The 57,671-nt window shown below is 36.4% G+C and carries 49 protein-coding genes, 6 tRNA genes and 1 rRNA gene (1 of these 56 running past the window's edge); 8 read left to right on the top strand and 48 right to left on the bottom strand.

Annotation, left to right across the window (positions count from 1 at the left end):
* A protein-coding gene (locus C7B89_RS02390; RefSeq protein WP_054549706.1) for a Zn-dependent hydrolase crosses the window boundary here: on the top strand, positions 1 to 538 show its end. Its footprint begins 674 nt before the window's first position; only the last 538 of its 1,212 coding nucleotides appear in the window; the start codon falls outside the window, past its left edge; the stop codon is at positions 536 to 538.
* Between the two features lie 50 nt (positions 539 to 588).
* On the opposite strand, the gene C7B89_RS22890 is transcribed toward C7B89_RS02390, so the two are convergent.
* Positions 589 to 738: a hypothetical protein gene (locus C7B89_RS22890; RefSeq protein ID WP_155483378.1), complete on the bottom strand. Its 150-nt coding sequence runs from the start codon at positions 736 to 738 to the stop codon at positions 589 to 591.
* Positions 739 to 958: 220 nt separating this feature from the next.
* Here C7B89_RS22890 and C7B89_RS02385 point away from each other — a divergent pair, with 220 nt between their 5' ends.
* Together C7B89_RS02385 and C7B89_RS02380 are read left to right on the top strand one after the other, a co-directional pair.
* Positions 959 to 1,741, top strand: a complete 783-nt coding sequence (locus C7B89_RS02385; protein WP_115673113.1) for an ABC transporter ATP-binding protein — start codon at positions 959 to 961, stop codon at positions 1,739 to 1,741.
* A complete protein-coding gene (locus C7B89_RS02380) occupies positions 1,738 to 3,360 on the top strand; it encodes a hypothetical protein (RefSeq protein ID WP_115673112.1) in 1,623 nt (540 codons plus the stop codon). The genes C7B89_RS02385 and C7B89_RS02380 overlap by 4 nt, the downstream gene beginning before the upstream one ends.
* Before the next feature lie 62 nt (positions 3,361 to 3,422).
* On the opposite strand, the gene C7B89_RS02375 is transcribed toward C7B89_RS02380, so the two are convergent.
* The 27 genes from C7B89_RS02375 to C7B89_RS02245 form a co-directional block, all read right to left on the bottom strand.
* A complete protein-coding gene (locus C7B89_RS02375) occupies positions 3,423 to 4,706 on the bottom strand; it encodes a histidine--tRNA ligase (RefSeq protein WP_115673111.1) in 1,284 nt (427 codons plus the stop codon).
* A gap of 251 nt (positions 4,707 to 4,957) precedes the next feature.
* Positions 4,958 to 5,389: a MarR family winged helix-turn-helix transcriptional regulator gene (locus C7B89_RS02370; protein WP_048393972.1), complete on the bottom strand. Its 432-nt coding sequence runs from the start codon at positions 5,387 to 5,389 to the stop codon at positions 4,958 to 4,960.
* Complete coding sequence (locus C7B89_RS02365) at positions 5,379 to 5,660, bottom strand: transporter suffix domain-containing protein (protein WP_048393970.1); 282 nt, start codon at positions 5,658 to 5,660, stop codon at positions 5,379 to 5,381. The genes C7B89_RS02370 and C7B89_RS02365 overlap by 11 nt, the downstream gene beginning before the upstream one ends.
* A 147-nt stretch (positions 5,661 to 5,807) precedes the next feature.
* Positions 5,808 to 7,442, bottom strand: a complete 1,635-nt coding sequence (locus tag C7B89_RS02360) for a DUF4179 domain-containing protein (protein ID WP_115673110.1) — start codon at positions 7,440 to 7,442, stop codon at positions 5,808 to 5,810.
* A complete protein-coding gene (locus C7B89_RS02355; protein WP_115673109.1) occupies positions 7,429 to 7,962 on the bottom strand; it encodes an RNA polymerase sigma factor in 534 nt (177 codons plus the stop codon). Before C7B89_RS02355 ends, C7B89_RS02360 begins: the two co-directional genes overlap by 14 nt.
* 251 nt (positions 7,963 to 8,213) lie before the next feature.
* Positions 8,214 to 8,450 carry a small acid-soluble spore protein Tlp gene (locus C7B89_RS02350; protein ID WP_066037929.1) on the bottom strand — a complete coding sequence of 79 codons (237 nt, stop codon included), beginning with the start codon at positions 8,448 to 8,450 and terminating at the stop codon, positions 8,214 to 8,216.
* A gap of 153 nt (positions 8,451 to 8,603) precedes the next feature.
* Positions 8,604 to 9,815 carry an MFS transporter gene (locus C7B89_RS02345; protein ID WP_115673108.1) on the bottom strand — a complete coding sequence of 404 codons (1,212 nt, stop codon included), beginning with the start codon at positions 9,813 to 9,815 and terminating at the stop codon, positions 8,604 to 8,606.
* Between the two features lie 142 nt (positions 9,816 to 9,957).
* A complete protein-coding gene (locus C7B89_RS02340) occupies positions 9,958 to 10,956 on the bottom strand; it encodes a LacI family DNA-binding transcriptional regulator (RefSeq protein ID WP_103118977.1) in 999 nt (332 codons plus the stop codon).
* A gap of 74 nt (positions 10,957 to 11,030) precedes the next feature.
* Positions 11,031 to 12,029 carry an ureidoglycolate dehydrogenase gene (allD, locus tag C7B89_RS02335; RefSeq protein WP_115673107.1) on the bottom strand — a complete coding sequence of 333 codons (999 nt, stop codon included), beginning with the start codon at positions 12,027 to 12,029 and terminating at the stop codon, positions 11,031 to 11,033.
* Between the two features lie 15 nt (positions 12,030 to 12,044).
* Positions 12,045 to 13,052, bottom strand: coding sequence for a zinc-binding alcohol dehydrogenase family protein (locus C7B89_RS02330; protein WP_115673106.1), 1,008 nt, complete (start codon positions 13,050 to 13,052; stop codon positions 12,045 to 12,047).
* On the bottom strand, positions 13,040 to 14,305 hold the full coding sequence (locus C7B89_RS02325) for a mannitol dehydrogenase family protein (RefSeq protein WP_115673105.1): 1,266 nt from the start codon (positions 14,303 to 14,305) through the stop codon (positions 13,040 to 13,042). The genes C7B89_RS02330 and C7B89_RS02325 overlap by 13 nt, the downstream gene beginning before the upstream one ends.
* Before the next feature lie 12 nt (positions 14,306 to 14,317).
* Positions 14,318 to 15,817: a UxaA family hydrolase gene (locus tag C7B89_RS02320; RefSeq protein ID WP_054549719.1), complete on the bottom strand. Its 1,500-nt coding sequence runs from the start codon at positions 15,815 to 15,817 to the stop codon at positions 14,318 to 14,320.
* A gap of 21 nt (positions 15,818 to 15,838) precedes the next feature.
* Entirely contained in the window at positions 15,839 to 17,104 is a 1,266-nt protein-coding gene (locus C7B89_RS02315) for an MFS transporter (protein ID WP_048393958.1), read from the bottom strand.
* A gap of 36 nt (positions 17,105 to 17,140) precedes the next feature.
* On the bottom strand, positions 17,141 to 17,974 hold the full coding sequence (locus C7B89_RS02310; RefSeq protein WP_115673104.1) for an SDR family oxidoreductase: 834 nt from the start codon (positions 17,972 to 17,974) through the stop codon (positions 17,141 to 17,143).
* Positions 17,967 to 18,989, bottom strand: coding sequence for a zinc-binding alcohol dehydrogenase family protein (locus C7B89_RS02305; RefSeq protein ID WP_048393955.1), 1,023 nt, complete (start codon positions 18,987 to 18,989; stop codon positions 17,967 to 17,969). Before C7B89_RS02305 ends, C7B89_RS02310 begins: the two co-directional genes overlap by 8 nt.
* 9 nt (positions 18,990 to 18,998) lie before the next feature.
* A complete protein-coding gene (gene uxuA / locus C7B89_RS02300; protein WP_048393954.1) occupies positions 18,999 to 20,063 on the bottom strand; it encodes a mannonate dehydratase in 1,065 nt (354 codons plus the stop codon).
* 13 nt (positions 20,064 to 20,076) lie between these two features.
* Positions 20,077 to 20,697 (bottom strand): bifunctional 2-keto-4-hydroxyglutarate aldolase/2-keto-3-deoxy-6-phosphogluconate aldolase, encoded by a 621-nt coding sequence (locus tag C7B89_RS02295; RefSeq protein WP_066037922.1) that lies wholly within the window; start codon positions 20,695 to 20,697, stop codon positions 20,077 to 20,079.
* A gap of 12 nt (positions 20,698 to 20,709) precedes the next feature.
* Complete coding sequence (locus C7B89_RS02290) at positions 20,710 to 21,663, bottom strand: sugar kinase (protein ID WP_054549722.1); 954 nt, start codon at positions 21,661 to 21,663, stop codon at positions 20,710 to 20,712.
* 183 nt (positions 21,664 to 21,846) lie between these two features.
* Complete coding sequence (locus C7B89_RS02285; protein WP_066038035.1) at positions 21,847 to 23,205, bottom strand: TraB/GumN family protein; 1,359 nt, start codon at positions 23,203 to 23,205, stop codon at positions 21,847 to 21,849.
* Between the two features lie 213 nt (positions 23,206 to 23,418).
* On the bottom strand, positions 23,419 to 24,111 hold the full coding sequence (locus tag C7B89_RS02280) for a stalk domain-containing protein (protein WP_115673103.1): 693 nt from the start codon (positions 24,109 to 24,111) through the stop codon (positions 23,419 to 23,421).
* Positions 24,112 to 24,276: 165 nt separating this feature from the next.
* Positions 24,277 to 25,947 carry a helix-turn-helix domain-containing protein gene (locus tag C7B89_RS02275; protein ID WP_115673102.1) on the bottom strand — a complete coding sequence of 557 codons (1,671 nt, stop codon included), beginning with the start codon at positions 25,945 to 25,947 and terminating at the stop codon, positions 24,277 to 24,279.
* A 131-nt stretch (positions 25,948 to 26,078) separates the two neighbouring features.
* Positions 26,079 to 27,071 carry an ABC transporter substrate-binding protein gene (locus C7B89_RS02270; protein ID WP_208644722.1) on the bottom strand — a complete coding sequence of 331 codons (993 nt, stop codon included), beginning with the start codon at positions 27,069 to 27,071 and terminating at the stop codon, positions 26,079 to 26,081.
* Between the two features lie 302 nt (positions 27,072 to 27,373).
* Positions 27,374 to 27,862 (bottom strand): VOC family protein, encoded by a 489-nt coding sequence (locus tag C7B89_RS02265; RefSeq protein ID WP_054549725.1) that lies wholly within the window; start codon positions 27,860 to 27,862, stop codon positions 27,374 to 27,376.
* 273 nt (positions 27,863 to 28,135) lie between these two features.
* Complete coding sequence (locus C7B89_RS02260) at positions 28,136 to 29,428, bottom strand: CitMHS family transporter (protein WP_054549726.1); 1,293 nt, start codon at positions 29,426 to 29,428, stop codon at positions 28,136 to 28,138.
* Positions 29,429 to 29,756: 328 nt separating this feature from the next.
* Positions 29,757 to 30,716 carry a tripartite tricarboxylate transporter substrate binding protein gene (locus tag C7B89_RS02255; protein ID WP_066037916.1) on the bottom strand — a complete coding sequence of 320 codons (960 nt, stop codon included), beginning with the start codon at positions 30,714 to 30,716 and terminating at the stop codon, positions 29,757 to 29,759.
* A 39-nt stretch (positions 30,717 to 30,755) separates the two neighbouring features.
* Positions 30,756 to 31,433 carry a response regulator gene (locus tag C7B89_RS02250; protein ID WP_054549728.1) on the bottom strand — a complete coding sequence of 226 codons (678 nt, stop codon included), beginning with the start codon at positions 31,431 to 31,433 and terminating at the stop codon, positions 30,756 to 30,758.
* A 111-nt stretch (positions 31,434 to 31,544) separates the two neighbouring features.
* Positions 31,545 to 33,134 (bottom strand): ATP-binding protein, encoded by a 1,590-nt coding sequence (locus C7B89_RS02245; protein WP_115673100.1) that lies wholly within the window; start codon positions 33,132 to 33,134, stop codon positions 31,545 to 31,547.
* A 606-nt stretch (positions 33,135 to 33,740) separates the two neighbouring features.
* Here C7B89_RS02245 and C7B89_RS02240 point away from each other — a divergent pair.
* Entirely contained in the window at positions 33,741 to 33,995 is a 255-nt protein-coding gene (locus tag C7B89_RS02240) for a GlsB/YeaQ/YmgE family stress response membrane protein (protein ID WP_016991561.1), read from the top strand.
* Between the two features lie 248 nt (positions 33,996 to 34,243).
* Here C7B89_RS02240 and C7B89_RS02235 read toward each other — a convergent pair whose 3' ends face one another.
* Entirely contained in the window at positions 34,244 to 35,008 is a 765-nt protein-coding gene (locus C7B89_RS02235; protein ID WP_115673099.1) for an SDR family oxidoreductase, read from the bottom strand.
* A gap of 562 nt (positions 35,009 to 35,570) precedes the next feature.
* Positions 35,571 to 36,710, bottom strand: coding sequence for a 2-methylaconitate cis-trans isomerase PrpF family protein (locus C7B89_RS02230; RefSeq protein WP_115673098.1), 1,140 nt, complete (start codon positions 36,708 to 36,710; stop codon positions 35,571 to 35,573).
* A 143-nt stretch (positions 36,711 to 36,853) separates the two neighbouring features.
* Between C7B89_RS02230 and C7B89_RS02225 the strand changes: the two genes are divergently transcribed.
* Positions 36,854 to 37,723 (top strand): LysR family transcriptional regulator, encoded by an 870-nt coding sequence (locus C7B89_RS02225; RefSeq protein ID WP_115673097.1) that lies wholly within the window; start codon positions 36,854 to 36,856, stop codon positions 37,721 to 37,723.
* A gap of 601 nt (positions 37,724 to 38,324) precedes the next feature.
* Complete coding sequence (locus tag C7B89_RS02220; protein WP_115673096.1) at positions 38,325 to 39,635, top strand: CitMHS family transporter; 1,311 nt, start codon at positions 38,325 to 38,327, stop codon at positions 39,633 to 39,635.
* 98 nt (positions 39,636 to 39,733) lie between these two features.
* On the opposite strand, the gene yyaC is transcribed toward C7B89_RS02220, so the two are convergent.
* Positions 39,734 to 40,375, bottom strand: a complete 642-nt coding sequence (gene yyaC, locus C7B89_RS02215; RefSeq protein ID WP_115673095.1) for a spore protease YyaC — start codon at positions 40,373 to 40,375, stop codon at positions 39,734 to 39,736.
* Positions 40,376 to 40,397: 22 nt separating this feature from the next.
* Positions 40,398 to 41,531: an AbrB family transcriptional regulator gene (locus tag C7B89_RS02210; protein WP_115673094.1), complete on the bottom strand. Its 1,134-nt coding sequence runs from the start codon at positions 41,529 to 41,531 to the stop codon at positions 40,398 to 40,400.
* 148 nt (positions 41,532 to 41,679) lie between these two features.
* On the opposite strand from C7B89_RS02210, the gene C7B89_RS02205 reads away from it, so the two are divergent.
* Positions 41,680 to 42,555 (top strand): LysR family transcriptional regulator, encoded by an 876-nt coding sequence (locus C7B89_RS02205; protein WP_115673093.1) that lies wholly within the window; start codon positions 41,680 to 41,682, stop codon positions 42,553 to 42,555.
* 65 nt (positions 42,556 to 42,620) lie between these two features.
* Here the strand turns inward: C7B89_RS02205 and tcuA are convergent, their stop codons facing one another.
* The 15 genes from tcuA to C7B89_RS02125 form a co-directional block, all read right to left on the bottom strand.
* A complete protein-coding gene (tcuA, locus tag C7B89_RS02200; RefSeq protein WP_115673092.1) occupies positions 42,621 to 44,111 on the bottom strand; it encodes an FAD-dependent tricarballylate dehydrogenase TcuA in 1,491 nt (496 codons plus the stop codon).
* A 1,600-nt stretch (positions 44,112 to 45,711) separates the two neighbouring features.
* Positions 45,712 to 47,514 carry a glutamine--fructose-6-phosphate transaminase (isomerizing) gene (gene glmS / locus C7B89_RS02190; protein ID WP_054549731.1) on the bottom strand — a complete coding sequence of 601 codons (1,803 nt, stop codon included), beginning with the start codon at positions 47,512 to 47,514 and terminating at the stop codon, positions 45,712 to 45,714.
* Positions 47,515 to 48,108: 594 nt separating this feature from the next.
* A complete protein-coding gene (locus C7B89_RS02185) occupies positions 48,109 to 48,624 on the bottom strand; it encodes a type 1 glutamine amidotransferase domain-containing protein (protein WP_054549732.1) in 516 nt (171 codons plus the stop codon).
* 127 nt (positions 48,625 to 48,751) lie between these two features.
* Positions 48,752 to 50,104, bottom strand: a complete 1,353-nt coding sequence (gene glmM, locus C7B89_RS02180; protein ID WP_054549733.1) for a phosphoglucosamine mutase — start codon at positions 50,102 to 50,104, stop codon at positions 48,752 to 48,754.
* A 213-nt stretch (positions 50,105 to 50,317) separates the two neighbouring features.
* Positions 50,318 to 51,394 carry a CdaR family protein gene (locus tag C7B89_RS02175; RefSeq protein WP_048393928.1) on the bottom strand — a complete coding sequence of 359 codons (1,077 nt, stop codon included), beginning with the start codon at positions 51,392 to 51,394 and terminating at the stop codon, positions 50,318 to 50,320.
* Positions 51,387 to 52,223, bottom strand: a complete 837-nt coding sequence (gene cdaA / locus C7B89_RS02170; RefSeq protein ID WP_009370548.1) for a diadenylate cyclase CdaA — start codon at positions 52,221 to 52,223, stop codon at positions 51,387 to 51,389. The genes C7B89_RS02175 and cdaA overlap by 8 nt, the downstream gene beginning before the upstream one ends.
* 149 nt (positions 52,224 to 52,372) lie before the next feature.
* Positions 52,373 to 52,999 carry an anti-sigma factor family protein gene (locus tag C7B89_RS02165; RefSeq protein WP_009370547.1) on the bottom strand — a complete coding sequence of 209 codons (627 nt, stop codon included), beginning with the start codon at positions 52,997 to 52,999 and terminating at the stop codon, positions 52,373 to 52,375.
* Positions 53,000 to 53,011: 12 nt separating this feature from the next.
* The gene (gene sigW, locus C7B89_RS02160; RefSeq protein ID WP_004225410.1) at positions 53,012 to 53,575 is read right to left on the bottom strand and encodes an RNA polymerase sigma factor SigW; all 564 of its coding nucleotides are present in this window, start codon (positions 53,573 to 53,575) and stop codon (positions 53,012 to 53,014) included.
* A 133-nt stretch (positions 53,576 to 53,708) separates the two neighbouring features.
* Positions 53,709 to 54,614 (bottom strand): arginase, encoded by a 906-nt coding sequence (gene rocF / locus C7B89_RS02155; protein ID WP_115673091.1) that lies wholly within the window; start codon positions 54,612 to 54,614, stop codon positions 53,709 to 53,711.
* Positions 54,615 to 54,799: 185 nt separating this feature from the next.
* Positions 54,800 to 54,872 (bottom strand) — tRNA-Lys (locus C7B89_RS02150).
* Between the two features lie 13 nt (positions 54,873 to 54,885).
* Positions 54,886 to 54,960, bottom strand: a tRNA-Gln gene (locus tag C7B89_RS02145).
* A gap of 14 nt (positions 54,961 to 54,974) precedes the next feature.
* Positions 54,975 to 55,058, bottom strand: a tRNA-Tyr gene (locus C7B89_RS02140).
* 18 nt (positions 55,059 to 55,076) lie between these two features.
* Positions 55,077 to 55,152, bottom strand: a tRNA-Val gene (locus tag C7B89_RS02135).
* Positions 55,153 to 55,207: 55 nt separating this feature from the next.
* Positions 55,208 to 55,282 (bottom strand) — tRNA-Glu (locus C7B89_RS02130).
* 113 nt (positions 55,283 to 55,395) lie between these two features.
* A tRNA-Asn gene (locus C7B89_RS02125) sits at positions 55,396 to 55,472 on the bottom strand.
* 269 nt (positions 55,473 to 55,741) lie between these two features.
* Here C7B89_RS02125 and mbcS point away from each other — a divergent pair.
* Positions 55,742 to 57,328, top strand: coding sequence for an acyl-CoA synthetase MbcS (mbcS, locus tag C7B89_RS02120; protein ID WP_048393927.1), 1,587 nt, complete (start codon positions 55,742 to 55,744; stop codon positions 57,326 to 57,328).
* A gap of 117 nt (positions 57,329 to 57,445) precedes the next feature.
* On the opposite strand, the gene rrf is transcribed toward mbcS, so the two are convergent.
* Positions 57,446 to 57,561, bottom strand: a 5S ribosomal RNA gene (rrf, locus tag C7B89_RS02115).
* Positions 57,562 to 57,671 lie beyond the last annotated feature (110 nt).

Raw genomic sequence — 57,671 nt, 5'->3', positions numbered from 1 at the left:
CCCTATGCCGATTCGTCAGGATGCTCTAACTGCAGCAAGTGAAATGATTTTAGCTATTGAGCAACTATTAACCAATACAACAGATTCCGTTGCAACGGTTGGTAAGCTAACGGTCTCCCCAAATGGGACAAACGTTATACCAGGTAAAGTTACGTTCTCGATTGATCTTCGTGATATTGACGAAAATAAAGTAAGTGCATTAGAGCAAGAAATAATGCAACAGCTTCAACAAATTGCTGAACGAAGACATGTCTCATTGGCTTCTAAAGTATTACAGCGCATTAAGCCTGCAAAAACCGATGCCTTACTACAACAGCAACTTACTACAAGTATTGAAAAGCAAGGTATACGTCCTTATTCTCTCATAAGTGGTGCTGGGCATGATGCAATGAATATAGCTGAAATTGCCCCGATTGGGATGCTATTCGTCCGTTCAAAGGATGGTATTAGTCACAATCCTTTAGAATACAGTTCAGATGAGGATATTATTGTAGCAACTAATATTTTTTATGATACAGTTGTTGAACTTGCTAAATAGACTACTATATAGAAGAAAGCCATTCTCTAATTTTTTTTAGAATGGCTTTTTTAATTTTTTCCATAACCTTCATTTTTAGCTTGAGTAATCACCTTTTGAATGAAAGGCTCTTTTTTCAGGGTATATGTTGGGCGAATTATATTGAAAAAGATAGCCCAATTTGGATTATAGTCAGACAATACCACTTCAATTTTTTTCATGTGTCATTCACCTCACTTTTTTGAAATAAGCCAACTATAAATAAAGCGTATTTACCTTAAAATAATAAATCTATTCCGTTTTTAAATTTCCCTTTATATAAGAAAATCTCTCTATTTTTGATTGAACTGGTTTCATTTTAGCATAAGGAATATTATCTCTTTTAATATGATATAGTGTAATTATGGTTAATTTTCCAAAATAATTGAAAGGGGCTATAAAATGGAAGAGATTTTAACAATTACGAATTTAACGAAGAGTTATGGAAACAAGGAAATTTTGAAAGGGATTGACCTTCACGCAGCTAGAGGTGAAATCATCGGTTATATCGGCCCCAATGGCGCGGGTAAAAGTACAACTGTAAAACTTATTCTAGGGCTAGAAGGTGATTTTGGTGGCGAAATTAAGCTCTTTGGGAAAAGCATAGGACAAGACCAAATTGATTATAAACGGCGAATTGGTTACGTCCCTGAAATCGCTGATGTTTATGATAACTTAACAGGCTATGAGTATTTAACCTTCATCGGCCAGCTATATGGATTAGAGCTAGAGGAGGCGGCTGACAAATCCAAATCACTAATGGAACTGTTTGGAGTTGGTGAAGCATACCATTCTAGAATTTCTTCCTATTCTAAAGGCATGCGTCAAAAACTACTAATTATTGCAAGCCTTATACATAATCCAGACCTGCTATTTTTAGATGAACCAATCAATGGCCTAGACGCAAACAGTGTCATGATTTTTAAAGAAATCTTAACGCAACTAGCTGCCAATGGAAAGACTATATTTTACTCATCACACATTATGGATGTCGTTGAAAAAATCAGTAGCCGCATCATTTTGCTGTATGATGGAAAAATTGCAGCGGACGGAACATTTGCCCAATTAAAAGCAGATAATACTGAAGGAACATTAGAAAGAATTTTTAACCAGTTAACAGGATTTCATGAACATCAGGAAATCGGAGAAAAATTCGTGTCCGTCGTTCGTGGGGGACAATTATGACAGATTTCAAAACGCTACGATTGCTTGATAAGTTCCGATGGCTTTTTATAAAAATGGGCATTGATTATGACATGATGAGAAAAATCCTCCATATAAAATTAACAATGGATGAACGGAAAGTACCTACCCTATTTAATCAAAACAAAAAGAAAGACAATCAAAAGTATGGCTACATTAAGTCTCTATGGATTTATATGTTATTCGGGCTTATACTCATCCCGCTTATGGGATTTGGTCAAAATTTTCTATTTCAGATGAGTATCGCCTTTGCAATGATCATCTTTTTGATTATGACTTCATTGATTTCTGACTTTTCTTCTGTGCTTTTAGATGTACGAGATAAAAGCATACTTTCAACTAAGCCTATTTCAGCTAAAACAATTAATGCAGCAAAATTTATGCATATTTTTATTTATTTATCCTATTTAACATTGGCCCTAACAGCCATCCCTCTAATAGTCAGCCTTTTTACTCAAGGTATTGTGTTTTTTATTTTAACAGGTCTTGAGATTCTATTAATGAATTTATTTATAGTTGCCATCACAGCCATTTTATATATTGCCATTTTACGCTTCTTCGATGGTGAAAAGCTGAAGGATATGATTAATTATGTACAAATCGCTTTATCTCTAATGCTGATGATTGGCTACCAAGTTCTTATTCGATCCTTTGAATTCGTCAATTTAGATATGGTAGTATCGTTTCATTGGTGGAACCTCTTCTTAATACCGATGTGGTTCGCTGCCCCTTATGAACTCATACTGCATGGTGACACATCCTTATTGACAGTCATTTATACCATCTTAGCAGTGATTGTACCTATTATTTCGATTTGGATCTATATTAAACTCATACCAACCTTTGAACGCAATCTCCAAAAACTGCTAAGTACAAGTAAGTCTAAAAAGGAAAAGAACAATCGACTAAAGTCGTTTTTATTAACCATTGTGTGTAGAACACACGAGGAACGAGCTTTCTATCGCTTCGCAGCTCTGATGATGAAGCAAGAGCGAGAGTTTAAGCTAAAGGTCTACCCATCTTTAGGCTTTTCATTTATTATTCCCTTTATTTTCATGTTTACTTTTAGCAGAGGGGAAGAAGTCGATTATGCTAGTAGTATGAGCTATTTAAATATCTATTTTAGTATGATGATTATACCATCCGCTGTCCTTATGCTTGGTCACTCTGCTAAATATAAGGCTGCATGGATTTATAAAACGCTACCGCTTAAAGATTATACAGATTTACAAAAAGGTAGCTTAAAGGCATTTTTAATTAAATTGTATACTCCGTTATTTTTAGTACTAAGTATAGTCTTTAGCTATATTTATGGTATTCGAATTATCCCTGATTTACTAGCTGTTTTGGTAACAAGTTGGTTATATACCATCTTTTGTTTCGTCATGATGACAAACAAATTACCCTTTACCAAACCCTATGATGAAGTTAATGATGCGCAAGGCTGGAAGATTCTTTTGTTATTGCTCCCTTTAGGTTTACTTGTAGGGCTGCACTATATAATAGCTAGTCAGATAACATACGGCTCCACTATATATTTCATTGTGCTTTTCTTCATCAACATCTTGATATGGAAACTGGTTTTTAAATCGAAAAAATAACCAAAAAACGGCTCAAATCCTATAATAGAGTGGGATCAGCCGTTTTTTCCATGCTATGGTGTTTAAAAGATAAATGCAACGATTTCTTCCTCACCGCTTTTCATATCTTTTATTTTATACATATTTTGATTGACCTCGTTATCTCCTAATACAATAACCTTTGGTGTGTTTTCACGATTGGCTTTTTCCATCGCCTTTTTCACTTTTTTCCCACTTAGCTCAACTTCTATCTTATATTTTTCTCGCCGTAATGCAGTTGCTAGCTTTAGTGCCTCTTTTTCTGTTCCCAGAGGAATAATATAAATATCCACGCTAGGAGCGTTTTGCTCTGTTTTTCCCGAAAGCTCCAATGCTGTATAGATGACATCTAAACCAAATGAAATACCAACAGTAGCATAGGTTTGATTTGTCTCTAAAAGGCCACCAATAGCATTGTCATAGCGTCCCCCACTACCAATACTTGAGCGGATTATTCCATCTGCTAAAAAAATTTCATAAATTGTTCCTGTGTAAATTTCAAGTCCCCTCGCTAAAAATGGATTGAAAATACATTGGTCACTTATTTCAAGTGCCTCTAAATAAGAAGTTAGTTCCATTAATTCCTGTAAACCTTGTTGTAAAAAGACATTCTCAGTCGCGAATCCTTCAAAATACGCCATACTTATTTGAGGACGTTCATCTAAAAAGTGCTTTATTTTATGAATACTATTATCTGATAACCCCAATGCCTTCAATTCTGCGAGCATTGTTTTCTCGTCTATTTTTTCAATCTTATCTAATGTTAAAATAACTCGATTCATTTGTTCCTGTTCAACCTCAAATAATTGCAGTAAACCAACTAAAAGCTTGCGATTATTATATTGGAGATTAATTTTAAGTTTAAGCTGATCAAAGGCATCTATCGCCATCATCATTAGCTCCGCCTCAGCAGCCTGTGATTCTACCCCAACAATATCTACATCACATTGTGTAAATTCGCGAAAACGACCAGCCTTGATGGGGCCATCTCGAAACACTTTGCCAATCTCATATCGTTTAAATGGCATAGCAATCGCTGGATTCATCGCTACAACTTTTGCAAATGGAATTGTTAAATCATAGCGTAACGCTAAATCTCGCTCACCTCGATCTGTTAATGTATACATCTCCTCTAAAATCTCAGCACCACCAGCATATTTAGAAGCCATCAACTCTGTATAGTTAAGAATAGGTGTTTCTAACGGCTTGCAGCCATAGGCTATAAATGTATCTTCTAACGTACGTCGTATCACACGACGAGTAGCCTCTTGCTCTGGTAAATAATCTTGTGTTCCTCGAACATTCTGATAGTCCATTATTTTTTTCATCATAATCTCCTCCTCATTTTTTGAGCAATAAAAAAACCGTATAGCGATAAAGCTTCAAATCAGCTTTATTTATACGATTACATGAGAAATAGTCTTCCTATTCAATATTAATAAGTTAATAAAGATAGCAAGACTAGTGATTATGATGATGTTTTGTTGTGAATGATTGGACAAGAGTAATGACCATGTTTATTCCCCCTTTTTTATTAAGGGTTACTATAAGACACACCCAATAGAATGTCAAATTTTTTCTAAAATTCACACAGTATTTTTTTCATTTTTTCTAGAGTAGCTAACATTTCAGCTAACTCTTCAGTTGTTAAGTGAGCATGGTACTTTTCTGTAATCTGTTGATTAAAGGCTTCGACCTCCTGTTTATATAATAGACCCTTCTCACCTAATTCGACAGAAAAGGCACGCTTATCCTCCTCATGCTGCCTTTTCATTATATAGCCATCCTGTTCAAGCTTGGTTAATTGCTGACTCACTGCACTTTTTGTAATAGCCATTTTATCTGCTAGTTCTGAAGGCGAGCAGGATGGATGACGCATCACTAATGTTAAAAGAACATATTGCTGATTATTTAAGGAGAAATTAGTATAAGCCCTTTCCATTTTCTCAAGCATGATCCAAATATCTTCAATGGTTTGATTTATTTGCTCTGCTACCTGGTTATTCTTCATTTTTTTGAGTGTCACCTTTTTCTCGCCATTTTTTAGGATTTAGATAGCTTTTAAATTTGTTGGCTACTTCTTTTCCAACAAGTAAAGCACCAAGCCAAAATAAGATTTCAGCCATAATAATACTTCCTGGTATAATCCCTGCCTTTACTTTTGTAGGTATCGGTGTGAAAGGTGTAATAATTGGGATTAACCATAAAGAAAGTGAAAAGATAATAATGCCTAGTCCAAGCTTATAAGCAAAAGATTTTTGTGTTTTTTCGTTAGAGGTCATGTATCTTCTCCTGTACAATAATTAATTTATTTAAGTTAACTAAACTATATGATACATTTCTTTTTATGTAAAGCTTTTTAATCTTTAGAACAAAAATCCCCATCTATTTGAATAGTGAGAGTCAAATAGATGGGGTTACTAATTTAGTTATTTTCCAAATGTAAGGGGTATACGTAGCTCATCATTTGGCTTGTTAGTTAAATATTTATAAATGAGAATTTCTAGCTCCTCCTTGTCAAAATTCTCATAAACATCCATTCTTTTATTATTTTCAAGAATGCCCATAAATTCAGGCGTCCCATAGATTTTTTCTTTATCCTCTAAATAATAGGTTTGATTGACTCCAGCAAACCCTGGATCAGGGCTTAATGATTCCACATAAAGGTTATTGTCCTTCATATAATACGTCCATGAAATTGGGTACCCTGCTATATTAGATGTTACACTTTGAGGCTTTGCTGATATGTTCGTTAATTGGATTGAATTATCGTCTCCGTATAAACCTTCAACACGGTTCTTAGCAACGAAAGTTAAAGGTTGATTTTCCAAAGAAGCTGCATTTAGTCCAGCTATTTCAAAGCGCAGCTCTGTTTTATTAGGATTTCCAACTTTACCCGAAATATATCCAGTCAATAAGGTTCCACCTACATCCAGTTGATAATCCATATAAGGGAAAGTTTCGTATTTTTCTTGAGTAAGAACTAATCGAACTTGGGTCGGTGTAACCGTCATTTCATGAATTTTAGTGCCACCAGGCACATTATCAATTGGAATATCTAATACTTGCTTAAATGACGTATTTTCCAGTTGTGTTTTAGAGAGATTTAGTTGCATATTCCAAGTAATTTCTTTTGTTTCTAGTATACGGTTATAAGAAATTTGGAATTTAGTTCCCTCTTCTTGTAAAGCTTCAGACTCGAATAGTTGCTGACTAAAATATTCTCCTTTTGCTCCCTGTCTTCCCATGAAAGATTTTTTCCCTGTTTCAATTGAATGATTCGTATTATTAATCGCCTCAATGAATATCCCTGTATTTCGGACTTTTAAATCTGTAAGTGTAACTGCCGTTTTAAGCAATATTTTACCCTCATCTTGTGCAAAAGATTGAATAGACACTGTGTCAACTCCGTCCTTTTGAATAGGGAACACTTGCGTAGTTAAGTCATTTGGATTATAGTCGATAGAATATTTTTTATCGCTGATGAATTGAATATTCTCCATCATAAGCTCCACGTCTGTCATCTGTCCTTCAGCAACCCAATCCGTTTCAAAATAACCCTGAAAGGTACCAAGCTCCTCATTCCAAGAATGTGTATAATTCCCTTCAATAAAGTTATCCTTTGAATCTTTAAGCCCGGTATGTTCAAAACCTATATCCTCTCCATCCCAAGAGGCATCAGGTTTCAAACTATACAAAAGAAAGGTTCTGTTATCATCGATAAACGCCGTATGTACGGTCAACGTAAACCCATCCTTCGTAACGGATTTCTCAATCGTCTGCCCTAAGCCCTGGTCTAATGCCGACTGAATACCAGCTCTATAAGATAGAATAGTTGACCAATCATAGTTCAGTGCTGCATAGACAGGTGTAGCCATTAGAGCAACAGCTAATCCTGCGACCAAAACAAATCTCTTCCTTTTTCGAGGTAGAAGTTCGATCGGTTCATTTACCATTTTTAATTCATCCTGCTGGATACCATTCCACATTTGTTCAAAGTCAGGATACTTCATGTTATGGTCTGCGTTCATCTCTTTTTTCAATTTCTTTTCAATGCGTTCCAAATTGATTCTCTCCCTTCAAAAATAAATTTTGATTTTTTTCTAGTTTTTTGCGCATGATTTTCAATGCCTTATGGAGTCTCGATTTCACTGTTCCCACTGGAATCTTTAGGGTTTCCGCAATTTCCACTAATGATAGCTCACCAATGTAGCGGAGGGTGACAACAGCCATTAACTTTTCTGGTAACTGTCTGAGTAGTGCCTCCCACTCCTCCTCAGCTGCCTTCTCCAGTACAATGGTGTCTACAGATTTAACTGATGCCGTAGTTTGCTCCTGTAGCAACTGTACCTGACTCACTTTTTTTAACTGAGCCTGCTTTCTTTTAAGCAAATTTAAACATTGATTCATCGCAATCCGTAAAATCCAAGCACGTGTATGCTCTACACTTCTCCAATCCTGACGAAAGACGGTGACAAATACATCATGGCAGAGATCTTCCGCATCTTGGGCATTCCGTAGCATATAATAACAGGTACGGTAAACATCTTTGTTGTATGAATCGAATAATTCACGTTCTGTCAATCCAAGGCACTCCTTTCTGATGGTTCTACGTTATAAACAAATGACTACTTGAAAAGGTTCATTTTTTTAAGAAATTCATATACGTACTTTTTTAATTTAGTGTTTATGTAAAAAGATCCAGTTAATGTACAAAAAAACAGATGGCAATAGAGGTCCGTTATGGAACATCTAATCCATCTGTTTTTGGCTATTGGGAAATGGTGAGCGAAGGCAATATCATGAATCACATTTGATTCTTCTAGAAACTAATTTTAAACTTCACCTTTTTTTCGTGCTGTCATTTCATCTTTCATTTCATCTTTTAAAGCTTCAATTGACTGTTTACGTCGCTTATTTTTTTCCTTTAGCCTGTTACTTTCTAGAGGATCTGCAAATTCCATACTAATTTCTGCTTCCTGCACTTTCTCCTCAGTATTTTTAACAATATCACGAATGCGTTCAACATTATTGGAGCGATCATCTGGTTTTCGATGTCTTGAATTAGCCATGTTAACCTCCTCAAATTATGACATAAGGTTATTTTGGAATGATTTTATCATTATATGAGTGCTAACTTTTACTAAAATAACATCCTTTAAACGCTATCTATCCAATAATTCTACCTTCATTAAAAGCAATTAAGTTTCCACCTGACAGGATTTTTAGACAATCTCTTCCTTCAAACCTTCATAGGCAGATTTTGAATGCATAAATACATATAAAACTAGGGAGAGGAAAATAGCTACAATTCCAAAGACAATGCAGACCATTTGTAGGGAGAGCCATTCCGATAGCAACCCTAAGGCTAACGTAAAGACAATCTGTAGCACATTAATGACCATCGTTGAAACACTACCAAAACGGCCCATAATTGATGTCGGTACACTTATTTGATAAAAGGTGCTGTAGCCCGCATTACAAAATGACATACATACTCCTAATGCTATAAAGCTAATAATCGCCATTGCCACATTCGGTGAAGAGTAAAACAATGTATAGCAAAGTGTGGTCAAAAGCAGACCATAGACAATATATTGTCTTGTTGAAAATCTTTTAGCATAGCGAGCAGCCATTGCTCCACCAATAATAGCTCCAATTCCAGCGATACTAACGATGACACCATATAGACTATCTGAAGCTTGAAGGTTTTGTTTAATAAATGTAGCTTCCTGTGAATCTAATGCAAAGGCAATCATCAATGCACCTTGAAAATAAAGAAATACTTTGGCAAAGACTTGCTCTTTTTTTATATAGGCGTAGACAATACCATAATCCTCTTTTAGCATCCTCCAAGTAATGGGTTTTGGGTGCATGTCCTGATGATCTTCTACTGCGGGAAGCTTAAAAATGGAGAGTGCACAGATAAAGAACGTCAAAGCATTAAACCAAAACGCTATAGAAATATTGGAAATGGCAATGATAAACCCAGCCAATGCTGGCCCAATTAAAAATGAGCCTGAGCTAAACATTCCTAATATTGCATTAAAGGATTGTTTATCTTCATCTGGTATATATTTCGAAATATAATAGGTACTACTTGGCCCAAAAAAGCTACTTGCTATATTAGATAAAAATAAAACACAATAGATGAGCCAAATAGAGGACGTAAAAGGTAACAATAAAATCAATATGCCACGAATAATATCACTATAGATCATTAATTTTTGTTTATTCGATCGATCAATGATGGAGCCTGCAAAAAAGCTTGTTAAAATTCGAGCAATCGGTCCTACAATAAATATACTCGCCATAGCAGTAGGCGATTCTGTTAAATGCCAAACTAATAAATTGAGCGCAACTAGATTCACCCAATTTCCTAAATACGAGAAACCAAAGCCAAATAGAATGAGCCAATACTTCCTAGCAATGCTCATAAGTCCCCTTTCTATCACCAAAATGAATGATTGGTCTTTTTTGACATAAAAGTATTCCTTTAGATAATCATATCTATCGATGAATAGCTGTGCAACTAAAAATAGCAACCCTTAGCTAAGTTCATAGCTTTGGGTTGCCTTTTTAGTTAGTTGAATCTCGATCGATTAATATCGGTTTGAAGCGATATAGTTTGTGGTCATCAGCTAGATGTTCTTTTTTAATTTTTGCTAAGAGCAATGATGCCGCTTTCTGTGCCATTGGTAAAATGGGCTGTTGCAATGTTGTAATGGAAGGTGTTAAAAAATTGGCATATGGTACATCATCCACAGCAATTACTTGTACATCATTAGGCACATGTAAGTTTCTTTTTTTAATATAAAGCATTAATTCTTGGAAAATACGATCATTTGCCGCAATGATTCCTCTTGGTGGTTGCTCCAACGTAAATAATTGATTAAAAATCTCTGTCATCTGAGCTGGCTCACCATTTTTTATATAGCGCTCATCGATCAACAGATTCCTATTTCTGAGCGCTTGACGAAATCCTTCTAAACGTTCGACACGAGGAGTAATCGGTAAGGCTAAAGAAGTAGTGATAATGGCTATTGGTTGCTTTCGAAATGTCTCCACTGCCGTATCCATGGCAGAAAAATTATCAAGCAATACAGCAGGAATATCTACTCCCTCAATAAAACGGTCAATAAAAACGATTGGCATTGCTTGTTGATGAAGCCTTATGTAGAGATTTTTGTTTTCTCCTGTTGGAAAAACGATTAAGCCATCCACCTGTTTTTCTAGTAAAGTTTCGATATGTTTTTTCTCTTTTTTAGGGTTATCCGCTGAGTTACACACAATCATATGAAAGCCTTCTTTATCGAACTCTGCTTCCAATGCATTTATTATTTTTGTTGAAAAGTCATGGATAATATTCGCCACAATAATACCAATTGTAAAGGTAGATTTCTGTTTTAAGCTACGAGCCATTAAATTTGGACGATATTGCAATGCTTCAATAGCCTCTTCAATTTTCTTACGAGTCTCTGTACTCATATATTCATATCGCTTATTCAAATATTGCGATACTGTACTATTCGAAACATTTGCATATTGTGCAACATCGGCAATTGTTGTTTTTTTCACTAAAATCAATCTCCTACCTATAATATGAAAACTCTCCTTGGTATTATGTAGCATAGCATACTTTACTGGTTAAATTAACTAGTCAAATAGTTATATACTTGTTCAGGTAAGTCAATGCCCTTATCCATTGTTTCCACACTACGTATCTGTTCAATTTCACCAGGCACTAGTACCTGATCAAAATTTGGTGCTGTTGGCGCATCATGTAATTCATTTATCATTTTCGAGATATTTGCTTTGAATTGATCTACATCTCCAAAAATATTTGGATCTAATACATATAAATATTGTCCTAGATTACGTTTCTGTTCGTAATCACCATACATTTTTGAAATGTGAGGACCAAAAGCTGCACTTGCTAAAATTCCAGAAAGAACATCTACTACAAGTGCCATACCATATCCTTTTGGCCCTGCAAACGGTGTTAAAGATTTTACTTGGTGTGGGTCTGTAGTTGGTGCTCCTTGTGCATCAACTCCCCAGGTATTTGGAATTGTCTCCCCTTTTTCACGTGCATATAGAATTTTCCCTAGCGCTACATTGCTTGTTGCCATGTCCAAAATAATCGGTTTATCGTTGGTTGGAAAACCGTAAGCAATTGGATTCGTACCAAAGTAAGGCTCTTTTCCGCCAAAAGGAACAACTGCGGAGTCCGTTTGAGAGCACATAATAGCAATTAAATTTTCACTCGTGGCTTGTTCAAGAAAATAGCCGAGTGCCCCACAATGGCTACTCTCTTGAATAATCGTTGTACATGAGCCATGTTCCTTAGCCACTTTAATGGTTTCATCCATAGCTTCCTTACAAATGACATGCCCAAAGCCATTATCCCCCTTAAAAAGAAGGTGATTTGTGCCTCTTTTTTCTACTGTAAAATGAGGGTTTTTCGTTATTCCACCTGCCTGTAAACGTGTTATATAATGCTCCACGCGCATAACACCGTGAGAACTGACACCACGTAAATCGGCATAAATCAAAACATCTGCTACTTGCGCTGCTGTTTCAGCTTCAACACCTTCAGTTGTGAATTTTTGAACTACTATTTTTTTTAATGCTGGTACAGAAATATTCATTGAAAATCCTCCCCATTATTTAAAATAGATTTGTGCTTTATTTGTGTTGTATTGTTTTGCCTCAAAGTAAGAAATAGCTTCATCGAATGCAATATGCTTCGTAACATAGCCTTTCTTTATAGCTCCTGACTGCATGTAGTTCATAACCGTCTCAAAATCTTCTAACGTAGCATTACGGCTGCTCTTCAATGTTAATTCCTTTGAATGAAATTCAGGATCATTAAATGTAATGGTTTTCTTCATTAAACCAATAAACACTAATGTGCCACTATTTTCTACGTATTGAAATGAGGATTCCATTGATTGTTGATTGCCTGTTGCATCAAAGACAACTGTAGGAAGTTCACCATTAAATTTTTCATGTAACTGCGCCATTATGTCATGGCTACCAACAATCACACCATCCGCTTCCGACCATGCCTGTCCTTCTTTTAAACGTTCTTCGTTCAAATCCATTAATACTGTTTTTGCACCGCGTAACTTAGCAAAACGTGCTGCTCCTAATCCAATTGGCCCTGCACCGATAACAAGTACTGTATCATTTTCTGTTAGTTCCGAACGACGTACTGCATGGGCACCAATAGCTAATGGTTCCACAATGGCTAATTGGTCACCTGACACAGCATTATCAGTAATTACAATACTGTCATCAACTACGATATATTCGCCCATACCACCATCCATATGTACACCTAATACTTTCAAAAATTTACAGCAGTTTGTTTGACCTCGACGACATGCAACACACTCTCCACAATGGATGTATGGAATAACTGTTGCACGATCTCCTACTTGGATGTCCTTAACTGCTTCACCGACTTCTTCCACGATAGCAGCTAGTTCGTGCCCTAACACTCGTGGATAACTAAAGAATGGTTGTTCACCTGCAAAAGCATGTGTGTCTGTTCCACATACACCAATATGCGTGATTTTTAATAAAACATCATGACTTCCTTCAATACTAGGCTTGTATACTTCACGTTCCACCATTTGAAACGGTTCATTAATGATTAATTGTCGCATGCTATTGCCTCCAATAAACTAGTAATTGTAGATAATTGCTGAATAACCTCTGCTGCATCACACTGGAAATATTGTTCGATAAATTGTTGCATTGGCTCTGACTGACCTTGTTCAAAATAGTTATGGATTTCAGTCAGTTTTTCAATAGTTTGATCAGATTCACGCACGGAAAAGCGTGTTGGATTCATTGCATATATCCCTATTGCTAAAGCTTGATAGTATATTTCTGTTTCAGCGTAAGGGGCAATACGTGTTTGCCACTTGGATAACTCATTTAATTGAATATCATATAGCTGATGCTCAATAAATGGGTTTAAAAAACGTTCAAAGACATCTTGCTGATAGTGCTCATCCACTTGGAAGCGTTGGATAAAATCGTTTGTTACTTTTTCAATAAAGGCTCGAACACCTGCATGAGAAAATGCCTCTCTTACAGTTTTATAGTTAAAAATCTTGCCGAATGCTGAAAACAAAATATGACTACCATTTAAAATGGCAACTTTGCGTTTTCGATACATGTCTAACTCATCAAAGACAAAAGGGAAATCATGACTTGTTGGCCAATGTTTAAATGGCTCTTTTTGATCAATTACAAATAAGAAATACGGTTCACAAACTGTGTAAAGGGCATCCTCCCCCTGATAATCCCGTGGATAACCTGTTACAATACGGTCTACAAGTGTATTACAAAAAGTTAACGTAGCAAGCCAATCATTAAATGCTGTAGGCAACTTCCAGTCTTTAGCATGCTGTAGACAAATTGTTTTTAATGTAGAGCCATTCTGTTCTATTAATTCCAAAGGCACAATTGCCACTTGTTTTTCACCCTGAAAATGTTTGTAATATTGTTCTAGAAAGACGGTTAACTTTGCTGCATAGCTTGTGGGACAAGCCGTAGGATAAGGAATATTTTCATAATAAATCCCTGCCTCTGTTGTATTAGACACAATCATTTCTAATGTCTCAGACTGTGCATATTGTAAAAATGTAGGCCAGTTTTCATATGGATGAATAGTATCTTGAATAATCTTAATAGTGGTTTCTTCTTCTACGACCTCACCGTTTTTTAGCCCACGTTCCATCACAGTGAATTGCAGCTGTTGTTCTTCTAGCAGTTTAACTGTTTTTCCTCTTGCTGTTGCTGCGACAGAAACAATACTGCAAGGGACTTGTAGTTTTTCAACTGCTAGGTCAAAAAAGCCTCTGATAAAATTCCCATCACCTATTTGCATAATTTTAATAGGATGTTTCATGTCATTTCTCTCCTACATCGTCACGCCATCTTTAAAAATGGCGATTTCTTTGAATCCATATTTCTCATTATTCGTTTGCACTTCACCTGAAGCTAGCGCTACTATATAATCCATAAATTCATCGACTAATACATCCATCGGCTTCCCATCCACTAACTGCCCTGCGTTAAAGTCAATCCAATTTTTTTTTCGTTCATAAAGTGGTGTGTTTGTTGAAATTTTGACTGTTGGTGTAGGTCCTCCAAAGGGTGTTCCCCTACCAGTTGAGAAAAGGACGATTTGGCAGCCTGTTGAGGCCAGTGCTGTTGTTGAAACAAGATCATTTCCTGGACCGTTTAGTAAATGTAGCCCCTTTGTTGTCATACGTTCGCCATAATCAAGCACTTCTTTTACCTCTTGAAAGCCCCCTTTTTGTATACAGCCAAGTGATTTTTCTTCCAATGTTGTTATTCCACCCGCTTTATTTCCTGGAGAGGGATTTTCATAGACAGGTTGATTATATTTCATAAAATACTGTTTAAAGTCATTTACTAAATGCACAATATCCTCAAAAACAGAGGCATCTTTTGCACGTTCCATTAAAATCTGTTCAGCACCAAACATCTCTGGAACTTCCGTTAACACCGTTGCACCTCCAGCTGAGATCAACTGGTCAGAAAATACACCAATCATCGGATTAGCGGTAATGCCAGAGAAACCATCACTACCACCACATTTCAAACCAATTTTCAGTTCTGAAATAGGTAATGTTTGTCTGTCAAATGTCGTCACATAGTCAAAGGCTTTTTCAAGCAGTTGTTGACCCTCTTCCATTTCATCTGCTGATTCTTGAACATTTAAAAAGGAAACGCGTTGTTCATCATAATGACCAATTGTTTTCTTAAAGAGCTCAATATAATTGTTCTCACATCCTAGCCCTAATACAATGACTGCCCCTGCATTAGGGTGATGAATTAAATTAGCTAAGATTTTTTGTGTATACGTTAAATCATCACCAAGTTGTGAGCAACCATATGGATGAGCGAAATGCTGTACACCATCAAAATTGTCAGCCTTCAATAATTGGTTGCCTAACTTCGCCAAGTTTTCAGCTACTTTGTTAATACATCCAACCGTATTAATAATCCAAATTTCATTTCGTACACCAGCCTGACCATCTTTTCTACGATACCCCTTGAACGTGCGCTGTGCATGACGAGACTCTGCTACGGGATGTGTTTTTGGATTAAATTCATAGCTTAATTCACCCGATAAATTGGTTTTCATGTTATGGGAATGAACCCAGCTACCTGCTAGGATTTCTTCTGTCGCATGACCAATTGAAAAACCATATTTCGTGATGTGTGCATCTTTAGAAAGAGTCTTGATGGCGATCTTATGCCCACGTAGTACTTGTTGCTGTAACGTTATTTCCTTTCCATCCAATGGAAGTAAAAAGCCTTGAGGAAGATCACTCAAGGCTATGGCAACATTGTCCATCGGATGAATTTTAATAACTGATTGATTGTTCATTTGAATCCATCCTTTCTATTTTTAAGCTAATTCTTTATGAACAATTGGTGTAACAAATTTAATAACTGCTAATGAAGCGATGACCGCTAAGCCACCTGCAAGTAGGAAAGCTGCGGAGAATGTTCCTGTTCTGTCTACTAGGAAACCTGTTAAAGTTGGCCCAATAATACCAGCTGTGTTTGCAAGGAAGTGCATAAAGCCGCCAACAGATCCAACATACTTAGATTCCACCACATCATTAATGATTGCCCAGTAAATAGCCCCTGTTAAATATAAGAAGAAAACAGAGGTAGCAACAAGCGCAACAGCACTAACTGTTGTTGTTACAATACCTGCACAGCCAATCGATACAGCTGCTAAGAATAAACATGTCACTAGAACGACTTTACGAGAGAATAAAACTCCCTTACGCATAAAGCGTTTGTAAATGAAATCTGAGACAATTCCACTCAATGCTAAACCTAGGAATCCTAAAATCCACGGAATAACCGTTACAATACTCATATCTTTTACAGCCATTCCACGAGCTTCTACTAGATAGCTTGGGAACCAAGTTAAGAAAAAGAATAGGATATAGTTATAGGCAAAGAACGAAAAAGCAGTAAATAATACTGTTGGTTGTTTTAAATAATAAGATAGACCACGACTATGATTGATATCTTCTGCTGCAATCTCTAAGTTTGCCATTGATTCTACACTGTCTTCTTTGTTTGGCTTTTCTTTCACCACTTTAAACCATACGATTGCCCAAATAAATCCAAGGATCATGATCGCAATAAATGAATATTTCCATCCATATGCTAATGCAATATAACCAACGATTGGACCTGCGATTGCACCACCAAGTGGCGTACCACTATTGGCTAGCCCTACTACAGAGGCACGTTTATCCGCAGGAAACCAGTTATTCACCATCTTATTTATGGTTGATGACAATGGCCCTTCCGCCATACCAAATACAATACGAACAATAATCAACGATGCGAACCCAACGACTAAAACCATTGCTCCACTAAATAAAGACCATACAATCATCGCTACAAATAGCGTTAACTTGGCACCAAATTTATCGGAAGCCATTCCACCTAAGAAGTTAAAAATGGCATACCCAACAGAGAAGCTACTAAAGATAATCCCTAATTGGGTTGACGTTAGATGAATATCTTCTTGAATAAATGGTGCTGCAATTGATAGTGCTGAACGATCTAAATAGTTAATGACACCCGCTAAAAATAGCATGACAATTACAACCGTTTTGCCGTCTCCAAAAATACCTTGTTGTTTCATATCATTCACCCCTAAATTTGAAATAAATCCCCTTTGTTAAACGCCTGAATAAGCCATAAATCCACCATCAACAGGAATTGTTACGCCAGTGACAAATGCTGAGTATGTATCATCAGCTAAAAATAATAAAGTTCCTAATAAATCTTGTGGTTTTCCAAAACGCTTTTGTGGTGTAGCTGCAATGATTTTTTCTGAACGTGCAGTTAATGAACCATCTTCTGTTAGCAATAAATTACGGTTTTGTTCGGTAATAAAAAATCCAGGTGCAATGGCATTAACACGTAAACCTGCTTCTGCAAAATGCACCGCCATCCATTGCGTAAAGTTATTAATCGCTGCCTTTGCCGCGCTATATGCAGGCACTTTTGTCATAGGGGCATAGGAGCTCATGGATGAAATATTAATAATTGTGCCCTTCGTTCTCAGCAATGCTTCACCAAAAACTTGGGCAGCCAAAAATGTTCCTGTAAAATTATTCGAGAATACGCTTTCAAAACCACTTGGTGTTAATTCAAAGAAATTTGGTGTAGTCGATTGTTCTTTATATACTTCATCAGCCGTAATGGCATCTGGATGATTGCCGCCCGCTCCATTAATCAGTACATCAATTTGACCATATTGCTGTAAAATTGCTTGTCTCGCTGCTATTAACGACTCTTTGTTTAAAACATCCACAGAAAAATTAATTGCTTCTCCGCCATTTTCTGTAATCGATCGGACGACTGCTTCTCCTTTTTGCGCTGTACGATTTAAAATAGCAACTCGCATACCTTGCCTAGCCAATTCCATTGCCATCTCTGAGCAAAGAACACCACTACCACCCGTTACAACAGCCACTTTATTTTGCAATGCTTCATGCACCTTACTCACCTACTTTTAAAATAACTTTACGTACTTCATTTTGGTTTTTTTCTATATATTCAAATGCTTCTTTTGCTTCATGTAATGAGAAAGTATGTGTAATTAAACCTTGATGCTGTAGCTTTCCAGCATCAACAAGCTTCACTACATTTTCAAATTGGAATGTTTGTAAACGTGAGCCTTTTATCGATAATTCCTTTTTCGTAATTGGTAGTGGGGCAAGCTCAATGGCTTCCTCTCCAAAGCTAAGGACTACTACTCTCCCAGCAACTGAAACAGCATCGATAGATTGCTTAAATGTTAGTGGAATACAAACTGCATCAATAGATACATTGACACCTACTCCATCTGTCCATTGGTTAACAGCCTCTAATAAATCTTGCTCGTTTACATTAACAACTACATCTGCACCAAGTTCTTTTGCAAATGAGAGCTTTGCTGGATCCAGATCAGAAATCATCACGCGTGCATCTATTAATTTAGCCATCTTTAAAATACAAATGCCAATCGGTCCGGCCCCTTGAATCAATAGTGTTTCACCAGCCTGTAATTCACCACGATATACTGCCTGCGCGCCAATTGTATAAGGTTCAATTAAGACTGCCTCTTCTAAAGAGGTGTGGTCTGCTACTTTATGCAATTGCTTTTCAGCTACAACAAAACGCTCACGCATGCCTCCATCTTCATGAACACCAAAAACAGAAAGTTGTTCGCAGACATTTGGTTGTCCTTTACGGCAAGCATAGCACTCACCACAATAACGAATTGGTTCGACAACAACCTTGTCACCAGCTTTTAAACCTTGTACGTCTTGACCAACCTCTAACACTCGGCCAGCAACTTCATGCCCAGGTACACGAGGCAATGTCGCTAATGGATTCGAGCCATGATAAATATGCATGTCTGAGCCACAAATACCAACATATTCTGTTTGAACAAGGACATCTGTTGACTTTGTTATTACTGGTTCTGCTACGTCAATTAAAGCCATTTCAAAAGGTTTGATTACTTGTAGTGCTTTCATACACGTCACCTATTTCTTCAGATTTTCATAAGCATCCCAAAGTCCATTTAAATACATAATGCCAAGTGCTCGATCATATAAGCCGTAGCCTGGACGACATTGTTCTCCCCAAATATGACGACCATGATCTGGACGTACATAACCTTCATAGTTTTGGTCATTTAATGCACGGACAATATTTTTAATATCGATTGAGCCATCCGATGTAAAATGCGATGTTTCAAAGAAACTACCATTTTCCATAATCTTGACATTGCGGATATGAGCAAACGGAGCACGATATGCATATTTTTCAGCGATGGCTACCATATCATTTTGTGGGTCTGCTCCCATTGAACCTGAGCAGAACGTAAAGCCATTTGCCATGGAATCAGAGATTTTAATTAATTTTTCATAGCTTTCTGCTCCTGTAATAATGCGAGGTAAGCCAAAGATGGTATATGGTGGATCATCTGGATGAATTGCCATTTGAATACCTACCTCTTCCGCAACTGGTAAAATGGCTTGTAAAAAGTAAGCTAAGTTGTCCCAAAGTTTGGCTTCATCTACTTCTTTGTACTGTTCAAATAAATCTGAGAGTCGAGCTAATCGTTCTGGTTCCCATCCTGGAAGGGTTAAATCTGAAGAAGCGCTTACTTCATTCACTAGTTCTTGTGGATCTAAGTTCATGACCTTTTCCTTATCAAAATAGAGAGCCGTTGAGCCATCTTCTAATGGATGGAATAAATCTGTACGTGTCCAATCAAATACGGGCATGAAGTTATAGCAAATAACTTTGACACCCACTTCACCAAGGTTGCGAATAGATTGTTTATAGTTTTCTATATATTGATCACGTGTTGACAATCCTAATTTAATATCTTCATGGACATTGACACTTTCCACGACATCTGTATGGAATCCGAACGATTGAATATAGTCAACTTCATCTTGAATAGCCTCTTTAGTCCACACCTCTCCTGCTGGTAGGTGATGGAGTGCCCAAACAATACCTTTTACATTTGGTATTTGCTTCACATCTTCTAATTTCACTGTATCATTGCCACGACCATACCATCTAAATGTCATATTCATACGTCATTACCTCCTAGTTTGATAGATTTTCGATATATGCTTTGGCACGTTCCACTACACCTGCATAGCCATCTTTTACAAATGCTTTATTTAAATCACTTCCAATCCCAACTGCAACTGCGCCTGCTTCTAACCATTCATTCATATTAGCCAAACCAACACCACCTGTAGGCATAATTGTGATATGTGGTAGAGGCCCTTTAACGGCTTTAATAAAGTTTGGTTCAAATTGATTTCCCGGGAATAGTTTAATAATGTCACTTCCACCTTCAAGTGCTGTCACCATTTCTGTAATGGTCATACAGCCTGGTAAATATGGAATGCTATAGCGATTGCAAAGCCTTGCAATTGCAGCGTTGTAGCTTGGACTAACAACAAATTTAGCACCGTTTAAAATCGCGTGGCGTGCAGTTTCAACATCCAATACTGTGCCAGCTCCAATTATTGCATCGCTATTGCGTAATGCTTTAAAAGTTTCTTCAACAAAAGGCGTTGTATACGTTATTTCAATTGCTCGAATACCACCTGAGATAGCACCTTTTGAAATTTCCGTCGCTTCTTCAGGTGAATTCCCACGAATAACAGCTACAATTTTCGCATCTGACAACGCTTTCAAAATTTCGATTTTTTGCATTCCTGACAACTCCTAACGCTCAATTAGTTTTTCATCACCAATAAATTGCCTTAATTCTTGCAGGGATGGAAGCCCTTCATTATCTCCTTTAATTGTTGCTACCAATGCACCTGCACCATTAGCTAAACGGAGGCGTTCTACGATATCATCACCATTTAAATAGCTATAGACATAGGCAGCATCAAATGCATCCCCTGCTCCAACTGTATCAATGGCACGAATGGAAAATGCTTCTCGATCATACTGTTCAGTGGCTGTATAAACCGTGGCGCCTTGTTCACCTTTTTTCACAATAATTTCATCTATTTTATAACTCTCTTGAACGTCTTTAATTGTACGCCCTTCAAATAAAAGCTCAAATTCATCCTGTCCTGTTAACAGAAGATTGATAGATGGATACACTTTTTCGTATACCGCTCGGGCATCTTCTATAGTCCATAGTTTTAAACGTAAATTTGGATCAAAAGATATTGGAATATTTTTCGCCTGTGCTAAAGTAATTAATTTCAATGCAACTTCAATGTTATGTTCACATACCGCTAAATACACGCCGCTAATATGTAATAGGTCCACATCATCCAGTACTGACTCATCTATACGATCTTCTGTCAGCTCAAGTAAAGGTGATGGGTTGCGGTAGTAAAACGATTTACCTGCACCGTCTTCCCGAATCTCCTTAAAGTAGATAGAAGTTGGAATATGTGGTGTTCGTAAGACATGTGATACATCAATCCCTTCACCACGCGCAAAGTTATAAATTAATTTGCCAAATTCATCGTCTCCAATACAACTAATCCATTTTGCTTCCATATCTAAACGCGTAACACCTATCGCAAAATTTAATTCTGCACCACCCACAGCTCGCTCAAAGGAAGGAACGAAACGTAGAGGACCTGTCTTAGATGGATTAAAAACGACCATTGCATCCCCAATCGTTGCAATTCGTTTATTTCTCAATATGTTCATCCCCTTCACAAATAAAACGTTTTAGTAAAACGTTTTACTAATACTAACACGATTTTTTTTACGTTGCAACAATAATCCGATTATTTAGATTGTTAGCGTCAAATGACCATTATTGTCTTACATGCATAAAAAAACCTCGTAAAAGACAGAAAATAATCTATCCTTTTACGAGGGCAATCTATTTTATTGATAAAATGGCTTTACCTTGTAGCCGTTTTTCTCTAAATGATAGCGAATATTTTTATCGATTAGGAAGTGACCTGAACCAACAACAACAAAGTACTTACCTTCTTTTTCTTCCAGTACATTCATGATTTTCTTGGCCATTTGTTCATCACGTAGACCAAATAGCATTTCATTAAATTCAGATGATGTACCTTCCATTGCTTGGAAGCTTTTTGCAAACTCTTCAACATTTCCTTGCTTCCAGCTTGTAAACCACTCTTGAAGTACTTCAGATTGATTTTCTTCCGCTGGATGAATGATACTATCCAGTACAGCGACTAATGACTGCTCCTGTGCCTCTGGTGATAATCCTTCAAACATATCAACCTGTGCTCTTGTACCTTCTAATTCAATCACTGGCTTTTGCTGCAACTGTGCATTTAATAAAAAGTAGACATCGATACCGTGCATAGCCATCTCTTGAGGTGTCATACCAAAGGAATCGTCCATAGCTAGCATCGATAATGCACTCGAAAGCATCCACGGCTTTTGAACTGTTAGCTGGTCCATTGGCAGATCATAAAGCTTTGCCACTTGTTCAAGCTTCGCATATGTTTCTGGTGCAACAGCATCTTTCAATGTTGAGCCATCTGTATACATTGCTTTCTCTGAATAGTATTCAAGTGCTTCCGTATCCAAGATATTCGCCTCTACTAGCAGTGCATCAGATTCATCAAATGCCGTTACTAATTTTTTATCGAATGGATATAAGTCTGGTGTTCCTAAATGAATAGAGCCTAATAAGTAGATAAGCGTATCCTCGTCCTCTACTACCCAGGCCACCCCTTTAGAGCCTTGCTCTGCAAGTGCATATGTACTCTGAATGAAACGAACAGCTAGCAAAACAGCCTGTTGAGTGGTTGCCTTTTTCTCTAACTGAAGTCCATTGGGAGAGCCTTGTAATATATTTTGCTCTTTCATAAATTGAACAGCATCTGTACCAACAGGTAAATCATACCGTGCTACAATATTATACAAGCGATTGACAATATCACCACGTGTATTATTGTTTTTCACACTTACTGGTTTGTATTGTTTATTTTCAGCTAAGCCTAGAGAGGCAACCTTCTTTTCTGTTAAAGCTAGTAGTTCATTTACTTTGTCCACTGGAATTTCCTGAAGAAAACCATCGAAGTACCATTCAGTTGAGTAAATCCCGTATTTTTCGCCCTCATTTAATGTTTCTATTGCCCATTCGCTTATCGACGGTACTAGGGGTTTTGTTTGCTCTTCAGCATGAATCACAGGGACAACTGTCGTCAGCATTAATGAGGCACCAAGCAACGCTGCACTCGTTCGTTTCATCATCTTTTTCATCAAATTCTTTTCTCTCCCTTTTCCTATTTTATGTATAAGTATCGTATGAAATTATACCATATACTATCCAACTATTTTATAAGTAAAAGTGTAAATATTGACAAATATGTATTGACATTTCTCTATTTTGAAATAGTTATGAAGAGGTCAAATTTAATAAGACGATGACAAATTATTATGTCATCGTCTTTTTCGTTTATTAGTAGAGAAGGTTTATTGAATAAATTTAGGATCTAATATACCTAAACCACTGCCTTCAAGTTCAAATTTCACTTTTGAAACTCCATCTAAATTAACATGAACCTTTACCTTATCTTTGATTGCTCCACTATCATAAACTAATTTCCCATCTGCGTAAATTTTCAAGAAACCTATACCGAAGGAATTAGCTGCTAATTTTTTAATTGGTGCCAAATAGGTTTCGAATCCCTTGTAATTTCCATTGGCTAAGTATTCCACTGTATGGTCTTGAACTGCGCCTCCCCCATGATAACCACCAAGCTGATAGGATCGCTCAAATTTTTCACCTGTACTAATAATGACAGAGCTTGGATTGTGGAAGAAGTGGTCTTCATCACTTCCAATAGGTTTTACATCTTTTAAAGCGATGAATTTTGGAACATCACCAATATAAACGGATTTTGTTTTCCCATCCCATGTTACTTTTTCACCTAAAGATTCAGCAATAAATCGCATTGGGACATATATCGTGCCTTGATAATTAAATCCAGATCGACCTTCTGGCGGTACTTTCTCAACCTTATCTACATAATAATTAATTGGATCCTGAAACACGCTAATCTTTTTCATGTCACTTGCTGCTTCCGTTGTTGAAAAGTAGGTAAAAGTCAAACCTCCTACTATAAAAAACCCTAAGTAACTAGTTATTATAAATAGCTTTTTCATAAAATCACTCCTTAAAATAAACATAGATATATGTAATTATACCAGAAATTTCATACAGCCTTTAAAGATTTTTATATCAGGATATTTTTTAAATTTATTTGTGAGCAATTATACGATTAATGGCAAAAACTTAATCCAATTAATGGATCGAGTTTTACTTTTTAATTATCGAATAACTTTCTTCTTAAAAATAGACGGTAGAACCTCTAATAACCGTTCACGTGTAATGGGATCACAATGATTCCATGTAAAATCTATGAAATGAGTCTTACCAGGAGCTAGCTCGATTAACGTGGCGATTTGTGGGCAGTGAGTAATCGTTAGTAATTCTTGGGGGGAAGCCAAAATAAAATTACGCTCTCCAGCATAGTGATTTATTTGATGCTGCTGAATTTCTATCCATGCTTGCCCTTGCTCTATTAGCTGCATTACCTGAGGAGTAGGACGAAAGCCAAGAGATTCATACAAGCTTGCAGCCAATCCAGTCTGACACATAACATAATATTTAGTATCTAACTTGAGATAAACAGTAGCCGTCTCCCCAGCAACATAAACATCTGCTAATTGCCTACGTACCAATCTTACTTTGTTCTCATATGTAGAAATCCACTTCTCTGCCGCTTTACTCCGTTCAAATAGTTTAGCGATATATCGTAACCGCTCAAATAGACTAAACTTGCTATTCAGTATAATAGTAGGAGCAATCGCATCTAGTTTCTGCAAATCATGTTCAGGATGAAAATAGCTAAGCAATAATACCTCTGGCTGCAGCTGTGCGATTTTATCCGGATCTACCCAATGCCCAATACTATGAATGTTCCTTAATTTATTGTGATAAACCACGTTATCTTTCATGATTGAGATGGCCGCCCCTATAGGAGGTATGCCTAGAACAAGTAATTCCCCAAGTGTAAATTTGCCATCAGTCACAATACGTGTTGCATCTTTAGGAACATGAATCATTCTACCAAATGAATCGATAACTGTTCTTTCTGGAGTATGAAGTTGAATGTTTGCATATTCACGTGGGGTGTTTCCGGTTAATTTATGAAAGCATCGACTAAAATAATATTCATCCTTAAACCCAATTTGTCGAGCTATTTTTCTCAATGGCTCAGTTGAATTACTTAGAATTTTTTTTGCCTGTTTTATACGTACATGAGTCAAATAATCCGTCGGCTTTTTACCGGTCAATATTTTAAACTTTTGACTATATTGCCATCTTACCATTCCAGCCATGTTAGCTAATTGTTCGACTGTCAAGTCCTCATCATAGTGCTGTTCTATGTACTGTACAGTTTGTTGAACCAATTTTGTCTTTTCTTCGTGCTGTAACTGGTTAGCTTGTTCATCTAACTGAACCATCATAGCTAGTATTTGCTGAAGTCTACCTTGTAACATGGCCATTTCTAATGTGGATAGAGAGGAACAAAATTGATTATTGTTCGATGCTTCATTTCCTAATACCTGCTTGACTTGAGAAAACAACAGATGATAGGGATAACCATGAAGCAGGGGTGGATGAGCAATTCGGTTCAAAGTCATTCCTTCTACTTCAAAGGTTTCAAAGGTAAAGCGAGCAAGCTGTGCCTCTTTGTTACTTGACTCTACCGTGTAGCTTTGTATAGGTAAAATGAGCATGCAGCTTCCTTGTCGTAGATCGATTGCCATTTTGTCTACATACAGTCGTATGGCAGGACTGAGTGCTATCAATAATGTGCATAAATTTGTTTCATGATTATTTATTCCCTCATTATGGCTAGTAGCTGACATTAATCGATCAACTTGAAATCGATCATAGTGTTGTAGTCTAATATATAAGGATGTCAGATTCATAAGCAACTCTCCAAACATTGAAAATGATTCTCATTATCGTCATTGTAACATATAATGACCCACTATCAACGATTGTTCGAGTATGTGCTAGAATACTAGCGGTTTAAAAATTGATTGGACGGATACAATTTTTACTGTTTGCGCATCCACTCTGGTAGCTTTTGGAACAATTGCTTCAAAGCTAATAAATTATCTGTATTCCATTCATTAGGAACAACATAAACTTTTCCCTTTTTGACAGCAGGCAAAGTTCCCCATATCGGGCTTTGTAGCAGCCGATTAGCTTCTGCTTCACTTTCACTATCCTCTTGTACAATTACAAACAAATGATCACCAGCAAACTCAGGAAGCACCTCTTCTGAAACCTCTAGGAAAGATACCCCTTCTACATCAATAATATTCTTTTGTACTGCTGGTGGGACAGCAAAGCCATTTTTCCCATAAATAATAGCACCTAGGCTACGATCACCCATAACATAAAGCGTCTTTCCTAGCTGATAGAAAACTGTTGCGGTTTCCCCTTCTGTTAATTGAAACTTTTCAAACATTTCTTTAGACTCTGTTTCAAACTTAGCAAGCAATTGAGCTACTTCTTCCTGCTTATCTAAGATATTCCCCATCTCTTTTACTCGTTCTGTATAAGGAAGAGCAGGATTAAAGGGAATCGTAGTAGCGATTTTTGACAATTCTTCATTAAGATTTGGATCCGCCTTGTAATAGCCATTAATAATCAAATCAGGTTTTAAAGTCAAAATCGTCTCTAAGTCAGCAGGATTACCAATATCAACGATCCCTTCAAGTTTGCCTTCATAGTAACTAGGAGAATCTTTAGGAAGATTATTACCAACAACCGGAATATCCATCGCCAAGAAATCACCAATTGTCTGACCAATATAAACGACTCGTTTTGGATTTGCAGGTATTTCAACCTGTTCACCTGTAATCGTTGTATATTGAACAGTTGACTCACTTTCCTCTGCTTTCACATCAGATTGAGTTATTTTCTCGTTTTCCTTTTTCTGCGCATCAGATGTGTTGCCATTAGAACTACATGCCGCTAATATCATTAGCAACAGGAGGAAACTCCCCCATAGTATAATTCTCTTTCCTATATATTGCTTCATATTTGTTGCCCCTTTCAGATTTACCTTTAATTGAAAATGATTATCATTTACAGAGTTATTATAGATTTTATGAAAGGGCGAAACAATGAAAAAAACGCAATAATTTATTTGGATAAATGTCAATAATCAGGATTATGAATGCCTTTTGGTTTTTTTAGTGAAGAATTATTCATTTTTTTATTCTATTTCGACTATATGATCAATTAGAATCTCAAGAGAGAAAATAGTATTAGCTCCCTATAGAAAAAAAAGAAACCATTTCAGTGGTTTCTTTTCATATTAACAAGCTGTTGATTACTATTCTATTTTATTTCTTCAGCGAGCTCTAAAATAATTCCTTCTGGCCCACGAACATAGCATAATTTATAGGCGTTTTCGTACCTATAAATGTCACTAATAAGTTCTGCGCCCTTCTTTGTCAATTTGTTAACGAGGGCTTCAATATCTTCAACATTGAAGGCAATATGCTGGATACCCAAAGTATTTGCTAAAGGATGCTGGATGCCTATTTCATTTGATGGCGCGTTAAATTTTACTAGTTCAATATTCGTCTCACCGTCTGGCGTTCGTAGCATTACTATTTCTATATTTGCGTCACTATCTGACGTTCGCAATTTTGCAACGTCCTCTTTTATATCTTGAAGCCCTATTACCCGCTCCATCCTCTTCACCCATTCACCCTCCACTTTTCCTTCCCCTAACACCTCAAGGCCAAAGTCAAGAAAAAATGCTTTCGCTGCAGGAAGATCATTGACGATTATCCCCACATGGTCAATCTTACGGATTTTCATATTTCAAACCACCTTTCTCCTATTTGAATAATTTCTTTTTAATTGCAGAATCCTAAGTCTTAATTATTTTTATCGTATATGATGATTGTCCTTTTTACGAATAAAAACGCTTTAAAACCCCTATCTGAAACATCCTTCTAAAACAATTTTTAATTTATGGCGGGTACTCGAATAAGAATAGAAAAAAAGAAGCCCATTAAAATAGGCTTCTCTTACATTTATAAATAAAGGATTTTTACTAGGTAATCTTTTTCACCCCATGAACCGTAGCTTTTAAAGGGGGAAAATCCCCAACACTACACAGACAATGATCATGACAATTGTAGAACCGAATGCCCACTTTAAGAAGATACGTTGTAGTGTTCCGAAATCCTCTCCAACCATTCCTACTAATAAATACGTAGAGGGAACAAGCGGACTTAGAAGGTGTACTGGCATACCTAAAAGAGAAGCTCTACCGATTAGGGCTGGATCAATGCCATAAACTGCTCCTGCCTTTGCAAGTAACGGCAGTACTCCATAGTAAAAAGCATCATTAGACATAAAAAATGTAAAAGGTGCGCTGAGAATGGCTGTAACAACCGCAAAATGAGAACCCATTGCATCTGGAATATAATGAATCACTGAGTTTGCCATCGCATCTACCATTGATGTACCTGAAAGAATGCCTGTAAATATCCCAGCTGCAAAAACCATAGAAACAACAGATAAGGCATTGTCAGCATAATTTGCAACACGTTCCTTCTGATCTTTCAATTTTGGATAGTTTACAGTAATCGCAATCGCAAAACCAAGCATGAATAATGCAACAGGTGGTAATAACTCCATAATTAACGCTACTAAAAGAACAATTGTCAAAGTATAGTTAAAGATAATTAGTTTTGGACGTTTCAAATAGTCATCTTCGACTGTAGCAGCAGACTGAGCTGCCGCTTCATAATCATATTCTATAATACCAATCCGCTTTCTTTCCTGTCTTCCGAACGTAAATGCCATGAACAGAACAAAGATAGCCCCGCCAATCATCGCTGGAATCACTGGTGTAAAAACCTCAGACATTTCCAGATTCAATGCTGTCATAACCCTTGCTGTTGGTCCTCCCCAAGGTAGAAGGTTCATCACACCCGAAGCTGATACGGCAATACCAGCTAATACAATTGGTCGCATGCCAATTCTTTTATAAAGCGGTAGAAAGGCAGAAATAGTAATCATGTATGTTGTCGTACCATCACCATCTAAAGAAATAAAAAGGGCTAATACGGCTGTTCCGATAGCAATTTTTACAGGATCCCCTTTTACTAGCCTAAGAATCGTTTTAATGATTGGATCAAATACACCAGCATCGATCAAAATACCAAAGAAAAGAATTGCAAATAAAATCATAATCCCTGTTGGAGCGACACTTTTAATCCCATCCAACATCATAGGTCCCATTTCACTTCCGAATCCACCAATAACTGCGAACGTAATTGGCACTACAATTAATGCAATCATTGCTGTAAGACGGCCCGTCATAATCAAAATCATAAATACTATTATCATTAAAAAACCTAAAATTGCTAGCATAATACTCCCCCCAAATGCTTTGTGAAGTTATTTATCAATTCGTTAAATAACTAATTTTCCGAATATTACACCTTATAATAAATTAACATCGACCAAATGTAATCGTTTACAAATTAATGTTTATTAATTTCTTTATAGCTATTTTGTACATTTTGTTCACGAAAAGCATTGTATGCCTGTCTATTTTTGATAAACAAAAAAAGAGGCTAACCTTGGACTATGTATTCTCTCCACCATCGTATAAGACGATAGAAAGGAAAACACATAGATCTCAATAGTCAACCTAATAAAGCAAATATATTACTATGCCTAATAAGAGTAAATTTACTCAGTAAATCTCCAATAATTTCTCATATTTCTTATTTTCATCATCAAGAAATCTAGATGTATCTCTACTGTTCATATAAAAATCTTCCCACATATATATCTGTAAAGTTTGTTTCCATTCTTTGGTTTTGACCATTTTTGCAAATGTCGTCTCCCAAAATTCGATTTCCTTTTTTGACATATTAGGTGGTCCCATAATACCGCGCCAGTGTTTAAAAACTACATTTATTCCCTCTTCCTTCCATGTAGGAATTTCTGGGAGCTCCTTTAAACGTTTCTCCGAGGAAATGACAAGCAATTGTACCTGATTCAAATCATAATATTTTTTAGCCTCGGATAATGCCATCGTTGCCACATCTATTTGCTTTTTTAATAATGCATCAACAACTTCATCACTATTCTCATAAACTAAAAAATCTAGTTTTTCAGGATGCACTCCTGCCTGTTTACTCGCTAATACAAAAGAAATTTGATCATCATTGCCTAATCTCGGGGAAACTCCTATTTTATACGCTTGAGGTGTTTCTTTGAGCTCTTCCATTAAACCTTTTGCACTTTTTATTTCTGAATCCTTGGAGACAATTACGACATTCCATTCTGTAGCCAAAGTGGCAATGGGTGTAAAATCTTTGTAGGTTAGCTTACTTTGCCCCAACAAATGATTGGTTATGAGTAGGCTTGAATTCATTGCTAGCACATGTTTTTTTTGTTGTTTAGTATATTTCCATCCTAGCTCTCCACCAGCACCTATTTTATTCAGTACATGAATATCCTCATCAATCAAATTGTTACTCAGTAAAATATCCTGTATGGCTCTTGCTGTTTTGTCCCAACCTCCACCAATAGAGCTTGGGGCAATGAATGTTACTGTATCTGTTATTGCTTCATGCCCCTCATCTTGTGAACAACCAAAGCAAAGCATGACAACAAGCACGAAAATAAACATTATTTTTTTTCTCATTGTTCATCCCTTGTCCTTATTTTTAAGTTAACCTTGTTGTTATTCTTTATAGTAATATTTCCTCTCAGGCCTTCCAACAACTCCATATTCATGTTTTGCCGTACAGACATCAATTGAAACAAGAAACTCTAAATACCTTCTAGCAGTTGTTCGAGATGCACCGATTTGTTCACCCATCTCCTCGATGGAAATACCACCTTTTAGTTCCTTCATTACCTCTTTCACTTTTTCTAAAGTATGACGATCAACACCTGAAGGTAAGTCTTTTTGAGATGAGGACAATTGATTGGCAACACCAAAGTATTGATCAATCAATGTTTGGTCGACCTCATCACGATGACTTAGAAGTTTTTTCTTTTTTTTATATTCTTCCACCGCTTCAACAAATTTCTCCATTGTCACAGGCTTCAACAAATAGTTACTCACACCATATCTAACTGCCGTCTCCAACATCGTTTTTTCTGTTGCAGCAGTCACTATAATAATATCGATTGTTGGATAATGATCGCGAATTTTTGCTAACAAATTTGTTCCAAGATCATCGGGCATATAGATATCCAAAAAAAGCAAGTCAACTTCATATTTCTCTAGTATGTCCATCGTTTCCTTTGCATTCAATGCCTTCTGAACAACCTTTACATCTGGTACTTTATGCAAAAACTGTTCTTGCACTTGTGCAATACGAAAATCATCTTCCGCAATGACAACCTTAATCATTTTTCCCCTCTCCTTCTTTTATCTCCCTGTGCTGACATTTAGAAACCCGACTTAAAGGGAAGTACCTCCAACATCAGTAGTACTATAGATTATCTCATTGAGTAAGCTTCATTATTTCGGTAGAAATACCGTGAAAATGGCCCCACCGTTTTTGTCATTTTTTACTTCTACTGTTCCACCTAAAGATTCTACAATTTGTTTAACATTAAATAAACCGTACCCCCTATTTTTTCCTTTAGATGAACTACGTAAATCAAATATAAAATCTAACATATCTTCTGCAATTCCCTTTCCGTTATCTGCTACTTCTATAATGATATCACTCCCAATTCCTGTAATTGAGAAAGACACCCTTCTCTCTTTTCGATCGGCTACGGCATCAAATGCATTATCAATAAGATTTCCAATGATTGTGATGATATCCGTGATTTCAATGTGACTTGGTAAGACATCTACATAACTATCAGGATCAATTTCAAAGGCAATCTTCTTTTCCGATGCATTGCCCAGTTTCCCTAATAATATAGCTTGAACATTTATATCTTGAATTTGATTAAATAGGATTCGGTTTTGGTGTTGGTGATTGGCTGACTCCTTTTGTATAAATTCAAACGCATCCTGATATCTCTCTAATTGGATTAATCCTGATAATAAGTAAAGTTTATTTGAGTACTCATGCGTTTGTGCACGAAGTCCCTCAGAATATGCGCGAACCTCTGTGATCGTATCAATAAGCTTTTTAAGCTCCGTTTTATCACGAAAACTAGAAACCACACCCATAATCTTTTCATTTTCGATAATGGGAATAAAATTAAAAATAAATACTTTATCATTAATTAATATCTCTACATTATGAATGGGCTTACCTTTCTGTAATACATGATCGATATTAATTGCTGGTAAGACAAATTGGATATGTTCACCAATAGAGGATTCATCCTTGAGGTTCAACATTGAACTAGCAGAATTGTTGATTAAGGTTAAGAAACCCTTTTGATCGATTGCAATGATTCCTTCCTTTACTGATAACAGAATGGCACTTCTTTCTCTATATAGTGAGGAGATTTCATGCGGTTCCAATCCCATAGTATCTTTTCTAATACTTTTGGTTAAAAAAATACCACCAATGATTCCTAAAATTAAAACAATCAGAGAAGCAATGAGAATGGACTTAATTCGTTTATAAATATTTTGAAAGATTTCTTTTTCTGCGTATTCAACCGCTACGGTCCCAATTACACGAGTATATTCTCCATTGTCTGCTATGATAGGAACCTTTCCTATTAAAACAGAACCACTCTCTCGTTCCAATTCAAAATTATTAGAACCACCAAATATTAACCCATAATTATTTGTATGGTCAAAACTCTTCTGACCAGCCTGACTTGGGCTTCTGTGCGAATAAATAATCTTCTCCCGATCTTCAATAATAATATTTTCTGCATTTACCTGATCTATTACTTGCTCAGCAATTGGACGAAAACGTAGCTCTAAATCACTTTTCCCAATGGATTCTTTAAGTTCTGGCATAAGAGAGATTGTCATAGCCGTTTGCAATGCCAATTGTTTAACTTGAGTCCTTGCATCGACATATTGTAAATAAGCAAATATACTGGCGAGCAGAAAAACAATAAAAAGAATTAACGTGCTAATCAGTCCCAATATTTTTGTTTGTAATGGTATCTTTTTTTTGTTCAATATACTTAACCTTCACCCTTTTCAACTAGTATAATTCATATAACTTTCATCCTTCTTTTATTTAAATCCCTTTGTTGCCATATTTAAGAGAATATAACTTAGCTCATGGTAATTTGACTGTTATGATTGTTTCAACTAGAAAAATCATAAGAACTTACTAAATATGAGAGGAAAACCTAGTTTGAATCCAGCTTAATTTCTAGATTATACTATATTTCAAAGGAATTTTAGAATGCATAAAATTCTTCCACCAAAATCGGTGGAAGGTTTATGTAAATCAATAATAAAATCTTATACACACATCAGGAAAGTCCTGTTGTTAATCCATGCTTATACGCTAAGTCTCCATTTTGTAATTCTTGGTCAAAATAAACTTGTGATTTGATATTGGATTTCGGCGTTCAGGATGAAAATAGAATAAACATGAATTTATTACTATCATTAAAATAAAGATGCTCCTCTTATTACAGAAATGCGCCAATGTCTGATATCTCCCTTGAAACTTCCCCTAATTTTTATTTTTTCCCTCCTTATAGTTTGAAAGAGTTCAAAAAAGGTTATAAAACACTATAACAAAATATTTAAAATACAAAATAGGAGATGGATAGTATGAGTTTCATTTGGTTTTTAATAATTGGCGGGCTTATCGGTTGGCTTGCAGGTATAATTTTGGGTAAAGATATCCCAGGTGGAATTATTGGTAATATTATTGCAGGTATTATCGGCGCATGGATTGGTGGTATGCTTCTTGGAAGTTGGGGTCCTAAAATTTCCGATTTCTATATCTTCCCTGCCCTCATTGGAGCAATTATACTAGTTTTCATTTTGAGTTTAATTCTGAAATCATTGCGTAATGCTTCGTAAGCTAAATAGATTTCTTAATCTATTACTATACGATTAAGCGAATCAGATGTAACCAATAATAAATGGTGACTGTGCTTATAACAAAAAAGCGGCCTTCCACATCATATCTGTGGAGGACCGCTTTTACTTTGTTTTTAATTAACTTAACAATCCTCCACTCCGTGAATTCAAGAAGAACAGAACAGCCTATACAACAATAGCGCCTGATTGAGGAGGATTATGCCATACAAAGCTTGATAATTAATGTTCTATAGATGTGATCCTCCACTTGCATCGAGCAATTGACCAGTTACCCAACGGCTGTCTGATGAAGCAAGAAAGGCGGCAATATCTGCCACATCCCCGGGTTCTCCCCATCTGTTGAAAATTGAAAGACCAGCCGCATATTTTTGTCCATCAAGGTTTTTCAAAGTCTCAGCATTCATCTCTGTATTAATAATTCCTGGCTGGATGGCGTTTACCGTAATATTCCTGCTCCCTAGTTGTTTGGCTAGAAGACGCGTAAACGTGTCGATTGCACCTTTGGACATACTGTACGTGAAGACACTTGGTGAAGCTGCACGTGTCACAAAAGATGAAATATTAATAATACGTCCCCCATCTTTTAAACGTGGCAAAGCTTGCTGAGTAACAAAAAGTGGTGCTTTAACATTTATCTTCATTACCTCGTCAAATGATACCTCCGTCGTCTCTTCTAAACTGATAATTTGACCAATTCCAGCATTGTTGACAAGAATATCGAATCCGAAACCGCCCATATAATCCCGAATAGTATCATCCAAAGTAGTAAATAAATCTTGAATACCATCTAGAGTACTAAGGTCAGCACCAATCGCCAAAGCATTTCCTCCGCTTTGTTCGATCTGGTGAACAACTGCTTCTGCCTCATTACGTCTTTTCCCATAATGAACGACGACAAAGGCTCCCTCTTGTGCCAGACGCAATGCAATACTGCGGCCAATTCCTCGACTTGATCCTGTAACTAAAGCGATTTTGCCTGTTAACTTACCCATGCTTCCATCTCCTTGTTCAAACATAGTTAGATTACATAGAGAATTATATCAAGGGACCTTATTTGAAATGTTGCTCTCCTATTCGGTTTAAAGGAGTGTTTCGTTATCGGTTTCTTTATCAAATACATCTGTAATTTCTCTAGGCTTTTATTTAATATTATTTGTAATAATGCCATTGCTAAATCTTCAATATGCTGATTAAAAAGCATCATATTGTTGAATATCGTAATAGTCTTGAATATAACTAATACACAACTGGCTCATTCAGTTAAGTAAAAGTGAGAAAATTTCATGACACCCTATTAACTTGTGAAAAAAAGAAAGGAGTTGAGAAAAAATAACATTCTGCTTCGACCTTAAACAAGGAAGGGGTCATTAAAATAAATAATTTTCTAAAGAATATTATTACCCTTCTTTAAGGCTTACCCTGCTTCTTCCCTTGTATAGAATTCGTACATTGTTATCGTTTCATATATAAATGAAGTAATTATAAACACAAACAATTTCTCCAACTTAATTATATTTTCACTGACTTTTAATTTTTTGTATTGGTATAAATTCACTAAGCCAATGCCTGAGATCTAACTTTCGCAATCTTATAATTTTTCTTTGTATAAACATGACCTTCCAGAATAATACGAGCTGTACGTACTACCTTGATTGCACTAATATGCCCAGCGATTAAATCGACTTTTGTTTCCATTATTCCACCAGGATGTCCTAAGCGCACTACCTCTTGATTTATATTTATAACTTCAGATAAGATTGTATTTTCTAAAAATGCACCTGCAGTTGTGCAAATAGCGCCCGAAATTGCAAGAGCTTGATGTGGTTCTTGCATAGACATCATTCTAATTCTGCAGTCCATATCTAAAGCTTCTCTTTTTATGCCTGTTACATCAAGGTAGTCCCCAGGAGGAGCAATTATTGTCATTTTAGGGACAGCAGGCGATTTCATAGTTGCCTCTTCTTTAGCTGCCAGTTGGCACATTTCAGCTGCAATCGATCTGATTTCCTCTAACTCTATTAGTTTTTCCTTTGTAAACTCATGAGGCAATTCAGAACCTGTTAGTCCAACATCAGAAGCATTAACAAATACTAAAGGATTAGCAACATCGATAATAGATACATTTAAAGGACCTTTAGATGATTGAATTACATCAATATGGTTTCCAGTTGGAAATAGCTTACCGGTTACTGCACCTTCAGCATTAGTAAATGAAAGATAGATAGGCGAACCAGTTCCAGGGACTCCCGGAATCGAACACATACCTTCCGTTTTTACATGCCCATTTTCAACCTCTACCTCAGCAATTATAACTTTTTTGGTGTTTGTATTATATATCCTTACAGTAGTAACTGGTTCAACTACTGGTACAAGCCCCTGCTCAATAGCATAAGGTCCAACCGCAGAAGAGATATTTCCGCAATTCCCCTTGAAATCAACTAAATTATTAGAAATGCTGACTTGGGCAAATGTGTATTCTACATCAATCCCCTCTAATTCTGATTCCTTGATAATTGCCACCTTACTTGTTAAGGAGTTAGCACCACCCAGTCCGTCAATTTGTCTACGGTCTGGACTTCCCATAATATCCAGTAAAAACTCATCCCAAAGTAATCTATTAGCTGGCATATCATCAAAGTTCAGAAATACTCCTTTGCTAGTTCCTCCACGCATAACCACAACTGGTACTCTCATCTAAATTACCCCTTTTCGTATTTTTTTTCTAAGGTACCGGCATTTATGAAAATATAGTATGATAAGCAGTATCATAAGTAAAATAGATATTTTATTAGATAAAACCAATAAAAAACTTATAACCCTTGAATGGAGAGGATATTATGGATGAAAAAGATTGGCATGCCCTTCGAATCTTATATCAAGAGAAACATATCAGTCGTGCATCTGAACGTCTATATATTTCACAACCAGCGTTAACATACAGAATTAAAAATTTAGAAAAAGAGTTTGATACTAAATTATTTTTCAAAACAAAAGGGGGCATTGAGTTTACCACAAAAGGCTTACACTTGGTGGAGTATGCAGAAGAAATGATTAACCAATTGCAAAAAACGAAAGACTATATGATGAACATGGAAAATGAGGTACGAGGTACTTTAAGATTGGGTGTTTCAAGTAACTTTGCCCAATATAAATTACCAAAGCTGCTGAAACAATTTACAACCATATTCCCTAATGTACAATTCAACGTAAATACAGGATGGAGTACGGATATTATGAACCTCCTCAATTCCTCTATTGTGCAATTAGGGATACTTCGAGGAAATTACGAATGGTTTGGAGAAAAAGTTTTGTTACATAAGGAGAAACTTTGTTTAATCTCAAGGAAAGAATTGGATATGTTGAATTTACCCAAACTTCCATTTATCAATTATAAAACCGATAATTCTTTAAAAGCCCTTATTACTGGATGGTGGCATGACAAATATTCTGAACCACCTTTCATTATGATGGAAACAGATCGCCTAGAGACATGTAAGGAGATGGTCAAAAACGATTTAGGGTTTGCTATTGTACCTCAAATTTGTTTACAGCCTTCCGACAATCTACAAACCTACGAACTAAACTATAGCAATGGAGAACCTGTGTTTAGATACACATGGCTAATGTATAATGAAGATGCACTACAGCTTTCTACAGTTAAAACGTTTATAGAATTCTTAAAAGAAAATAACGATTTATTAGAGTAAATAAGTTCTTCTATGTACAGAAGTAAAAGTGCACTTCTTTTTAGATTTTCAAGGATTTAGAAATACATTTGAATATAGAAAACTAAAATCAAATGTCAACATATGATAACTTTTTGTTACGAATTTAGTTTGTCGACACTCTGAAAGTGCAATTCATTTAATTTGAATTGCACTTTTTTACTCTTCTAATAGTTATGTCCGTTATAATGGCGTATCGGGCCAGCAAATTGACTTGGTCGGGAAATTAATGCTTATAACATTAAGTCACGGAAGATTACTTTTACTTCAATAGTAATCAATTACGTTCTAATCAGTTAATTTCTCTTTTTAAAAAATAATTAATTTTATTGAATGCAGTAGAAAACTATCTCTTTTATAAATAATTTTTAAACTTTCCACATTATATACTCTTCATTTATAAAAATACCCAAATTATAAAGCCTATTTTTATGTTATTACATTTTTTTTGGTACTAACAAAAAAATTTTATATTTTACTGTTATCCACTATTGTAATAGGATTAAATAACTGAATATTGTTTCAATTCCAATCGTTCATCTTTTTTAAAATGAAAGCGATTTAAAATTAAAGGAGGAATTATATGCTAACGTTTATAGGGGTTTCAATGGTTGTTGTTTTTACGTATTTAATTATGGCTAAAAAATTATCTCCAGTTACAGCGCTTGTTATTGTACCAATTGTATTTGCGGTAATTGCAGGTTTTCGTTTAGAACTAGGGGAAATGATGCTCAACGGTTTAAAACAAGTTGCGCCTTCTGCTGCATTACTGCTGTTTGCTATTTTGTTTTTTGGAATTTTAATCGATGCAGGCTTATTTGATCCACTAATCAATAAAATGATGGAAATTGTTAAAGGGGATCCAGTAAAAATAGCTATTGGAACTGCAGTAATAGCTATGACTGTAGCGTTAGATGGTGATGGAACGACAACACATATGATTACTATTTCTGCAATGTTGGCACTTTATTTACGAATCGGGATGAACCCTCTTATTCTAGGGACAATCTCTTTACTATCTGTAAGTATCATGAGTGGGATGACTCCTTGGGGAGGACCGGCTACAAGAGCCATCGCTTCTTTGGGGCTTGATCCAAATGAGTTTTTCCTTCCTCTTATACCTACAATGTTATCAGGAATGGTTGTTATTCTTTTTATGGCCTTCGTTCTGGGTAAAAAGGAAAGAGCAAGACTTGGAATCATTAATATGGAGGAAATTCCACGTCACTCATTAGATCAACTTGAAGTAGCTTCCACTCTTACGGCTCAAATCGATATAAAACGTCCTAAATTAAGATGGATTAATCTAATTTTAACAATATCTGTTATGGGAGTATTAGTAACAGGGGTAATTTCACCTTCGATATTATTTTTAATAGGATTTGTAATCGCTGCCATGATTAACTATCCAAATATAGAACAACAAAAAGAACGTATTTTAGCACATGCAGGAAATGCTTTAACAGTTGTTGTACTAGTATTTGCTGCTGGTATTTTCTCAGGGATATTTTCCGGAACAAAAATGGTAGATGCAATTTCAAATTCATTAATTTCAATTATTCCAGAATCTCTGGGAAGCTTCTTCCCACTGGTGGTTGCACTAACAAGTATGCCATTTACCTTTGTTTTATCTAACGATGCTTATTACTTTGGGGTTTTACCAATTCTAGCTGAAGCAGGATCAGCATATGGGGTAGGCGCTTTAGAAATTGCAAGAGCATCTGTATTAGGTCAACCCGTACATTTTTTAAGCCCTCTTGTGGCTTCTACTCTTTTATTAGCAGGAATGATTAAATCAGATCTTGGAGAGTTTCAACGTTTTGCTTTGAAATGGACTCTTCTGTGTTCATTAGTCATTATAATTGTCGCTTTTGCAACAGGAGCTCTTAGTTAACGTCTTTTGAAGCTCTCCTTTACTCGACTAGATAAATAAGCCATCCAAACAGCTTTTTGGATGGCTTTGTCTTTTTTATTAAGGTAAGGCATTCTTCTTTAACTTTCTATATCCTTTAATGTCTTGTCAGATACACTTAGTTTAATAATCACCTTTACGATTGTTTTTGCAAGATTCCTTACAATAAACAACCGTGTATCGTTTAAAAACTGAGAAGTGGGCAACGGGTCTATATAATTTATAATTCCCACGAAATGATAATCTCCTACTTTAGGAAGTACCTTTTTAAGTGCTGTTCCTGGAGTTAGGGATCCTTCTTTAAACATTACATAACCTACCTCATCTTTATCGCCTATAGAGGAATCGATGCTAATAATAAGAGGTTTTTTAATTTGTTTTTTAATATCCTTTAAAACCCCTTTTAAGTTAAAAGCATGTATGGGGTCTTTTAAGGTTCCATATACACGAAAAGGAACTTTGCTTTCTTTGAGCATTGTTCCAACTAATGGGCCTAGTGTATCTCCTATATAACGGTCAGAACCTATACATAAAAAAACAATCTCATTATACTCTAGTGATGATTGGCGAATAAGCTCTTTGATTTTAAGCGCTAATACTTCAATATCTTTGTCCGCTGATTCTTCATCAGCTTTCAAATAATAAGAAAATCCTGTAGAATTCTTTTTCTCTTCTTCATAATGAAAAGGACACACACTAACATCACCCTTAAATTTTTTCATTAATCTTTATACAATCTAAAAATTAAGCCGAAAATGGCCTATACGATTTCTTTCTGCTCTCTAAATACGTTAAAAATCTAAAGAAAGGAGGAAGAGTGATACAAACAGTGACTATCCTAAGCACTTGTACGGCTGCGACAAAGGTTGCGTCACCTTTTAAAACAAGTGCTGTAGTTGTCATTTCAGCAATACCTCCCGGTGCAAATGCTAAACTTGCAGTGAGAAATGTTATATCCGTGATAACTGATATAACATATGCAAACACAAACACAAATGTTATCAAACCTAGCGTACACGAAAATGAAACTAACAACGTTCGGTATAACCCTATAAACATATGTTTATGAAAACGGGAACCGATACTTGCGCCAATAAAAATCTGCGATACTATAATTAAACTATGCGGCCACCAAGCAACAAGATCATCTCCAATTAAACCTATACTGGAGAACTTTATAGCAGCAATACCGACCATACTACCAATTAACCATGGAGCTGGAAACTTTAAAAATTTACCTATATAATACCCGATTAAAGCAATAAAGACAAACAAAATTGTCACAGGAATCTGTCCTATATCAAGCCTCGTTAATCCAGCAGTAACCAAGCTATTTTCAATTCCTCCAGCCTTCCCATAAAAGATTGATATAATCACAGGCATAGTTAGTATAACTAAAAATACACGCATTGCTTGAATAATACTTACAACACCTGTATTAGCACCAACCTCTTCAGAAATACCCGGTATTGCAGAGAGTCCACCTGGGGCAGTTGCAAAGAAGCTTGTTAACATATCTAAATTACTGAATTTCCATAATAGAATACCTGAAAATAACGAAAAAATGATGGATAATAGGAGCATTATGGTAATGGATAACCAGTTTTCTTGAAAAATACTTAGGATAGAGCTATTCACTTTTTGTCCTAATTCAATTCCTAAAATACACTGTCCAATATATAACCAATATTTTGGAATACCATTTTGTTTAGGAGTCAGCTGCAAAAACTTCGGACGGAAAATAGAAAGCGAGGTTGCTATAAGAAGAGTACCAATCATCCATCCAATGGGAAGACCAGTTAATGAAAGCAGAAATCCGCCTAATCCACTTACTAATATAAAGCAAACAACTCGAAAAAAGCCCTCATATTTGTCCATTTTAATCCTTCTTTCGCTAATTTATTTATATGAAGTTATTTTGTAGACTTTTTTTATTAAATCAAATATAGTATAATAGACCGAATAATCAAAATACTTTTTTTATAATTATTCATAAAAGATATTTATGACAAAATGAGGTGATAGTTTGGACGAACGAAATTGGATGGTTTTACAGACGCTTTATAAAGTTAAAAACATTACAAAAGCTGCTCAGCATCTACACATTTCTCAACCAGCCTTAACAACTCGCCTACATAATCTGGAAAATGAGTTTAACGTGAAAATTGTAAATAGGGGAAGACGTGGAGTCCAATTTACTCCGCAAGGAGAGTATTTAGCAAAAAGTGCACAGGAAATGTTACTAAACATACGAAAAATCAAAGAGAATGTCCTCAATATGGAGGATAATCTTGAAGGAACATTAAGACTTGGTGTTTCAACTTTTTTTACTGATTACATGCTTCCTAACGTATTAAAATTATTCAAAGATCAATATCCTAATATTGAATTCAAGGTAACAACAGACTTTAGTGGTCATATAGCTCATTTAATTTACAATCAAGATGTCCATATTGGTATTGTTAGGGGTGATTACAGTTGGAAAGATCAAAAGCTTTTACTATTTGAAGAGACGATTTGCATCGCTTCCAAGGAAGAAATAGACATACATAATCTTCCTTACTTGCCACGAATCGATTATCATACGGATCCGCTGTTGAAAAATTCCATTGATAATTGGTGGTCCGAAAATTTCACCCAACCACCACTTGTTAGCATAGAAGTAGATAAAGCTGACACTTGCAAAAAAATGGTGGCTAATGGGTTGGGTTATGCTATTTTGCCAAGTAAAATTTTAGATAATATCAATGATTTATATAAGATTGATCTTGAAACCCTTGATGGGAAACCCATTATTCGTAAAACATGGATGATATATCACAAAGATTCATTAAATTTAAACATCGTTAAAGCATTCGTGGATTTTATTGAAAATGTAAATTTAAATGATACTAATTATTAAAATAACTTTTCTATACTAAACATAAGCATCTGCCTTATAGCAAGCAGATGCTCTTTGCTATTGATTTATAAAACTTTAATCTTTTCTTCAGCTAATTGGGCAGCTGCTGTACCAGCTAATTTTCCAAAAACAGCACCTGACATTAGTCCTGAACCACCAGGGTAATTTTGATAGAAGATTCCACCAACCATTTCACCCGCAGCAAATAGTCCAGGTATAGGTTCTCCTTCTTTGTTTAATACCTCACCTTCTTTATCTACATGTAGCCCACCAAAAGCAAAGGTAATGCCACATGTAACAGGATAAGCATAATAAGGAGCCTGATCCAGTCTTAACGCCCAGTTTGTCTTTGGTGGCGTTATTCCTACTGTTCCTTTACCATCTTTCACTGTGGGGTTAAAATTGCCTTCTTGAACAGCTGAATTATATTCCGTAATTGTTTTTATAAATTGGTCTTTATCTACTGACATCAATTCTGCCAACTCTTCAAGACTATCTGCCTTATAATAAGTAGCTTCTTCTAGATTATATTCTTTTCGCAACATTGGACGTACTTGAGAATCAAAAACTTGGAAAGCCTTATTACCTGGCTGTTTCAATACTTCTCGGCCATACTTGGCATATGTGTAGTTTCTAAAATCAGCGCCCTCATCAACAAATCTATTTCCGTTATTATTAATCAAGAGGCCAAGCGGGAATGAAGATTTTTTATAAATATCCCCCGGTTTATTGAAATCGCCGGCTTTTGGAGCATTATAATCTGTCCCAATAGAGTGACAGCCAGACCACTCGCCATATTTCTGTGCACCAACTGCCAGTGCCATTGTTATTCCATCGCCAGTATTGAATTCTGTCCCTCTAACAATCGCTTTTTCCCATTCTGCTCCAAGATTTTCACTTCTCATTTTCTTGTTAGCTTCAAAACTTCCACACGCTAAAATTACACTAGATGCATTAACTGTAATCAATTTTTCCTTTTGCTCAATAATAACCCCTGTTATTTGGTCATTGTCCGTAACTAAATCGATTGCACGCGAATCATACCAAACGTCAATCCCCATTTCTACGGCTTTGTCAAATAAAGTTTGAATTAAACCAACACCTTTGTTTTCTGTTTTAAGTGGAAGTCCGCCCCAAAATTGAAGTTTACCATCTTGTTCGAAAGATTGGTTTTCATTTAGTTGAAATTTAATTCCTAAATCGGCCATCCATGAAATTGTTTCATAAGATTTTGAAATGAGCTGATCTGCAAGAACAGGATCACTTTTCCCTTCTGTTACTCGCATTAAATCCTCATAAAATTCAGTAAAACCGTATTGAGGCATTACAATATTTTCTGCTTCTTCATCTGTGATTTCAGGTATTAGCTTCCTAATGTTGTCTAAATTATGGTAGGCTACGCGAATGGCTCCATCTGTAAAGAATGAATTTCCTCCACGTTTTTCTTTTGGACCACGTTCTAAAACAAGAACTTGTGCACCCTTTTCCTTTGCAGCAATCGCTGCACACAATGCTGCATTTCCTGCTCCAACTACAACCACATCAAAATTATTCATGTATTTACCCCCTCTAAAAAATTGTATTTCTTTATATTTAGAATACGGTAAAGTTAGAAATTAATATAATACTGTTATTTTATAGAATTCCATAAAATATATTTATGGCTGTTTTATAAAATATAACTTCACATCTATTCCTATCTTTATTTTAACCATGAAAGTAGTAGGCATAACTTATGCAGGTGTTATTTACAAACGCGTTCTAAAGCTTAAAAAGAATCAATTAACAGTGGAAATGGGGTTCGTCCGAATACAAGCAATGAAATACACGATAATTACGCTGATAATAATGTATACACAGATAGCAATATCTTTTGCATCCACTCCTAGTCTCTTAAAACTTTCGTTAGCATTGTGGCACTCAAAATTTGCATGCTCCTATAATTAACGAGATACAATCGTTGCTATCCCTTGTCCACTACTGATACAAAAGTCGCTAATACCAATTTAACATCGCGTTTTTCCATTTCAATTAATGTTACTAGTCTCACTTGCACCATTTGGATATCCAAAGCTATGGCTTCACCATTGACAATTAATTTTCAGAACTAATATTTAGCTCATGTCCTACAGCTATTGCTTACCCTGTAAAAGCTTCATTTGTTTCTACTTAATCAATATCATCTGCCATCGTTTTAGTTAATTTTTAAGAAAATTAAGTTAATATCTAACTAAAAAAGTGCATCTGATAATATTTTCTTCAATCCATCACGCCTTCATTCCTTTACCCTAATACGGTATACAAGTTCCAATATTGTACAAAAATCCCCCTAAAGTATAGCCACTGTGGGTTGCCAACAATTTGTTACTTTAATGAAAATATGCGTTCAAACTTTATTTTATATTATCGAACTAATTAAATGAGCCTTTAACTAAAGCCACAATCATTTCCTCTGCTCTTTTAATCCAAGGTAATCATTGATGGTAAATAATAATGAATCCAGCTATCTCTTAGAGCGACCATTAAATAATTCACCTAGCAAATCAACAGTTAATTGATCTTCCTTTATTACATCTGTATGAATCAATTCTTTTGTCGTGATTCCCATTATCTTAGCAAATTGTTCGAGACGTTCAGATTTTTTAAGGTACGCTCTCCTTTTAACATATATCCTACAAGTGATTTACTTACACCTAATTGTTCAGCTAACCATTGAGAAGATTAATCCTCAGCCTCTAACCATTTATTTACTTTATTTATTACAATGTCGTTAGTTTTCATAAAATACTCCTCCCAGCCATCTATAAAAATTAGTATATAGGTACTCATGAATTTTTTAATTGCCTAAGACCACTTTTAAAATGATTATCAATTTTGCATACACAAGTCAGACATACCCGATATAACTTAAATATCAAATCTTTTTTATAAACATTACAACAATTATAATTCCTACTGCAGTATTCAATTATATATGTTAAACAATCTATAGATATAAATACATTTTTAGAAAAAGCAAAAACCCTGATACAGCAATATTTCCACTGTATCAAGGCTTAATTTAGATGTCACAACATAATATATTATTTATGACAAACACAATTATATATTATGACAGTATTAGTTATAACTCACAATTAAATCTAATTTTTGTTCTTACTCAACAGTTACCGATTTAGCTAGGTTACGTGGTTTATCTACATCACAGCGACGGTGAAGTGCAGCATAGTAGCTAATTAATTGTAAAGGTACTACTGATACAAGTGGTGTTAGTAATTCATGAACATGCGGAATGACTAAACGGTCGCCGTCTTCATCAATGCCTGCCATCGCGATAATACATGGATATGCACCACGAGCCGCTACTTCTTTAACATTACCACGGATGTTTAATCCTACTGATGCTTGTGTGACAAGCGCAAACACAGGTGTACCTTCTTCGATTAAGGCAATTGTTCCGTGCTTCAGTTCTCCACCAGCAAAGCCTTCTGCTTGGATGTACGAAATTTCTTTTAGTTTTAAGGCACCTTCAAGGCTGACATAGAAGTCCATATTACGGCCAATGAAGAATGCGTTGCGTGCGATTTTTAAGTAATCTTCTGCAATGTCTTCTAACACATCTTTTGAATCAATAATTGTTTGGATGCCATTAGCGGCAATCGCGAGCTCTTGTTTTAAATCAAATTCTAAGCCTTTGCCATTTGCCTTTGCTGTCACATAGGCTGCTAATGCAAGTACTGCTACTTGAGCCACATAAGCTTTTGTAGAAGCGACAGCAATTTCTGGACCTGCATGTAATAACAATGTATGGTCAGCTTCACGTGATAACGTAGAGCCAGGTACATTTGTAATCGTTAATGTTGGATAGCCCAACTCTTTAATTTTTACAAGAACTTGACGGCTATCTGCTGTTTCACCTGATTGTGTAATGAAGATAAATAATGGTCTTTCTGAAAGTAATGGCATGTTATAGCCAAATTCACTAGAAATATGCACTTCTACAGGGATACCGGCCATTTTTTCGAAATATTGTTTACCGATAAGACCCGCATGATAGCTTGTGCCCGCTGCAATAATATATAAACGATCTGCTGCTCGTAAGGCTTCTAAAATCTCCGCATCAATCGTTAAATCACCGTTGTCACCTTCATATGCTTGAATGATTTTACGAATAACTGTAGGCTGCTCATCCATTTCTTTTAACATATAGTGTGGATATGTGCCTTTTTCAATATCACTCATATCAAGCTCAGCAGTATATGGTGCACGCTCTACTACAGTACCATCTAATTTTGTAATTTCCACACTTGCTTTGTGTACGATAACTACCTCTTTATCGTGAAGCTCTACGTATTGATCTGTTACCTGTAGCATCGCCATTGCATCTGACGCAACAACATTGAAACCTTCACCAATTCCAACAAGAAGTGGTGATTTATTTTTTGCTACAAAGATTGTATCTGCTGCCTCTGCATCTAATAGTGCCAGTGCATAGGAGCCATGTAATAGAGATAATGTTTTACGGAAAGCGTCTGCAGTGCTTAGACCATCTTTCACAAATAACTCTACTAATTGCACAATAACCTCTGTATCTGTATCAGATTTCATTGGAATGCCTTTTAAATATGTTTTTTGCAATAAGTGATAGTTTTCAATAACCCCATTATGCACAAGTGTAAAGCGTCCTGATGCACTTTGATGTGGGTGAGCATTTAAACGATTTGGCACACCATGTGTTGCCCAACGTGTATGACCAATACCAATTTTCGCAGCAACATCTTCATCTACTGCTTCTCGTAAATCTGCAATACGCCCTTTTTCTTTGAAAACCGTTACGCCTTCCTCGTTACGTACTGCAATACCCGCTGAATCATAACCACGGTACTCTAGCTTTTCTAAACCTTTTAATAGAATTTCCTTTGCATCTGATTCACCAATATATCCTACAATTCCACACATAATTCTCGTCCTCCGATAATGTCAATTTAATGCAATGACAAACTAGGCCTCATCCTATCGATTTTTTTGAATGTATAAGCGAAGCTTTATTTTTATAAAAATAAAGCACTCCAATACACACAAGCTACTCAGCCAACTGAATAGAGATCTTCGATATGTGAAGCTTCATCTAATTATCTATTGCTTTTACAATACCTTCTCCACTTTCTGTACATTCAATCACTCAAATGCTTTCAAAATGGAAAATGACAATCGGGTATGTCGATTGGGAGGCATCCGCCGAATTTTCGATAAACCTCCACCTCGTCTGCTGAAGATCTTTTCGTCCGATTTCTTCAGCTCAGGCGCTATAATTGTTTTCCGATTTTGCGCTTTCTTCCCTCCTTAGGCGCTCGTTAAAGGATAAGGTCGGACCTCATCTTCAACTTCTCCATCATACTCAATCATATGCTATTCGTCAAATTTTCGTTATAAAAAACACCTAGTCCTAAAGCTTTTTGGTGACAAATATGTAGACAAAGCGATACATATGCACTTTGATAAGCATTGTCATACAAAATAGGCACAAGCATTTAAAATGCTTGTGCCTATCCTTTATTTACTGTCTAATAATTTAACAATTTCTCTATTAAATGCAGGAAGATCATCTGGCGTTCTACTTGTTACAAGCTGTTTTTGACAGACAAATACTTCTTCATCATGGAAGATTGCCCCTGCATTTTCTAAATCCACTTGGATGGATTTATAACCTGTGGCGTCACGCCCATTTAATGTCTTTGCAGTAATAAGAAGTTGTGGTCCATGACAAATGGCAAAGGTAGGCTTCATTTCATCCATAAAGGACTTTGCAAATGCTACTATACGATCATCCGCACGTAATATATCGGGAGAAAAACCACCAGGAATAAATAATGCATCGTAATCTGTTGCTTTTACTTCATCAATGCCTTTATCAATTTTCACGGACTCTCCATGCTTACCCTTAACTTCCTTGCCTGCTTCGATATCAATTGTTACTAGCTGATGCCCAGCTGCTTCCAAAGCTTCTTTAGGGCTTGTAAACTCAATGTCCTCAAACATATCTGTTATAACTGTAGCAATTTTAGCCATATCAATTAAACACTCCTTGTTATTGTGACTCCTAATTACTGTTCCCCATCTCGCTTATTTAAAACATTCCTTTCAAATAAGTAAACCCGATTTCCTGTTTACGGAAATCGGGTTTACACTCTATTTCTTATTCTGTTAGGCCCATTTCTACACGTACAACATCTGCAATACGCTCGACAAAACGCTCGCAATCCGTTTCTGTTGCTGCTTCCACCATGACACGTACTAATGGCTCTGTACCTGAAGGACGTACTAAAACACGACCATTTCCAGCCATTTCAGCTTCTACCTCTGCAATTACTGCAGCTACTTTCGCATTATCAGTCACAGCATGCTTATCTGTTACACGCACATTGACAAGACGCTGAGGGTAGATTTTCATTTCAGCTGCAAGTTCTGAAAGCTTTTTACCCGTCGCTTTCATAATGTTGACAAGCTGAATTCCTGTCAGTAAGCCATCACCTGTTGTATTAAAATCTAGAAAGACGATATGCCCTGATTGCTCGCCACCTAAATTGTATTCATTCGCACGCATTTCTTCCACAACATAACGATCACCTACAGCTGTTTGTACACTTTGCATACCATTGTCAGCCACAGCTTTATAGAAGCCCATATTGCTCATTACTGTTGAAACAATTGTTTGCTTCTTTAAACGCCCTACCGCATTTAAATGCTTACCAATGATAAACATAATTTGGTCACCGTCAACAATTTTTCCGTTTTCATCTACAGCAATTAAACGGTCTCCATCGCCATCAAAGGCTAAACCAACATCTGCACCTTTTTCAGTAACAAATTTAGCTAGTCCTTCTGGATGTGTTGAGCCTACACCATCATTAATATTTAAGCCAGTTGGAGAAGCACCCATTGTAGAAATGTCAGCTTCTAAATCAGCAAATAAATGTGTAGCTAAAGATGAAGTTGCACCATGTGCACAATCAAGCGCTACATGGATACCATCAAATTCTTCATCCACTGTTTGCTTTAAGTATTGAATATATTTTTGACCACCTTCGAAATAGTCACTTACAGATCCTAAATCTGCTCCTATAGGACGTGGTAATGTATCCTCTTGCGCATCAATTAACGCTTCAATTTCCGCTTCCTGTGCATCTGTTAGCTTAAAGCCATCAGGACCGAAAAATTTAATACCGTTATCTGCAACTGGGTTATGTGAAGCTGAAATCATGACGCCTGCATCTGCGCTCATAATTCGAGTAAGGTATGCCACACCTGGTGTTGAAATAATACCCAGACGCATTACCTCTACCCCAATTGATAAAAGACCAGCCACAAGTGCACCTTCAAGCATCTCGCCTGAAATACGTGTGTCACGACCAATTAAAACCTTTGGACGGTCAGTTGCATCTTTTGTTAAAACATAGCCGCCTATACGACCAAGTTTAAATGCAAATTCTGGTGTTAATTCACTATTCGCGACGCCACGGACGCCATCTGTTCCAAAATATTTACCCATTCTACTTATTCTCTCCTTCAATGCAAGACAGTGCCTAGTGAGTTTCTATCAAGCATTAGACACTTGTCCGCTTACTTTTGGAAAAGTCTGCTTTTGTTCATTCATTGGTAATTATTAATATTCCACTCTGCCAGTTTGTTTGATGAAACCTGAATTACAAACCTGATTGGATTTTTGATTTAGAATCAAAATAAAATTATAGTCACATATTGTTTAAGAATCAATATCTTCCGATTCCTCAGTTGACGTATTTTTATCAGTTGTAGTACTCTCATCTGTCACATCAGGTTCTTCAGTTGGAGGTGGCGTTTCCTCTGTAGAAGCTGGTGTTTTCTGCTGTTCTTCTTGTTCTACCTTTGTAATATCTGCCTTCACTTTTATTTTCTTGTCAGATATTTTTGTCACACCATCTGGTAATTTTACATCAAATTCATAAGTTTTGGACTCAGTAATTTTTGACAGGTCAACTGTTATTGGAATAGATGTTAAACTGTCAATAATTGATTTTCTACCATACACTTTGATCATTTTCGGTGTAAATGTTAATGAGTTAATGGTAATGTCTTCGGCAGCTTGCCCTGTTTCCTTAAGGACAACTGGAATCTCTCGACTATACTCCGCTATATCTACTTGAACTTTCACAATTTCAGGTTCAATAGTCACGTCTAACTTATTTAAATCTCTATCTAATACTTTTACAGCTGCTTCCTGTGTGAATGATTGCTTCAAGCCCTGCTCTCCTGTAACAGTTGCTTTTACATAACTAATGCTTTCAATAGCACTTTTTGCACCTGTTACATAAACAGTTGGCGGGTTGGCCGTCATTTCTTTTAAGATAAAACCTTCTTCGATTAAACGTTTGTTCATTTCAGGGTCCACTCGGAACTCCTGTGTGACCTTTTCCTCAATATTCACATGAACAGTTGCAGGGTCTAATGTCACCTTTAACTTTTCTGAAATATTTTCGTATTGCAGTTTTACATCATGCTCTCCCAGCAATAAATTGCTCAAATCCGCAAATATAGAAAAATCCTTAGCTCCCTTTGCTTTTAAAACCAATGCCATCGGACCTTCTATCGTTACATCCACAGTTTCAGGTAAACCTGTCACAATAAGATTCTCATTATCGTAATAAACATCCACTGGAACATCACGAATAACATCCGTTTGTTCATTTGAGGTAGCTTTATTTAAAGGTGACAACTCAGTACGCACTGAGAAAAAAAGCAAAAACGCTAAAAATAGCGCGATGATTCTAAGTACCCAAGGGCTATCCATCATTTTATCCATTCTTTTTCCCCCTCCAAGTCAACTTAGAGGATGCATTTGATTCTTGTACTGATCCGAACCACATTTTTCTTAATAATGTTTCAAACTCCTCTAGAGATAGATTTCGATGGAGATTACCATTTAATGTTATACTAATTGCGCCTGTTTCTTCTGACACAACAATTGTAATAGCATCTGTAACTTCACTTAAGCCAAGAGCAGCACGGTGGCGTGTCCCTAACTCTTTTGAAATAAATGGGCTTTCAGATAAAGGTAAATAACAAGCCGCTGCTGTAACTTTATCTTTTTGCATAATAACAGCCCCATCATGTAGCGGGGTATTTGGTATAAAGATATTAATCAGTAATTCTGATGAAATTTCAGCATTTAGCCCTATACCTGTTTCAATATATTCATTAAGACCTGTTTCTTTTTCAATAGAAATTAACGCACCTATTCGACGTTTAGCCATATAACTTACAGACTTCTTCATAGCCTCAATAAGTCTTGTTTGTTCTTCTTCTTCTTGACTTGATGAACGTTGGAATAGCTTTCCTCGTCCAATTTGTTCTAAACCACGTCTGATTTCAGGTTGGAATATAATAATAATCGCTAGGAAACCAAACTCAATAACTTGTTGTAGCATCCAGCCAAGTGTTTGTAACCCTAAAAGGTCTGTTGCAATTCGTGCAATAATAATGACGAATATTCCCTTAAGTAATTGGACAGCCTTCGTACCTTTAATGAGGGTTAAGACTTTATAAACAACGTACCAAACGAGCAGTACATCAATGAAGTTAATAACAATATTCACAGGTGTTAAATCCGTGAAATGTTCGATAATTTGCACGTGGCATCCCCCACTTTTCATTACGAATCCATACACATTCAAGTATATCACATTCTTATCAAATGTAACTTTTTTCAAATAAAAAGTCTACTCAGAAGAGTAGACCTTTCAGCCTCTCACGTGCACTATTTTTTAGGACGTATAGAGTGTTATTTAGTTTCTTCTTTTTCCTCAAATGTCATGGCTGTCTTAACAGAATTTTTAATTGTATACCATAACCATTCAAATACTTCGTCAATTTCTTCGATTCTCCCTGAAACTACCGCTGAAGATGCCATATATTGCCCGTTGATTACTGTGACGTTGCCATCAACTTCACCTTCAACAATCAAATCGCCATTTTTCACAACAATATCGCCTTTTACCACTTCTCCTTCAGGGACAATCACTGTTTGACCATCCACAACTAAATTAGGTTGCTTGGTCACCGAGAAATGCTGGTCATCCATGAAGCTACCCAATAATGTAGCACTCATGAATAAGCAAAATACTGCTGCTGCCACAAAGAACGGATGCCGGCGAATCCATTTTTGTATACCTACTCGACTTTTTGGTTTTGGTAAACGAGCCATAACTGCTGCTTCAAAACTCGGAGGCGCTGTAATATGGGAAGCACTCTTCACAAAGGCGATTGTTTCACTCAATTCTTGCATCAACTGTTTACAATCATTACATGTATGCAAGTGTTGTTTCAACTCTTGCTCATGCTCACGACTAATGTCACCGTCTAAATAATCATGCATATAGTCTATAATATGCTCTGGACAAGTATTCATGACGCTCCCCTCCTACAGATTGTTTAATTGCTTACGTAATGCCTCACGTCCGCGGTGAATCCTCGTTTTCACCGTTCCAAGCGGCATATCTAAAATCTCGCTAATCTCTTGTAACGATAACTCTTCTATATATTTCAATACTATAACCGAACGGTATTTATCCGGCAATCGTCCAATTTCATATTGAATGCGATCTTGCAGCTCCATTTGTTCTAACTGCTCCTCTGGTAGCTGGTCGTCTGCTGCGATTTGCGAATACATATCAAGCCCTTCTGTACCAGCTACTTCTGCATCTAAATAATAATCCGGTTTCTTTTTTCGAATACGGTCAATGCAGAGGTTTGTCGCTATGCGATAAAGCCACGTCGAAAACTTTCTTTTCTGATCAAATGTATGCAAGTTCATATAGGCTCGCACAAAAGCCTCTTGAGCAATGTCTTCAGACTCTTGTTTGTTGCCTAACATTCGATAGCATACTTGGTACAGTTTGTGCTGATAGAGACTCACAATATCGGCAAATGCGTTTTGATCGCCTTTAAGCACTTGTTTTATTCTCTTATTTACTAACGCATCCATTGTGTTGACTTCTCCACCTTTACAACTGTCTTATACTATACGAAGCACCGATAAGAAAAGTTTCGTTTTAATTCAATTATAGCAAAAGATTTTTATGCAATGTGGCAACAGGCAATTTTTTGTCAAATTTTCTTTAAACTAGTGTTTCACCAAATAAAGATCCCATTAATGCAACAGCCACATTTGCTGTTGTATTCTTTTCATCTAGTATAGGATTTACCTCTACAAACTCTGCTGAAGTTACCATGCCTGATTCTTGTAACATTTCCATTGCTAAATGGCTTTCTCGGTACGTAATTCCACCTGGAACTGGTGTACCCACACCTGGCGTATAAAGTGGATCTAATCCGTCTAAATCAAGTGATAAATGTAAGCCATCAACATTTCGTTCCTTTAAATAAGCAAGTGCATCTTCCATCACACGTGTCATGCCAAGTCGGTCGATTTCATGCATTGTATATACTTTAATTCCTTGTTGACGTATCAATTCACGTTCTCCTGGGTCTACTGAACGAGCTCCAATAATAATCACGTTTTCTGGCTTAATTTTTGGAGCATAGTTGCGAATTTGCACTAAACGTTCATGTCCTAGCCCAATACTAACGGCTAACGGCATCCCATGTATATTGCCTGAAGGTGTTGTTTCAGGTGTATTTAAATCTGCATGAGCGTCATACCAGATAACACCGAGATTTTTGTAATGCTCACCTAATCCAGCTAATGTTCCAATAGCAATGCTATGGTCTCCACCAAATACGAGTGGGAATTTCTTTTGTTCCACTACTTCATGCACACTATTTGCTAATGCAGTACTAACATCTACAACTTCCTCTAAATTTAGTAATTTTTCATCCACAGCTCCGTCAGCAAGCTTTTGACTAACACGAATATCCCCTTGATCCTGTACATCGTATCCGATAGCCTCTAAACGTTCAACAATACCTGCATATCGAATAGCACTTGGTCCCATATCTACCCCACGGCGTGTTTGTCCGTAATCTGTTGGTACTCCAATAATAGAAATATTAAGTTTATTCATGTTTTTATACCCCCTAAAAGTTATAAGATTATTGTAAAGCCTACATACCACTTGGCTCAACTCGACAAAAAGTTGTATATTTATTCATTTTTAAATGACATAAAAAAATCTCCTACTGTTTTCAGCAAGAGATTAGTTATCTGTAGTTAATATAACACTTTTGAATAATTTTCATTCTAAAAAAGTGAGCCATGAAGGACTCGAACCTTCGACCCTCTGATTAAAAGTCAGATGCTCTACCAACTGAGCTAATGGCTCATAAAAGAAAAAATGGCTGGGGTACTAGGATTCGAACCTAGGCATGACGGAATCAAAATCCGTTGCCTTACCGCTTGGCTATACCCCAATCATTTATAAAACTGGTGGAGGGGGACGGATTCGAACCGCCGAACCCTAAGGAGCGGATTTACAGTCCGCCGCGTTTAGCCACTTCGCTACCCCTCCGAAATAACACAATAAGAATGGTGGAGGATGACGGGCTCGAACCGCCGACCCTCTGCTTGTAAGGCAGATGCTCTCCCAGCTGAGCTAATCCTCCATAGAAACAGGTGTTATATCACAGTTTATATTCTTTATAAAGCCTATGTTTTAAATGGTGACCCCTACGGGATTCGAACCCGTGTTACCGCCGTGAAAGGGCGGTGTCTTAACCACTTGACCAAGGGGCCAATATTACGTCTCAAACAAGACAAGAATTATAATAACATTTTTCATTAATAATTGCAATGCTTTTCCACAAATTTTTTTATGTATTATAGCATTTGAAAAAAGGACAAAAAAATGGCTCCGAAGGCAGGACTCGAACCTGCGACAACCTGATTAACAGTCAGGTGCTACTACCAACTGAGCTACTTCGGAACAATGCTATTCACTTTGGTTTTAGACAACCTCTTAAGTACATTTATTATTATAGCAAGCATTATAAATAATGCAACACATTTTGTGAAAATTTTTATATTTTTTGTCGAAGTATGCTCCTATATTCGTTTGAAAGCATAATAGTTCTCTATTAATTCTAATATTTCTATTTAACGTACTAAATATTCTTGCTGTATATTATTGTAATTGTTAAAATAAAAATAGTTTTATGAATTTTCTATCAAATTTTCTGGGGGAGGATGTTCAAGATGGTATCAAATGATTTAATTGCACCTGAATTTTATAACATCACAGAGGAATTAGAAAAATTTTCGCAAGATAGTGATCGCCAAGCAATACGTTGGTTAAATACACAACAAGAGAGACGTACAGTTTCTTATTTGGAGCTTAACCAAAAAATGAATCAATACGCAAACGCTTTTACGGAGAAGGGGCTTCAAAAAGGTGATCGTGTATTAGTTATTATTCCTCGACTTCCAGAAGCCTATTTCGTTTTTCTAGGCTGCTTAAAGGCTGGTATCGTACCCATTTCATGTTCAGAGATGCTACGTGCAAGCGATTTAGAATATCGGATGGAACATTCTTCTGCTAGTGCAGTTATTGCTTATGAGGCTTTTACTAGTGAAGTTGATCAAATTGCTTCTTCTGTAGACGCATTGAAAAATAAACTAGTGATCGGTGCTGCGAAAGGAGATTGGACTTCTTTAGATGAATTAGCAAGCAGCCAGCCAGCTACATTTACAGCCGTAGCTACTACACGTGATGACATGGCATTCCTTTCTTATACATCTGGTACAACTGGTAAACCTAAAGGCGTTGTTCATTCACATGGCTGGGGATATGCACATATTAGAACTGCAGCTTCAAAATGGCTTTGTGTACGTGAAGGAGACCTCGTGTGGGCAACAGCTGCTCCTGGTTGGCAAAAGTGGATATGGAGTCCTTTTTTATCCACAATCATGCTCGGTGCTACTGCATTTGTCTATCATGGTGGATTCGATGCAAAAACCTATCTTCAATTAATGCAGGATGAAAAAGTTAATGTTCTATGTTGTACACCGACTGAATACCGAATTATGGCGAAAATCGATAATTTACAAGACTACAATCTATCATCTCTACGTAGTGCCGTTTCTGCTGGTGAGCCTTTAAATCGTCCAGTTATCGAAACATTTATGAATCATTTTGGACTAAAAGTACGTGACGGCTATGGACAAACAGAAAACACATTATTAATTGGTACACTCGAAAACACAGAATTACGTCCTGGATCTATGGGTGTTCCAACTCCAGGTAATATTGTACGTATTATCGACAATGAAGGGAATGAAGCGCCAGTTGGAGAAGTTGGTGATATTGCTGTTCACAAATCTTCACCAGCTTTATTTAAAGAATATTATAAAGAACCAGAGCGCACGCAAGCTGCATTTCGTGGGGATTGGTATATTACAGGTGATCAAGCAAAATGTGATGAAGACGGTTACTTCTGGTTTGAAGGTCGTGGAGATGACATTATTATTTCATCTGGTTATACGATCGGACCATTTGAAGTTGAAGATGCATTAAACAAACATGAAGCTGTACAAGAATGTGCAGTTGTAGCTGCGCCAGATGAAATTAGGGGGCATATTGTAAAGGCATTTGTTATCTTACGAGAAGGCTTCAAAGAATGTAATGAAGAGGAGTTAACAAAGGAGCTACAGGAGCATGTAAAAGCGTTAACAGCCCCTTATAAATACCCTCGTAGTATCGTCTTTCTTGATGAGTTACCAAAAACGACATCAGGGAAAATTCGCCGTATCGAACTACGAGCTACTACAGTTCATACGCATTAAGTTAAGTATCAAAACAAGAAGGCACCCATTGAGGATGCCTTCTTTTATGTATTTATAAATAAATAATCGGCTCAAAAAAAAAAGCCACTACTGAGTGTATCAGTAGCGACTTTTTGCGCCTAGCGACGTCCTACTCTCACAGGGGGAAGCCCCCAACTACCATCGGCGCTAAAGAGCTTAACTTCCGTGTTCGGTATGGGAACGGGTGTGACCTCTTTGCCATCATCACTAGACTATGGTCGACCTTCCATACACGGCGTACTGCTGTGTCTAGAAGCTCTCTTTTTAGAAAGATTTGCTCTTTCAAAACTGGATAAACGGCACATTGAATGTTTCAAACTTT

This window comes from Lysinibacillus capsici, assembly GCF_003367505.1.
Taxonomy (GTDB): domain Bacteria; phylum Bacillota; class Bacilli; order Bacillales_A; family Planococcaceae; genus Lysinibacillus; species Lysinibacillus capsici.
This window is presented reverse-complemented; position numbering and strand designations above follow the sequence as displayed.

What these genes read in the sequence shown, in the direction of transcription:
- C7B89_RS22890 (WP_155483378.1), bottom strand. Translation starts at nt 738, where the DNA reads ATGAAAAAAATTGAAGTGGTATTGTCTGACTATAATCCAAATTGGGCT.
- C7B89_RS02385 (WP_115673113.1), top strand. Translation starts at nt 959, where the DNA reads ATGGAAGAGATTTTAACAATTACGAATTTAACGAAGAGTTATGGAAAC.
- C7B89_RS02380 (WP_115673112.1), top strand. Translation starts at nt 1,738, where the DNA reads ATGACAGATTTCAAAACGCTACGATTGCTTGATAAGTTCCGATGGCTT.
- C7B89_RS02375 (WP_115673111.1), bottom strand. Translation starts at nt 4,706, where the DNA reads ATGAAAAAAATAATGGACTATCAGAATGTTCGAGGAACACAAGATTAT.
- C7B89_RS02370 (WP_048393972.1), bottom strand. Translation starts at nt 5,389, where the DNA reads ATGAAGAATAACCAGGTAGCAGAGCAAATAAATCAAACCATTGAAGAT.
- C7B89_RS02365 (WP_048393970.1), bottom strand. Translation starts at nt 5,660, where the DNA reads ATGACCTCTAACGAAAAAACACAAAAATCTTTTGCTTATAAGCTTGGA.
- C7B89_RS02350 (WP_066037929.1), bottom strand. Translation starts at nt 8,450, where the DNA reads ATGGCTAATTCAAGACATCGAAAACCAGATGATCGCTCCAATAATGTT.
- C7B89_RS02345 (WP_115673108.1), bottom strand. Translation starts at nt 9,815, where the DNA reads ATGAGCATTGCTAGGAAGTATTGGCTCATTCTATTTGGCTTTGGTTTC.
- allD (WP_115673107.1), bottom strand. Translation starts at nt 12,029, where the DNA reads ATGAATATTTCTGTACCAGCATTAAAAAAAATAGTAGTTCAAAAATTC.
- C7B89_RS02330 (WP_115673106.1), bottom strand. Translation starts at nt 13,052, where the DNA reads ATGCGACAATTAATCATTAATGAACCGTTTCAAATGGTGGAACGTGAA.
- C7B89_RS02325 (WP_115673105.1), bottom strand. Translation starts at nt 14,305, where the DNA reads ATGAAACATCCTATTAAAATTATGCAAATAGGTGATGGGAATTTTATC.
- C7B89_RS02320 (WP_054549719.1), bottom strand. Translation starts at nt 15,817, where the DNA reads ATGAACAATCAATCAGTTATTAAAATTCATCCGATGGACAATGTTGCC.
- C7B89_RS02315 (WP_048393958.1), bottom strand. Translation starts at nt 17,104, where the DNA reads ATGAAACAACAAGGTATTTTTGGAGACGGCAAAACGGTTGTAATTGTC.
- C7B89_RS02305 (WP_048393955.1), bottom strand. Translation starts at nt 18,989, where the DNA reads ATGAAAGCACTACAAGTAATCAAACCTTTTGAAATGGCTTTAATTGAC.
- uxuA (WP_048393954.1), bottom strand. Translation starts at nt 20,063, where the DNA reads ATGAATATGACATTTAGATGGTATGGTCGTGGCAATGATACAGTGAAA.
- C7B89_RS02295 (WP_066037922.1), bottom strand. Translation starts at nt 20,697, where the DNA reads ATGCAAAAAATCGAAATTTTGAAAGCGTTGTCAGATGCGAAAATTGTA.
- C7B89_RS02290 (WP_054549722.1), bottom strand. Translation starts at nt 21,663, where the DNA reads ATGAACATATTGAGAAATAAACGAATTGCAACGATTGGGGATGCAATG.
- C7B89_RS02285 (WP_066038035.1), bottom strand. Translation starts at nt 23,205, where the DNA reads ATGAAAAAGATGATGAAACGAACGAGTGCAGCGTTGCTTGGTGCCTCA.
- C7B89_RS02280 (WP_115673103.1), bottom strand. Translation starts at nt 24,111, where the DNA reads ATGAAAAAGCTATTTATAATAACTAGTTACTTAGGGTTTTTTATAGTA.
- C7B89_RS02275 (WP_115673102.1), bottom strand. Translation starts at nt 25,947, where the DNA reads ATGAATCTGACATCCTTATATATTAGACTACAACACTATGATCGATTT.
- C7B89_RS02270 (WP_208644722.1), bottom strand. Translation starts at nt 27,071, where the DNA reads ATGAAGCAATATATAGGAAAGAGAATTATACTATGGGGGAGTTTCCTC.
- C7B89_RS02265 (WP_054549725.1), bottom strand. Translation starts at nt 27,862, where the DNA reads ATGAAAATCCGTAAGATTGACCATGTGGGGATAATCGTCAATGATCTT.
- C7B89_RS02260 (WP_054549726.1), bottom strand. Translation starts at nt 29,428, where the DNA reads ATGCTAGCAATTTTAGGTTTTTTAATGATAATAGTATTTATGATTTTG.
- C7B89_RS02255 (WP_066037916.1), bottom strand. Translation starts at nt 30,716, where the DNA reads ATGAGAAAAAAAATAATGTTTATTTTCGTGCTTGTTGTCATGCTTTGC.
- C7B89_RS02250 (WP_054549728.1), bottom strand. Translation starts at nt 31,433, where the DNA reads ATGATTAAGGTTGTCATTGCGGAAGATGATTTTCGTATTGCACAAGTG.
- C7B89_RS02240 (WP_016991561.1), top strand. Translation starts at nt 33,741, where the DNA reads ATGAGTTTCATTTGGTTTTTAATAATTGGCGGGCTTATCGGTTGGCTT.
- C7B89_RS02235 (WP_115673099.1), bottom strand. Translation starts at nt 35,008, where the DNA reads ATGGGTAAGTTAACAGGCAAAATCGCTTTAGTTACAGGATCAAGTCGA.
- C7B89_RS02230 (WP_115673098.1), bottom strand. Translation starts at nt 36,710, where the DNA reads ATGAGAGTACCAGTTGTGGTTATGCGTGGAGGAACTAGCAAAGGAGTA.
- C7B89_RS02225 (WP_115673097.1), top strand. Translation starts at nt 36,854, where the DNA reads ATGGATGAAAAAGATTGGCATGCCCTTCGAATCTTATATCAAGAGAAA.
- C7B89_RS02220 (WP_115673096.1), top strand. Translation starts at nt 38,325, where the DNA reads ATGCTAACGTTTATAGGGGTTTCAATGGTTGTTGTTTTTACGTATTTA.
- yyaC (WP_115673095.1), bottom strand. Translation starts at nt 40,375, where the DNA reads ATGAAAAAATTTAAGGGTGATGTTAGTGTGTGTCCTTTTCATTATGAA.
- C7B89_RS02210 (WP_115673094.1), bottom strand. Translation starts at nt 41,531, where the DNA reads ATGGACAAATATGAGGGCTTTTTTCGAGTTGTTTGCTTTATATTAGTA.
- tcuA (WP_115673092.1), bottom strand. Translation starts at nt 44,111, where the DNA reads ATGAATAATTTTGATGTGGTTGTAGTTGGAGCAGGAAATGCAGCATTG.
- glmS (WP_054549731.1), bottom strand. Translation starts at nt 47,514, where the DNA reads ATGTGTGGAATTGTAGGATATATTGGTGAATCAGATGCAAAGGAAATT.
- C7B89_RS02185 (WP_054549732.1), bottom strand. Translation starts at nt 48,624, where the DNA reads ATGGCTAAAATTGCTACAGTTATAACAGATATGTTTGAGGACATTGAG.
- glmM (WP_054549733.1), bottom strand. Translation starts at nt 50,104, where the DNA reads ATGGGTAAATATTTTGGAACAGATGGCGTCCGTGGCGTCGCGAATAGT.
- C7B89_RS02175 (WP_048393928.1), bottom strand. Translation starts at nt 51,394, where the DNA reads ATGGATAAAATGATGGATAGCCCTTGGGTACTTAGAATCATCGCGCTA.
- C7B89_RS02165 (WP_009370547.1), bottom strand. Translation starts at nt 52,999, where the DNA reads ATGAATACTTGTCCAGAGCATATTATAGACTATATGCATGATTATTTA.
- sigW (WP_004225410.1), bottom strand. Translation starts at nt 53,575, where the DNA reads ATGGATGCGTTAGTAAATAAGAGAATAAAACAAGTGCTTAAAGGCGAT.
- rocF (WP_115673091.1), bottom strand. Translation starts at nt 54,614, where the DNA reads ATGAATAAACTTAATATTTCTATTATTGGAGTACCAACAGATTACGGA.
- mbcS (WP_048393927.1), top strand. Translation starts at nt 55,742, where the DNA reads ATGGTATCAAATGATTTAATTGCACCTGAATTTTATAACATCACAGAG.